58 protein-coding genes, 2 tRNA genes and 1 pseudogene (1 of these 61 cut by a window edge) are annotated in these 54,607 nt (G+C 62.3%); 29 read left to right on the top strand and 32 right to left on the bottom strand.

The genetic code is table 11. The annotated features are described in order from the left end of the window. Positions 1-129: the 5' end (the start) of a PAS domain-containing protein gene (locus tag AC0L2O_RS22970; protein WP_473371297.1), read on the bottom strand. 3,243 nt of this gene lie to the left of the window's left edge; the window shows 129 of its 3,372 coding nt (coding positions 1-129); it begins with the start codon at positions 127-129; its stop codon lies beyond the left edge, outside the window. Between the two features lie 672 nt (positions 130-801). Here AC0L2O_RS22970 and AC0L2O_RS22965 point away from each other — a divergent pair. The 5 genes from AC0L2O_RS22965 to AC0L2O_RS22945 all read left to right on the top strand — a co-directional run bounded on the left by AC0L2O_RS22965 (position 802) and on the right by AC0L2O_RS22945 (position 4,297). Then, a complete protein-coding gene (locus tag AC0L2O_RS22965; RefSeq protein ID WP_409191914.1) occupies positions 802-1,236 on the top strand; it encodes a phasin in 435 nt (144 codons plus the stop codon). Positions 1,237-1,549: 313 nt separating this feature from the next. Next, positions 1,550-1,626 (top strand) — tRNA-His (locus AC0L2O_RS22960). A gap of 173 nt (positions 1,627-1,799) precedes the next feature. Next, positions 1,800-3,140 (top strand): GSU2403 family nucleotidyltransferase fold protein, encoded by a 1,341-nt coding sequence (locus AC0L2O_RS22955; RefSeq protein WP_473371296.1) that lies wholly within the window; start codon positions 1,800-1,802, stop codon positions 3,138-3,140. A 96-nt stretch (positions 3,141-3,236) separates the two neighbouring features. Beyond that, entirely contained in the window at positions 3,237-3,452 is a 216-nt protein-coding gene (locus AC0L2O_RS22950; protein WP_369721084.1) for an antitoxin Xre/MbcA/ParS toxin-binding domain-containing protein, read from the top strand. Positions 3,453-3,508: 56 nt separating this feature from the next. After that, positions 3,509-4,297 carry a GNAT family N-acetyltransferase gene (locus AC0L2O_RS22945; RefSeq protein ID WP_473371295.1) on the top strand — a complete coding sequence of 263 codons (789 nt, stop codon included), beginning with the start codon at positions 3,509-3,511 and terminating at the stop codon, positions 4,295-4,297. 110 nt (positions 4,298-4,407) lie between these two features. Here AC0L2O_RS22945 and AC0L2O_RS22940 read toward each other — a convergent pair whose 3' ends face one another. Next, a complete protein-coding gene (locus tag AC0L2O_RS22940; RefSeq protein ID WP_409191949.1) occupies positions 4,408-5,346 on the bottom strand; it encodes an AEC family transporter in 939 nt (312 codons plus the stop codon). Positions 5,347-5,833: 487 nt separating this feature from the next. Here AC0L2O_RS22940 and AC0L2O_RS22935 point away from each other — a divergent pair, with 487 nt between their 5' ends. Next, positions 5,834-6,187, top strand: coding sequence for a hypothetical protein (locus AC0L2O_RS22935; RefSeq protein ID WP_473371294.1), 354 nt, complete (start codon positions 5,834-5,836; stop codon positions 6,185-6,187). Between the two features lie 367 nt (positions 6,188-6,554). Next, the gene (locus AC0L2O_RS22930) at positions 6,555-7,232 is read left to right on the top strand and encodes a ParA family protein (RefSeq protein ID WP_211381568.1); all 678 of its coding nucleotides are present in this window, start codon (positions 6,555-6,557) and stop codon (positions 7,230-7,232) included. Positions 7,233-7,309: 77 nt separating this feature from the next. Here the strand turns inward: AC0L2O_RS22930 and AC0L2O_RS22925 are convergent, their stop codons facing one another. The 5 genes from AC0L2O_RS22925 to trxB all read right to left on the bottom strand — a co-directional run bounded on the left by AC0L2O_RS22925 (position 7,310) and on the right by trxB (position 11,291). Next, the gene (locus AC0L2O_RS22925) at positions 7,310-7,456 is read right to left on the bottom strand and encodes a hypothetical protein (protein WP_369721089.1); all 147 of its coding nucleotides are present in this window, start codon (positions 7,454-7,456) and stop codon (positions 7,310-7,312) included. Between the two features lie 129 nt (positions 7,457-7,585). Beyond that, positions 7,586-7,735 (bottom strand): hypothetical protein, encoded by a 150-nt coding sequence (locus tag AC0L2O_RS22920; protein WP_369721090.1) that lies wholly within the window; start codon positions 7,733-7,735, stop codon positions 7,586-7,588. A gap of 303 nt (positions 7,736-8,038) precedes the next feature. Further along, positions 8,039-8,947, bottom strand: coding sequence for a 4-hydroxy-tetrahydrodipicolinate synthase family protein (locus AC0L2O_RS22915; protein ID WP_473371293.1), 909 nt, complete (start codon positions 8,945-8,947; stop codon positions 8,039-8,041). A 449-nt stretch (positions 8,948-9,396) separates the two neighbouring features. After that, positions 9,397-10,320, bottom strand: a complete 924-nt coding sequence (locus AC0L2O_RS22910; protein WP_369721092.1) for a LysR family transcriptional regulator — start codon at positions 10,318-10,320, stop codon at positions 9,397-9,399. Between the two features lie 5 nt (positions 10,321-10,325). After that, positions 10,326-11,291: a thioredoxin-disulfide reductase gene (gene trxB / locus AC0L2O_RS22905; protein WP_473371292.1), complete on the bottom strand. Its 966-nt coding sequence runs from the start codon at positions 11,289-11,291 to the stop codon at positions 10,326-10,328. A gap of 267 nt (positions 11,292-11,558) precedes the next feature. Here trxB and AC0L2O_RS22900 point away from each other — a divergent pair, with 267 nt between their 5' ends. Then, positions 11,559-12,038, top strand: coding sequence for an Lrp/AsnC family transcriptional regulator (locus tag AC0L2O_RS22900; protein ID WP_369721093.1), 480 nt, complete (start codon positions 11,559-11,561; stop codon positions 12,036-12,038). A gap of 122 nt (positions 12,039-12,160) precedes the next feature. Here AC0L2O_RS22900 and greA read toward each other — a convergent pair whose 3' ends face one another. The 3 genes from greA to AC0L2O_RS22885 all read right to left on the bottom strand — a co-directional run bounded on the left by greA (position 12,161) and on the right by AC0L2O_RS22885 (position 17,621). Continuing rightward, positions 12,161-12,634 (bottom strand): transcription elongation factor GreA, encoded by a 474-nt coding sequence (gene greA, locus AC0L2O_RS22895; protein WP_027534300.1) that lies wholly within the window; start codon positions 12,632-12,634, stop codon positions 12,161-12,163. A 209-nt stretch (positions 12,635-12,843) separates the two neighbouring features. After that, positions 12,844-16,308 (bottom strand): carbamoyl-phosphate synthase large subunit, encoded by a 3,465-nt coding sequence (carB, locus tag AC0L2O_RS22890; protein WP_473371291.1) that lies wholly within the window; start codon positions 16,306-16,308, stop codon positions 12,844-12,846. A gap of 143 nt (positions 16,309-16,451) precedes the next feature. Then, positions 16,452-17,621: an MFS transporter gene (locus AC0L2O_RS22885; protein WP_473371290.1), complete on the bottom strand. Its 1,170-nt coding sequence runs from the start codon at positions 17,619-17,621 to the stop codon at positions 16,452-16,454. A 110-nt stretch (positions 17,622-17,731) separates the two neighbouring features. On the opposite strand from AC0L2O_RS22885, the gene AC0L2O_RS22880 reads away from it, so the two are divergent. Further along, positions 17,732-18,103 carry an ArsR/SmtB family transcription factor gene (locus AC0L2O_RS22880; protein WP_409191955.1) on the top strand — a complete coding sequence of 124 codons (372 nt, stop codon included), beginning with the start codon at positions 17,732-17,734 and terminating at the stop codon, positions 18,101-18,103. Positions 18,104-18,335: 232 nt separating this feature from the next. Here the strand turns inward: AC0L2O_RS22880 and AC0L2O_RS22875 are convergent, their stop codons facing one another. Beyond that, positions 18,336-19,037 (bottom strand): class I SAM-dependent methyltransferase, encoded by a 702-nt coding sequence (locus AC0L2O_RS22875; protein ID WP_409191956.1) that lies wholly within the window; start codon positions 19,035-19,037, stop codon positions 18,336-18,338. 113 nt (positions 19,038-19,150) lie between these two features. Here AC0L2O_RS22875 and AC0L2O_RS22870 point away from each other — a divergent pair, with 113 nt between their 5' ends. Beyond that, a complete protein-coding gene (locus AC0L2O_RS22870; RefSeq protein WP_409191957.1) occupies positions 19,151-19,675 on the top strand; it encodes a Dps family protein in 525 nt (174 codons plus the stop codon). A gap of 113 nt (positions 19,676-19,788) precedes the next feature. Here AC0L2O_RS22870 and AC0L2O_RS22865 read toward each other — a convergent pair whose 3' ends face one another. Beyond that, positions 19,789-20,316 (bottom strand): hypothetical protein, encoded by a 528-nt coding sequence (locus AC0L2O_RS22865; protein WP_473371351.1) that lies wholly within the window; start codon positions 20,314-20,316, stop codon positions 19,789-19,791. 152 nt (positions 20,317-20,468) lie between these two features. After that, positions 20,469-21,659, bottom strand: a complete 1,191-nt coding sequence (gene carA, locus AC0L2O_RS22860; protein ID WP_473371289.1) for a glutamine-hydrolyzing carbamoyl-phosphate synthase small subunit — start codon at positions 21,657-21,659, stop codon at positions 20,469-20,471. A 232-nt stretch (positions 21,660-21,891) separates the two neighbouring features. Between carA and AC0L2O_RS22855 the strand changes: the two genes are divergently transcribed. Both AC0L2O_RS22855 and AC0L2O_RS22850 read left to right on the top strand, forming a co-directional pair. After that, on the top strand, positions 21,892-22,347 hold the full coding sequence (locus AC0L2O_RS22855) for a GatB/YqeY domain-containing protein (RefSeq protein WP_473371288.1): 456 nt from the start codon (positions 21,892-21,894) through the stop codon (positions 22,345-22,347). 92 nt (positions 22,348-22,439) lie between these two features. Further along, positions 22,440-23,582, top strand: coding sequence for an epoxide hydrolase family protein (locus AC0L2O_RS22850; protein ID WP_473371287.1), 1,143 nt, complete (start codon positions 22,440-22,442; stop codon positions 23,580-23,582). A 162-nt stretch (positions 23,583-23,744) separates the two neighbouring features. Here AC0L2O_RS22850 and AC0L2O_RS22845 read toward each other — a convergent pair whose 3' ends face one another. The 3 genes from AC0L2O_RS22845 to AC0L2O_RS22835 are packed head-to-tail and all read right to left on the bottom strand — an operon-like array spanning position 23,745 to position 25,031. After that, positions 23,745-24,257: an SRPBCC family protein gene (locus AC0L2O_RS22845; protein ID WP_473371286.1), complete on the bottom strand. Its 513-nt coding sequence runs from the start codon at positions 24,255-24,257 to the stop codon at positions 23,745-23,747. Next, positions 24,254-24,724, bottom strand: a complete 471-nt coding sequence (locus AC0L2O_RS22840; RefSeq protein ID WP_473371285.1) for an SRPBCC family protein — start codon at positions 24,722-24,724, stop codon at positions 24,254-24,256. The genes AC0L2O_RS22845 and AC0L2O_RS22840 overlap by 4 nt, the downstream gene beginning before the upstream one ends. Next, entirely contained in the window at positions 24,717-25,031 is a 315-nt protein-coding gene (locus AC0L2O_RS22835) for an ArsR/SmtB family transcription factor (protein WP_473371350.1), read from the bottom strand. The genes AC0L2O_RS22840 and AC0L2O_RS22835 overlap by 8 nt, the downstream gene beginning before the upstream one ends. A 134-nt stretch (positions 25,032-25,165) precedes the next feature. Here AC0L2O_RS22835 and AC0L2O_RS22830 point away from each other — a divergent pair, with 134 nt between their 5' ends. The 3 genes from AC0L2O_RS22830 to AC0L2O_RS22820 all read left to right on the top strand — a co-directional run bounded on the left by AC0L2O_RS22830 (position 25,166) and on the right by AC0L2O_RS22820 (position 27,845). Then, complete coding sequence (locus AC0L2O_RS22830) at positions 25,166-26,611, top strand: LVIVD repeat-containing protein (RefSeq protein WP_473371284.1); 1,446 nt, start codon at positions 25,166-25,168, stop codon at positions 26,609-26,611. Between the two features lie 5 nt (positions 26,612-26,616). Continuing rightward, positions 26,617-27,159, top strand: coding sequence for a hypothetical protein (locus AC0L2O_RS22825; RefSeq protein WP_473371283.1), 543 nt, complete (start codon positions 26,617-26,619; stop codon positions 27,157-27,159). A 65-nt stretch (positions 27,160-27,224) separates the two neighbouring features. Further along, on the top strand, positions 27,225-27,845 hold the full coding sequence (locus AC0L2O_RS22820) for a LysE family translocator (RefSeq protein ID WP_369721105.1): 621 nt from the start codon (positions 27,225-27,227) through the stop codon (positions 27,843-27,845). Between the two features lie 49 nt (positions 27,846-27,894). On the opposite strand, the gene AC0L2O_RS22815 is transcribed toward AC0L2O_RS22820, so the two are convergent. Continuing rightward, positions 27,895-28,698: an N-formylglutamate amidohydrolase gene (locus tag AC0L2O_RS22815; protein ID WP_473371282.1), complete on the bottom strand. Its 804-nt coding sequence runs from the start codon at positions 28,696-28,698 to the stop codon at positions 27,895-27,897. Between the two features lie 90 nt (positions 28,699-28,788). Between AC0L2O_RS22815 and AC0L2O_RS22810 the strand changes: the two genes are divergently transcribed. From AC0L2O_RS22810 to AC0L2O_RS22800, 3 genes are all read left to right on the top strand, one after another. Then, positions 28,789-29,700, top strand: a complete 912-nt coding sequence (locus AC0L2O_RS22810; RefSeq protein ID WP_473371281.1) for a transglutaminase family protein — start codon at positions 28,789-28,791, stop codon at positions 29,698-29,700. Next, the gene (locus AC0L2O_RS22805) at positions 29,701-30,516 is read left to right on the top strand and encodes a transglutaminase-like domain-containing protein (protein ID WP_473371280.1); all 816 of its coding nucleotides are present in this window, start codon (positions 29,701-29,703) and stop codon (positions 30,514-30,516) included. A 120-nt stretch (positions 30,517-30,636) separates the two neighbouring features. Next, positions 30,637-31,035 (top strand): gamma-glutamylcyclotransferase family protein, encoded by a 399-nt coding sequence (locus AC0L2O_RS22800; RefSeq protein ID WP_473371279.1) that lies wholly within the window; start codon positions 30,637-30,639, stop codon positions 31,033-31,035. Here AC0L2O_RS22800 and AC0L2O_RS22795 read toward each other — a convergent pair. The 3 genes from AC0L2O_RS22795 to AC0L2O_RS22785 all read right to left on the bottom strand — a co-directional run bounded on the left by AC0L2O_RS22795 (position 31,032) and on the right by AC0L2O_RS22785 (position 32,387). Further along, positions 31,032-31,595, bottom strand: coding sequence for a chlorite dismutase family protein (locus AC0L2O_RS22795; RefSeq protein ID WP_409191969.1), 564 nt, complete (start codon positions 31,593-31,595; stop codon positions 31,032-31,034). The two genes, AC0L2O_RS22800 and AC0L2O_RS22795, sit on opposite strands and share 4 nt — an antisense overlap. 209 nt (positions 31,596-31,804) lie before the next feature. Then, a complete protein-coding gene (locus AC0L2O_RS22790) occupies positions 31,805-32,041 on the bottom strand; it encodes a BrnA antitoxin family protein (protein WP_409191970.1) in 237 nt (78 codons plus the stop codon). 19 nt (positions 32,042-32,060) lie between these two features. Further along, positions 32,061-32,387, bottom strand: coding sequence for a BrnT family toxin (locus tag AC0L2O_RS22785; RefSeq protein ID WP_473371278.1), 327 nt, complete (start codon positions 32,385-32,387; stop codon positions 32,061-32,063). A 332-nt stretch (positions 32,388-32,719) separates the two neighbouring features. On the opposite strand from AC0L2O_RS22785, the gene dnaG reads away from it, so the two are divergent. Together dnaG and rpoD are read left to right on the top strand one after the other, a co-directional pair. Continuing rightward, entirely contained in the window at positions 32,720-34,720 is a 2,001-nt protein-coding gene (dnaG, locus tag AC0L2O_RS22780; RefSeq protein ID WP_473371277.1) for a DNA primase, read from the top strand. A 378-nt stretch (positions 34,721-35,098) separates the two neighbouring features. Then, positions 35,099-37,255 (top strand): RNA polymerase sigma factor RpoD, encoded by a 2,157-nt coding sequence (rpoD, locus tag AC0L2O_RS22775; RefSeq protein ID WP_369721112.1) that lies wholly within the window; start codon positions 35,099-35,101, stop codon positions 37,253-37,255. A 116-nt stretch (positions 37,256-37,371) separates the two neighbouring features. On the opposite strand, the gene AC0L2O_RS22770 is transcribed toward rpoD, so the two are convergent. Beyond that, positions 37,372-37,608: a hypothetical protein gene (locus tag AC0L2O_RS22770; RefSeq protein WP_369721113.1), complete on the bottom strand. Its 237-nt coding sequence runs from the start codon at positions 37,606-37,608 to the stop codon at positions 37,372-37,374. Positions 37,609-38,125: 517 nt separating this feature from the next. Here AC0L2O_RS22770 and AC0L2O_RS22765 point away from each other — a divergent pair. From AC0L2O_RS22765 to AC0L2O_RS22745, 5 genes are all read left to right on the top strand, one after another. Continuing rightward, a complete protein-coding gene (locus AC0L2O_RS22765; RefSeq protein ID WP_473371276.1) occupies positions 38,126-38,950 on the top strand; it encodes a lytic murein transglycosylase in 825 nt (274 codons plus the stop codon). 162 nt (positions 38,951-39,112) lie between these two features. Then, the gene (locus tag AC0L2O_RS22760) at positions 39,113-39,514 is read left to right on the top strand and encodes a response regulator (protein WP_409192787.1); all 402 of its coding nucleotides are present in this window, start codon (positions 39,113-39,115) and stop codon (positions 39,512-39,514) included. A gap of 47 nt (positions 39,515-39,561) precedes the next feature. Continuing rightward, entirely contained in the window at positions 39,562-40,173 is a 612-nt protein-coding gene (locus tag AC0L2O_RS22755; protein WP_473371275.1) for a LysE family translocator, read from the top strand. Positions 40,174-40,763: 590 nt separating this feature from the next. Continuing rightward, entirely contained in the window at positions 40,764-41,975 is a 1,212-nt protein-coding gene (locus AC0L2O_RS22750; RefSeq protein ID WP_473371349.1) for a GGDEF domain-containing protein, read from the top strand. A gap of 33 nt (positions 41,976-42,008) precedes the next feature. Beyond that, positions 42,009-42,632, top strand: a complete 624-nt coding sequence (locus AC0L2O_RS22745) for a peptidoglycan recognition protein family protein (protein WP_473371274.1) — start codon at positions 42,009-42,011, stop codon at positions 42,630-42,632. A 58-nt stretch (positions 42,633-42,690) separates the two neighbouring features. Here AC0L2O_RS22745 and AC0L2O_RS22740 read toward each other — a convergent pair whose 3' ends face one another. The 3 genes from AC0L2O_RS22740 to AC0L2O_RS22730 form a co-directional block, all read right to left on the bottom strand. After that, positions 42,691-43,032 (bottom strand): hypothetical protein, encoded by a 342-nt coding sequence (locus tag AC0L2O_RS22740; RefSeq protein WP_369721116.1) that lies wholly within the window; start codon positions 43,030-43,032, stop codon positions 42,691-42,693. Positions 43,033-43,327: 295 nt separating this feature from the next. After that, the gene (gene rpoH / locus AC0L2O_RS22735) at positions 43,328-44,227 is read right to left on the bottom strand and encodes an RNA polymerase sigma factor RpoH (protein WP_369721117.1); all 900 of its coding nucleotides are present in this window, start codon (positions 44,225-44,227) and stop codon (positions 43,328-43,330) included. Positions 44,228-44,446: 219 nt separating this feature from the next. Continuing rightward, on the bottom strand, positions 44,447-45,454 hold the full coding sequence (locus AC0L2O_RS22730) for an RluA family pseudouridine synthase (protein WP_473371273.1): 1,008 nt from the start codon (positions 45,452-45,454) through the stop codon (positions 44,447-44,449). Between AC0L2O_RS22730 and AC0L2O_RS22725 the strand changes: the two genes are divergently transcribed. From AC0L2O_RS22725 to AC0L2O_RS22715, 3 genes are all read left to right on the top strand, one after another. Then, positions 45,453-45,797: a hypothetical protein gene (locus tag AC0L2O_RS22725; protein WP_473371272.1), complete on the top strand. Its 345-nt coding sequence runs from the start codon at positions 45,453-45,455 to the stop codon at positions 45,795-45,797. The genes AC0L2O_RS22730 and AC0L2O_RS22725 overlap by 2 nt on opposite strands. 226 nt (positions 45,798-46,023) lie before the next feature. Further along, positions 46,024-46,098: transfer RNA gene (locus AC0L2O_RS22720), tRNA-Glu, on the top strand. 391 nt (positions 46,099-46,489) lie between these two features. Next, positions 46,490-46,672 (top strand): helix-turn-helix domain-containing protein, encoded by a 183-nt coding sequence (locus AC0L2O_RS22715; protein WP_473371348.1) that lies wholly within the window; start codon positions 46,490-46,492, stop codon positions 46,670-46,672. 536 nt (positions 46,673-47,208) lie between these two features. Here the strand turns inward: AC0L2O_RS22715 and AC0L2O_RS22710 are convergent. The 5 genes from AC0L2O_RS22710 to AC0L2O_RS22690 are packed head-to-tail and all read right to left on the bottom strand — an operon-like array spanning position 47,209 to position 50,673. After that, positions 47,209-47,811 carry a patatin-like phospholipase family protein gene (locus tag AC0L2O_RS22710; protein WP_473371271.1) on the bottom strand — a complete coding sequence of 201 codons (603 nt, stop codon included), beginning with the start codon at positions 47,809-47,811 and terminating at the stop codon, positions 47,209-47,211. 10 nt (positions 47,812-47,821) lie between these two features. Continuing rightward, the gene (locus AC0L2O_RS22705; protein WP_473371270.1) at positions 47,822-48,682 is read right to left on the bottom strand and encodes a ComEC/Rec2 family competence protein; all 861 of its coding nucleotides are present in this window, start codon (positions 48,680-48,682) and stop codon (positions 47,822-47,824) included. Further along, the gene (locus AC0L2O_RS22700) at positions 48,679-49,587 is read right to left on the bottom strand and encodes a hypothetical protein (RefSeq protein WP_473371269.1); all 909 of its coding nucleotides are present in this window, start codon (positions 49,585-49,587) and stop codon (positions 48,679-48,681) included. The genes AC0L2O_RS22705 and AC0L2O_RS22700 overlap by 4 nt, the downstream gene beginning before the upstream one ends. Continuing rightward, complete coding sequence (locus AC0L2O_RS22695; protein WP_473371268.1) at positions 49,577-50,419, bottom strand: HesA/MoeB/ThiF family protein; 843 nt, start codon at positions 50,417-50,419, stop codon at positions 49,577-49,579. Before AC0L2O_RS22695 ends, AC0L2O_RS22700 begins: the two co-directional genes overlap by 11 nt. Positions 50,420-50,463: 44 nt before the next feature. Further along, entirely contained in the window at positions 50,464-50,673 is a 210-nt protein-coding gene (locus AC0L2O_RS22690; protein ID WP_473371267.1) for a type II CBASS E2 protein, read from the bottom strand. On the opposite strand from AC0L2O_RS22690, the gene AC0L2O_RS22685 reads away from it, so the two are divergent. Beyond that, positions 50,667-51,497, top strand: a complete 831-nt coding sequence (locus AC0L2O_RS22685) for a hypothetical protein (protein ID WP_473371266.1) — start codon at positions 50,667-50,669, stop codon at positions 51,495-51,497. The genes AC0L2O_RS22690 and AC0L2O_RS22685 overlap by 7 nt on opposite strands. Before the next feature lie 221 nt (positions 51,498-51,718). Here AC0L2O_RS22685 and AC0L2O_RS22680 read toward each other — a convergent pair whose 3' ends face one another. From AC0L2O_RS22680 to AC0L2O_RS22670, 3 genes and pseudogenes are all read right to left on the bottom strand, one after another. Continuing rightward, a complete protein-coding gene (locus AC0L2O_RS22680) occupies positions 51,719-53,308 on the bottom strand; it encodes a hypothetical protein (RefSeq protein WP_473371265.1) in 1,590 nt (529 codons plus the stop codon). A 501-nt stretch (positions 53,309-53,809) separates the two neighbouring features. Continuing rightward, positions 53,810-54,460: a plasmid pRiA4b ORF-3 family protein gene (locus AC0L2O_RS22675; protein ID WP_473371264.1), complete on the bottom strand. Its 651-nt coding sequence runs from the start codon at positions 54,458-54,460 to the stop codon at positions 53,810-53,812. Further along, positions 54,409-54,561, bottom strand: a pseudogene (locus AC0L2O_RS22670) (transposase domain-containing protein); the annotation flags it as partial. The gene AC0L2O_RS22675 and the pseudogene AC0L2O_RS22670, both read right to left, overlap by 52 nt. Positions 54,562-54,607 lie beyond the last annotated feature (46 nt).

Below are 54,607 nucleotides of genomic sequence, written 5' to 3'. Positions count from 1 at the left end.
GCCGACCGGATTGGCCCAGAGCACGCGCGTGCCGTCGATCGACCAGAGCCAGGCGGGCAGCGGGGAGGTCGCGTGCACGGCCAGCCGGGAATCGCCGACGCCTCGCAACTGGAAATCCGAACTACTCATCCAACCGGCTTCAGGTCTCGCTGTCAGGCATCACGGGCAGGCATCACTGGCAGGGCTGCCGGGAATGACAGCCTTAAGAAAGGGTTAGTATCGCGCGCGGGCGCCGGCAGGTCCACGGCGGAAGCCTACGGAGAGAAGCCTAAAGCCGCGATAACCTTAATGCCGCCGCCCCCGCAAGCGGGAGCGAGCTTGCATCCGCAGGATTCGCGCAATGGTCCTGCTGACGCGGCATCACAGGTGCCCATCCTCCCCTGGAGGGGGAGGATCGGTTCGCGCGGAGCGAAGCGACGTGCGAACCGAGGTGGGGTGACAGTCTTTCCCCCGAAGCGGTGCCCGAGTGGAGAGATCACCCCACCCCGCTCGCGCTTCGCGCGATCGACCCTCCCCCTCGAGGGGAGGGTAAGAGCAACGCCCGCACCCAATTCTCTCAACCACCGGTTCCCCACCCGGGGAACCTCACCCTAACCTAGATTAAATTATCGCAACGCGGCCATAATCGCGCTGCGTTGCACAATGTTGACATATTAGGCAGAGATGGTGGCGAGCACTGGGCGAGCCATCTCATTTTGTTGCGTTTCCAGTCTTTGCACCTGCTGAATTGAGGGCCCATGATCGGGGCCGGCGGGCGCGCCAGAGGGCTCACTCTCGTTTTCCAAATCGTGAGGGACAATCATGACAGGTGCGACTGATCCATTCTCTGCCTCCGTCATTCCGTTCGAGGTTCCGGAGCAGGTGCGTGCGTTCGCCGAAAAGGGCGTTTCGCAGGCGCGCGAAAGCTATGCCAAGTTCAAGGACGCCGCCGAAACCCACAACGGCGCCGTCGAGGCCGTGTTCACCAACGCCAGCAAGGGCGCGAGCGAATACACCGCCAAGCTGATGGAGTTCATGAAGGCCAACACCACGGCCCATCTCGACTTCACCCAGGAGCTGTTCAGCGTGAAATCGCCGTCGGATGCGTTCGCGCTCTGGACCGGCCATTCCAAGAAGCAGCTCGAGACCTTCCAGGCCCAGGCCAAGGAGCTCGCCGAGATCGCCCAGCGCGCCGCCACCGCCGCCGCCGAGCCGATCAAGGCCTCCGCCGCCAAGTTCTACCCGCCCGCCGCCTGAGCGGATCGGGCCTGAATTGACCAAGAAACCCGGGCCCAGCGCCCGGGTTTTTTCTTCACCTCTCCCGCCTGCGGGAGAGGCCGGGAGAGGGCTCTTTCCTCAACGGGAGTATCGCCGCCAAGCGGGCGAGGGGAGCGCAACACCAGCATGGTCACCATCAAGCCCGATTTCATCGCGCTGAGGGTGATTTACCCCGGGTTTTCGTCCGTTTGCGGCCTTGCCAAAAACACCCGTTGCACCTAGTTTCCGCCCCGTCCAGCCCCCCTCGGCATCGGCCCTCTTAAGGGCGCCCAGAGGTGCGGCTCGCAAGGATGCAGTTGTAGCTCAGTTGGTTAGAGCGCCTGTCTGTGGAACAGGAGGTCGGTGGTTCGAGCCCACCCAACTGTACCAGCGCCGGCAATTATTCAGCGCCACATTCCCACCTTTCAAGGTACGGACTAGTGACCCGCCGGCCCGCGGCGGCCGCGTTATCATCGTTTCGCGGACTGCGTATAGCCACTTGAGAGCGACGGGAAACTAGTTATACTCAACTTGCAAAATGAGTATAACATCGGTTGGAAGCCATGGCGCCGCCGAAGCTGGTCCTGCAAACCACCTACGCCGAACTGTTGGAGCGCTGCACCAATGCAGCGTTTGACGATGCGTTTGCGGAAGATGGTGCGTTCATAGCCAAGACGGTGAAGGCGCGAAAGTACTGGTACTTTCAAACGGGCGCGGGTGAAGATCGGAGCCAGAGATATGTCGGCCCGCAAACCCCCGAATTGCTGGACCGAATATCCCGTCACAAGCAGCATCGTGACGACATCAAGGAAAGGCGTGCGCTCGTATCGACGCTCGTGCGATCGTTCGGTTTACCGCGACCCATTCCGGACATCGGCGACGTTCTCGCTGCCTTGGCTAACGCGGGGGTCTTTCGACTCCGCGGCGTGCTGGTCGGCACCATTGCATTTCAGGCTTACCCCGCGATGCTCGGCGTGCGGCTTCCCGGTGCTCTGCTACAAACGGGCGACATTGACATTGCTCAATTCAGGAATGCCTCCGTCGCGCTTGGAGACAGCACGCCTCCGGTTCTCGAGGTCTTGAAGGGCGTCGACACGACGTTCCGAGCGGTGCCGCACGTCGTGGATGGAAGGCGTGTGACGAGCTACGCGGCAAAGGGCGGAGTGCGAGTCGATTTCCTCACCCCCAACACCGGTCCGGAGACAGGCGAGCCTCAGGCTCTGCCCGCGTTGCAAACTGATGCGCAGCCACTTCGCTTCCTGGATTATCTGATCCACGATCTGGAGCCGGCCGTGATACTGCACGGCGCCGGCATCGCCGTTTACGTTCCCGCGCCGGCACGCTTTGCGATCCATAAGCTCATCCTTTCACGGCGCCGAAGAGAGGGGGCGGCCAAGCGCGACAAGGACATCCAGCAGGCCGAGGCTTTATTGCGGGCACTCTCCGAGCTGAGACCGCACGATTTGAAGGAAGCCTGGGACGACGCACGCGAGCGTGGCCCAACATGGCGCCAGCTCCTTGAAGAAGGACTGAAAGAGGTCGAGAGCGTCACCCGTGACCTGACGCTGAAGACGGTTGGTGCCGTGCGATCTCTAATTCCGAGAATAGATCTTGAATTTGACAGCGCCCCTCCACGTTACGACTTGAGCCGGGACGTCATTGCATTCGCAGCGCAAGCACTTGGTCGGCAGGTCGCCTGCGCGATTAGTCGGGAGGCGCTCGACGACCATTTTGGGACCGACGGGCTCGACAAGGAGGGCAGGGTACAGGCTTTCCTCAGAAACCGGTCGAAGATCGAGCAGATGGCGCGGGCGAAATATCTGAATGGCCCGATCGAGGAGCCCGACGCCGTGCTGGTCAAGACGTCAGACGTGCGGGGCTCGGCAGGGCCGTCTCGCCACTAAATTTGGTTTCCGAATCAGCATTCGCCTTTACGCGTGGCTCGGAATTATGGTGACAGTGCATGAAACTTCACTTGGCTAGTTGTCGGAGGCGAGCCGTTGTCTCTTGAAGACCCCGATAAAGCCGTGCGGCTGGCGCGGGTCAGCCGTCTCGCCGCAAACGTGTTCGGAGACACGGAGAAAGCGCGCCGTTGGCTGCACAAGCCCAAGAGGGCGCTGGGCGGTGAAACGCCACTGGCTTATCTCGCGACGGAAGCGGGCGCGCGGGTCGTCGAGGAGATGTTGCACCGGATCGATCACGGCATCTTTGCGTGAAGGTCTGGCCATTTCCGATAGTGTCTTTCCATAGCGATGGCCCCTGGTAGCATGACATGACCGAAGCCGTTATTCGATCTGCGGGAGAGCACGACCTGTCGGAGGTGTTGAACCTTTACCGGCACCTTCATCCGCACGACCTTCAACTCGAGGCGGCCACCGCTGAACGGGTCCGGTCGACGTTGCTTTCATCCAGTTTCATGACCGTGATCGTGGCACAAGCGGAGGAACTGATTGTATCTTCGTGCACGCTCGCGATCGTGCCTAACCTGCCGCGAGGCTGGAGATCATATGGGGCGATTGAGAATGTCGTCACCCACGCCGACTATCGTCGGCTAGGCCTCGGTCGACGGGTTCTTGCTCGTGCGCTCGATGTTGCTTGGCAGGCGGACTGCTACAAAGTCCTGTTGGTGACGGGTTCGAAGCAAGAGACTACCCTGCGGCAAACCGAGCAGATTCGCCAGCACGAACGCTGCCGCTGGCATTGCCAGCAATTTGAGCGCGCTCATCACCACGAGACTCACCAACCGTACTCATGTTTGCACAGGGTGATCTACGTCACTGAGGCAATGAACGCTCTGAGATTAACTCCCGACTATCAGATGCCAGTCCGCAACCGCATCCAGACGGAGAGTGACATGATCTATCTTGCGAGCGAAGCCCTCACCTTAGACGACCTGGAAGCCGTGTCAGGTGGCCACATGAGTGCCGACGGAAAAACCTTCAGCGTCATACTTTGGAAGACCGCTGACACGAAGTACGGCATCAGCGTGGGCAGTGACGGGACGACATGCACGACGGTCAGCGGTCCCAACGGTCATGGCGGTTCCTGCACGCCGGCTTAGACGGGAAGCTGCTCACGCTGTCCCATGTTAGCCTCCCTGCAGTGGGCATCAGAGCAGACGAATGACCTTTGCGTGCAAACGCAAAATCCACCGGAACGATGGTGGAGCGCTCAACGCGCCACCACCATCACCACCACCGGCAACGTCACCGCCGCCAGCAGCGTGCCCAGCGCCACCGCGCCCGACACCGGGTTCACCAGCCGCTGGTACTGAACCGCAAAGATATACGCGTTGGCGCCGGTCGGCATCGCCGCGAACAGCACGATGACGCCGGCTGCGACTGGAGGCAAACCGAGCAGCTTGGCCAGCACGAACGCGGCCGCCGGCATCGCCAGCAGTTTCAGCGCGCTCATCATGACGACGCTCACCATCTCGCCCTTGACCTCGAACCGGAACAGATTGATGCCGAGCGCGATCAGCGCGGCCGGCGATCCCGCTTGCGCCAGCAGCTCGACGGTCCTGTCGACGACGGGGTTGAGACCCAGTCCGGTGAAGCGCCAGACCACGCCGAAGCCGATTCCCAGCATCAGCGGATTGCGCGCGAGGTCGGCGAGCACGGGCCGGATCACCGACAGCGCCGAGCCGCTCTGCTTGCGGCTGACCAGCTCCATTTGCAGGATGCCGCAGAGCCACAGCAGCGGCGTGTTCACCGACAGGATCAGCGCCATCGGCCCCGCCGCCTCGTTGCCCAGCGCCGAGAGCGTCAGGGGAATGCCGAGCATCACGATGTTGCCGTAGACCGAGCCGATCGCGAACACGACGCCGTCCTCGCGGTCCTCGCGCCGCTCGCGCAGCAGCGCCGAGATCGCCAGCGCCGCGATCCAGATGATCGCGAGCGCGCCGTAATAGGCGCCCCACATCCTGTAGGGGCTGACATCGGGGAATTCCGACACCACGATGGTGCGGAACAGCAACGCGGGGATCGCGATGCTGAAGGCGAATTCGGAGATGCCCTTGTGCGCGGTCTCCGAGACGAAGCGAAACAGCACCGCCGCATAGCCGGCCGCGATCAGGGCAAACACCGGCGCGACGATCAACACGGTGGCCATGCAGCCCTCTCCTGGAAGGGGATATGGACTGACCACCCCACGCACTTTCTATGCTGGCATCATGCCCCTGTTTTGCCCGACGTGTCAAAGCGAATTCGTATAATCCGTAAAACTTGTAGGATCCCCATGGACTTGGCTACTGTGCATGGGGTTGTTTTCGCGGTTTTTGCTGGACGGCCCTCGAAACCTCGGGGCTGCTCCGATCGCACCAGGTCCGGCCAAGGGGGGTAGTGGTGGACCGCGACGCATCCCACACACACAGCTGTCATCCTCCGCGAAAGCGGGGGATCCAGTACGCCGCGGCTTCTCGAGGGACGTTTGGCGTCTCTGGAATACTGGGTCGCCCGGTCAAGCCGGGCGATGACAGCGGAGAAGACCGCCGCTGTTGCCGAGACCGCACAGCTCCCGGTTTTCGCATCGCGCCGCCGTTGCCAACGCAGGGCCGTTCACCCACACTCCACCCCCTGTTCGAGCTTTGGGGGGACCGATGCCGGCGTTTCGCTTTGGGAAGTCCATTCTTGCGGCCGTGTCGGGGGTTGCCCTGGCCACGCTGATCGCGCCGGGCGCCGGCTTTGCCTACACGCCGGAGCAGCAGCAGGCCTGCACGCCGGATGCGATGCGGCTGTGCGGCGAGTTCGTTCCGAACGTGGATGCCATCACCGCCTGCATGATCCAGAAGAAGGCGCAGCTCTCGCCGCAGTGCCGGCCCTTCTTCCGGCAGGGGCCGGAGCCAAGCGAGGCGGCCGCGGTCCGGGTCCGCAAGCCGACCAGCATCGCACCCAAAACCGCGAGGAAGAACACCAAGCCCAAGGCGAAGAAGAAAAAGGTCGAAGACAGCTGAGCGCCGCCGTCGCGTTCGCGCGAAGCATCAGCCCCGCGACAGCCAACGGACTCCTTTTGTTCGCCTGCTGGCGTAACTCTCTCGCGACAACGTCGAATGCTTGCGATGGAAAAGAGTCGCGCAAAGCTTTTGCCCGGCACGGTTGTGTTCCACAGTTTCCCTGCATCGCTGCTCAAAAAACGCACGATTGCCCGCGCGAAGCGCGCTTCGTGACGGTTTGTGTCTGGCGTCGCGCGAAGCAGTGTGACTCAAAAGCCAACGCGGCCTGTTATTTTATGGCTGTGATGTAACTTATGATAAATTTTTCTTTCCCGAATCACCGCGGTGATTCATTTTCGCTGCCTGGGGTCAATCTGGAGGCAGAGGTATGAACGTTATTGTTTTTGCATCGCGTAAAGGTGGCTCAGGCAAAAGTACGCTAGCCGCGCATCTCGCCGCGCAGATCAAGGCGACCAAGCCTATTCTGCTCGTCGATGCGGATCCGCAGGGCTCGCTCACGCTGTGGCACAAGCTGCGTGGCACCAACGAGCCGCCGATCAAGGCGGCGGTGAACTCCGTCAGCGGCATCGTCTCCGCTGCCAAGCGCGACGGATACGAATGGGTGTTGATCGACACGCCGCCGAATCTCTCGGCCGTCGTGGACGACGCGATCAGGAACGCCACCATGGTGGTGATCCCGGCGCGGCCCGGCGTGTTCGACGTCAACGCCGTGCAGGAAACCATCCAGATGTGCCGTGCGGCGCGCAAGCCCTACGCGGTCGTTCTCAACGGTGCGCCGGCGCGTCGCGACGAATCCGAAAGCCCGATCGTCACCATCGCTCGCGAGGCACTCGCGAAGTTCCGGGCTCCGGTGTGGGGCGGCCAGATTACCAATCGTTCCGATTTGTTGATGGCACTTAGCCACGGCGAAGGCGCGCGTGAGTATCAGGCCGAGAGCCGGGCTGCTCAGGAAATTGCAAGGCTGTGGGCGGCGATCGAGCGTTCAGTCAAGGCCATTCGCGGCACGGCGTCGGCATCCGGCGCAATGCACAAGCAGGCGGCATAATTTTCATCAATCATTTCCCCGGACGAAAAACGCGCGGATGTCCGCGCGTTTTGCGTTTCTGGTCCGGTGGAGATGAGCTAGGCCACCATCAGCATGTAGAACACGATGACCGGCGACAGCGTCAGGATCACCGACCAGATGCCGACGGCCCAGAGAATGTCCGCGGTGCTGAAGCCCTGCTGTCCGGCGTCGAAATGCGACGCCACATCATTCTGATTATTCACGATCGCCCCCGCGATTTCTTTCGCTTATGGGCCAAGTGATACGCGAGATGTTTTAAATTCCGGATCGCAACTCCGCTCGCATTTGAAAACAGCTGTCACCCGCGGATTAACTATCCTCGCGGGCTTGCGTCAGCCTGCGAGCCAGACGCGAAACAGCAGCACCGGCATCAGGCCGAGCATCACTGCCCAGAAGCCGAACGACGACACCACCAGAATTCCCCTTAAAAGATCGGCAGGCGCGAACATGTCTGCCGCCGTCGGACGGATGCGTTGCCCCATGGTCATTCCCCCTGTGTGAAGACTTTGCAGGGCAACGATAGGCGCGATTGCGTAAACGAGACGTGGACAGTCCATGCCGCGGCCGCGAACGCCGTTCGCGCGCGGTTAACCATGGCATGTCTTCTTCCCCTCGCCCCTTGTGGGAGAGGGTGGATCGCCGCGTAAGCGGCGAGACGGGTGAGGGGTTGTCTCCGCGAATTCATCTGCTGCAAGTGAGCACGCTGATAGAGATCCCTCATCCGGCGCTTCGCGCCACCTTCTCCCACAAGGGGAGAAGGGGCAGCAGCGTTGCGCGGGGATTGTCTAAGCCGCCACCTGCATCCGCCGTTCGATCTCGCGGTCGAGTTGGGCGGCGAGCTCGCTCGACACTTCCACCATCGGCAGGCGCACCTCGGGGCTGTCGATCAGGCCGGTTCGCCACAGCCAGTACTTCGCCGGCGCCGGGCTCGGCTCGGCAAACAGCAGGCGCGTGAGCTCGGCGACCTCCTGCCAGCGTGCCCGCGCCGCGTCGTGATTGCCGCGCTTGATCTCGGCATAGACCGCCGCGAAAGTCGCGGTCTCGATGTGGGCCGAGAGCAGGATGCCGCCGTCGGCGCCGTCCGAGAGCGCCTCGAGGTATTTGGCGTCCTCGCCGGTGAGCACGCGAAAGCCCTTGGGCCGATCACGCAGCAATGCGATCGACTGCTCGCGGCTCGCGCCGCAATCCTTCAGGCCCATGATGTTCGGATGCTCGAGCAGCCGCAGCATGGTCTGGTTGGTGATGTTGACCGCGCAGCGATAGGGAATGTTGTAGAGCGCCAGCGGCCAGGCGGCGTGATCGGCGAGCGCTTCGAAATGCGCCAGCAGCCCGCGCTGAGACGGCCGTACATAATAAGGACTCGCGATCAGATAGCCGTCGATCGGCCAGTCCGCGGTCTCGTCGAGCCGGTCCTTCAGCCGCGAGGTATCGGCGCCGGAGAGGCCGAGGCAGATCGGAAGGTTGCGGCGGCCGGCCGCCATTTCGTCGCGCACGATGGCGACGAGGCGTTCGAGCTCGGCATCGCGTAGCGTCATGCCTTCGCCTGAGGTTGCCCCCAGGATGAAGCCGTCGACGGCCTCTCCGGCGTAGTGCCGCGTCAGCCGCCGCAGCGACGTCTCGTCAAGACGATTGTTCCGAAACGGCGTCACCAGCGGCAGCCACAGCCCGTGCAAATGCGTTGGCAGGTCGGTCATGTTCCTTCTCCTTCTCAAAGAGAGACCTGAGACGGAGGGCACATGAAAAAACCCCGTCCAGGCGGCGGGGTTTTCGGGTTTGGCTCGCGATGACGAAGTCGAGTTAGCGCGCGCAAAAATCCGAGGTCCCCGGGTGGGGGCCTTTTTTGGAAACGATTGCGCACGACTTCGTGATCATTGGCAAATGATGCGGGGTGTACGTGGAACTGTCAATACACGCGGAAGGCGAATGGCGAATTTGACAGAAAAAAAGCCGGGCTCAAGAGAGCCCGGCTTAAGGTATTGGCCACGTGAGGCCGACACAATCACCTTCCAAGAGGGATTACTGAACTCCCGCGCCACTGGAGGAGGGGGACAAATGCGCAACGCGAAGGCTCAGCGTGCAAACAGTATGAGCTTGCGAAGCGTCATGCAGCAACCGTCCAGCTCGCATGTCAGACATGCGGAAATCAGGACGGCCAGCGCTGCGCCTTGCTCACCACGAAGTCACGGAACACCTGCACGCGCGCGACCGTTTTCAATTCTTCCGGATAGACAAAATAGGTGTCGAGCTGGATCGAATCCGATTCGCCGAACAGTTGCACGAGGCGGCTCTGTTCTTCGATCAGATAATCCGGCAGCGCGGCGATGCCGAGGCCCTGCTGACAGGCGCGCACCAGGCCGAGGATGTTGTTCACCCTGAAATAGGCCTCGCGCGGACCCGAGCCGTTGCGGCCGGCTTCGACCAGCCAGTTGCGGTTCTGAAGATGCGGCGCGAAGTTGCCGTCGGAGAGCGTGATGATGCGGTGGGCGTCGAGCTCTTCCAGAGTTCGCGGCGTGCCGAAGCGCTTGATGTAGTCCGGCGAGCAATAGGCGTGGAAGCCCATCGCGAAAAGCTTGCGCTGAATGAGATCCGGCTGCGTCGGTTTACGGGTGCGGATCGCGACGTCGGCCTCGCGCATCGAGAGGTCGAGTTCCTCGTCCGTGACGATCAGCGAGATCCGGATCTCCGGATACAGCGCGGTGAACTCGCCGAGGCGCGGGATCAGCCAATTGATGCCGACGCCCGGCGTGGTGGTGATCTTGAGATCGCCGCTCGGCCGCTCGCGGCTGTCGGTCAGTTTGGCGCGCGCCGCCTGCAGCTGCATGAACACGTCATGCGCGGTGCGGAACAACAGGTCGCCCTGCTCGGTGAGGATCAGGCCGCGGGCATGGCGATGGAACAGCGAGACCGAGAGCTCCTGCTCCAGCGCCGAGACCTGGCGAGAGACTGCCGATTGCGACAGGCCGAGTTGCTCGCCGGCATGCGTGAAGCTGCCCGCTTCCGCCGCCGCGTGAAACACCTTCAGCTTGTCCCAATCCATATCCGTAAATCCGTCGCGTGTTCGGGGCATGATCTTTATTCCGCTGCCGCGCGCTCGCTGGCGCGCAGGGCCAAGAAACGTTCGGCTTCGAGGGCTGCCATGCAGCCGAGGCCGGCGGCCGTTACGGCCTGGCGGTAGGTCTCGTCGGCGACATCGCCGGCGGCGAACAGGCCGGGCACCGAGGTCGCGGTCGAGTTCGGGGCGACCTCGACATAGCCCGACGGTTTGAGCTTGACTTGGTCCTTCACCAACTCGGTCGCGGGCGCGTGCCCGATGGCGATGAAGACGCCGTCAGTCTTCAGCTCGGTGAGCGAGCCGGTCTTGACGTTCTTCAGGCGGACATGGGTGACCTTGTTTGGGTTCTCGGTGCCGCAGATCTCGTCGATAGCTGACTCCCAGACCACCTTGATCTTCGGGTGCTTGAACAGACGCTCCTGCAGGATGCGCTCGGCGCGGAAGTGATCGCGACGATGCACGATGGTGACCTGCGAGGCATGGTTGGTCAGGAACAGGGCTTCCTCGACCGCGGTATTGCCGCCGCCGACCACGATCACTTCCTTGCCGCGATAGAAGAAGCCGTCGCAGGTGGCGCAGGCCGACACGCCGCCGCCCTGGAATTTCGCTTCAGACGGCAGCCCGAGCCAGCGCGCCTGAGCGCCGGTGGCAAGGATCACGGTTTCGGCGAGATAGACGTCGCCGCTATCGCAAGTGAGGCGGAACGGCCGCTGCGAGGTGTCGAGCTTGATCACCAGATCGGTCTTGATCTGGGTGCCGACGTGCAGCGCCTGCTTCTCCATCTGTTCCATCAGCCAGGGGCCCTGGATCACGTCGGCGAAGCCCGGATAGTTCTCGACGTCGGTTGTGATGGTGAGCTGGCCGCCCGGCTGGATGCCCTGGATCAGGATCGGCTCGAGCATCGCCCGCGCAGCGTAGATCGCCGCCGTGTAGCCGGCGGGGCCGGAGCCAATGATGACGACCTTTGCATGGACAGGGGCGGACATTTTAGCGGACGCCTTTCACGGGGGATTTGCAGCGCGGGCGCGGAAGGTGCCGGGAGGCCTCGCGGAGGCGCTGAAATATCACTGAGCTAATCTAAGCCTTCTGGTGAGCCATGCAAGAATTGCATTCCCATTCGGCGGATTTTTCCAACAAGGAACAAAAGTCGATTGCGCTGCACGCGCAATAAAATTGCTCATCCGGCGCAGACTGGGTATGAGGATTGCGACAAACCCACCCGATACCGCCGGAAGGCCAGGAGTTCCAATCACGTGTCGCGGAACCTAGACGAGATCGACTTCAAAATTCTCGCCGAGATCCAGGCCGACGGCCGAATCACCAATGTCGAGCTGGCCAAGCGCGTCGGGATTTCGCCCCCGCCATGCCTGCGCCGCGTCCGGGCGCTGGAGGAGGAGGGCTACATTAACGGCTATCGCGGTCTCCTGGACGCGCGGAAGCTCGGTTTCGACGTCACGGTGTTCGCCGCCGTGCATCTCTCCAGCCAGGCCGAAGCTGACTTGCGCGCTTTCGAGGAGTTCGTTCGCGCCGAGCCGCTGGTGCGGGAATGCTGGATGTTGTCGGGCGAGGTCGATTTCATCCTGAAATGCGTCGCGCCCGACATGGCGACCTTCCAGGATTTTGTCACGCACCTGACCGCAGCGCCGCATGTACGCAACGTGCGGACGTCGCTCGTGCTGCATAACTCGAAGTATGAAGCGGCCGTGCCGCTCGATGTGAAGGGGCGAAGATAGCTCGCTGTGTTCTCCCTCTCTCCCCGCTGTCATGGGACGAGGTGAAGGCAGCAACGCGCAGCAACAAAAAGGCCGCGCCAAGCGCGGCCTTTTTTCATGTCGGCACGTACGGCGGCAAGTCCTTACCGCCACTCCACCTTGGTGATCTCGTAGGCCTTGGCCCCGCCGGGTGCGTTGACCTCGACGGTTGAACCTTTCTTCTTGCCGATCAGCGCGCGCGCGAGCGGGGAGGTGATGGAGATGCGGCCCTTCTTGGCGTCGGCCTCGACCTCGCCAACGATCTGCCACACGGCCTTCTTTTCGGTGTCCTCGTCGACCAGCGTCACGGTGGCGCCGAACTTGATAGTGTCGCCGGAGAGCTTCGAAATGTCGATGATGTCGGCGCGCGCGAGCTTGTCCTCGAGCTCGGCGATGCGGCCCTCATTGTGCGACTGTTCTTCCTTGGCGGCGTGATATTCCGCGTTCTCCGACAGGTCGCCGTGCGAGCGCGCCTCGGCGATATGCTCGATGATGCGCGGACGGTCCTCCGACTGGCGCTTCTTCAATTCTTCCCCGAGCGCGGCAAAGCCGCCCGCAGTCATCGGAACCTTTTCCATCTTCTCTCTCGTCCTTCGATCGTGCGCCCCAATTGGAGAGGCGCCCGCAACCTTGATTCGTCGGCCTTCCAGAGCCCAGACAGGGGCCGCCGGAGATTGACAGATAGGGGCTTGGCAACGGAACAGAACCGCCACACGACCGGTCAGTTCCTCCGGCCATTATGGCTTCATCGCCAATCGTTTAGCGGAGGCTATGCCGCCGCTAATGATCAGGTGTCCGAAAAATAGCTCTGCAGGGTACGAACCTCAAGGTCCCCGCCCAGATAGGCCCGGATGCCCTGCGCGGCCGCTACGGCCCCGGAAAGAGTGGTGTAATACGGCACTTTATGCAAGAGGGCCGCGCGCCGCAGCGAGCGGCTGTCGGCGAGCGCCTGCGGGCCCTCGGTGGTGTTGAAGACGAGCTGGACGTCGCCGTTGGTAATAGCATCGACGATATGCGGCCGCCCCTCCAGCACCTTGTTCACCTTCTCGGTCGGGATCCCCTGGTCAGTCAGGTAGCGCGCCGTTCCCGATGTCGCCAGCACCTTGAAGCCGAGCGAGTGCAACTCGCGAACGGCGTCGGCGATACGGGTTTTGTCGCTCTCGCGCACAGAGACGAACACGGTGCCCTTGCGTGGCACACGGGTGCCGCCGCCGAGCTGGCTCTTGGCGAACGCCACCGCGAAGGAGCGGTCGATGCCCATGACCTCGCCGGTCGAGCGCATCTCGGGCCCGAGCACGGTGTCGACACCGGGGAAGCGGGCGAACGGAAAAACCGATTCCTTGACCCCGACATGCTTGAAGTCGGCCTTCTTCAGCTTGAAGTCGGCAAGCTTCTCCCCCGCCATGATGCGGGCGGCAATCTTTGCGACCGGCGTGCCGACAACCTTGGCGACGAACGGCACCGTGCGCGAGGCGCGCGGATTGACTTCCAGCACGTAGATGTCGCCGTCCTTGATCGCGTATTGCACGTTCATCAAGCCGACGACGTCGAGGCCGAGCGCCAGCTCGCGCGTCTGCCGCTCCAGCTCCTCGATCATCTTGGCATCGAGGGAATGCGGCGGCAGCGAGCAGGCGGAGTCACCGGAATGAATGCCGGCTTCCTCGATGTGCTCCATGATCCCGACGATGAAGGTGTCCTTGCCGTCGCAGAGGCAGTCGACGTCGATTTCGGTCGCGTCGGACAGGTAGCGGTCGAACAGCAGCGGGTTCTTGCCGAGCACGGTGTTGATCTGCCCGGTCTTGTCGTTCGGGTAGCGCGCCTTGACGTCGGCGGGCACCAGTTCCGGCAGCGTGCCGAGCAGATAGTCGCTGAGCTGGTTGTCCTCGCGGATGATCTGCATGGCGCGGCCGCCGAGCACATAGGACGGGCGCACCACCAGGGGCAGGCCGAGATCGGTCGCCACCAGGCGGGCCTGCTCGACGGAATAGGCAATGCCGTTCTTCGGCTGCTTCAGGCGGAGCTTGTCGAGCACGCGCTTGAAGCGGTCGCGGTCCTCGGCGAGATCAATCGCGTCGGGCGAGGTGCCGAGGATTGGCACTTCGGCGGCTTCCAGCGCCCGCGCCAGCTTCAGCGGGGTCTGGCCGCCGAACTGCACGATCACGCCGTGCAGCGTGCCGTTGGTGCGCTCCTTCGCGATGATCTCGAGCACGTCCTCGGCGGTGAGCGGCTCGAAATAGAGCCGGTCGGCGGTGTCGTAGTCGGTCGACACCGTTTCGGGGTTGCAGTTGACCATGATGGATTCATAGCCGGCGTCATGCAGCGCGAAGCAGGCGTGACAGCAGCAATAGTCGAACTCGATGCCCTGGCCGATGCGGTTCGGCCCGCCGCCGAGGATGATGACCTTCTTCTTGTCCGACGGCGTGCTCTCGTCCGCCGGCACGCCCGCGAACGGCGCCTCGTAGGTCGAATACATGTAGGCGGTCGGCGAGGCGAATTCGGCCGCGCAGGTGTCGATGCGCTTGTAGACGGGTCGGACGCCAAGCGCGTGGCGCTTCGCCGTTACCTCGGCTTCCGTCGTCGCCACGAGCACGGCCAGCCGCGCGTCCGAGAAACCCATGGCCTTGAGCGTGCGCATGCCGAAGGCGTTGCCGGGCAGGCCGTTCTTGCGGACCTTGTCTTCCAGGTCGACGATGCCACGCATCTCACTGAGGAACCACGGATCGATCTTGCAGGAATTGAAGATCTCTTCGTTCGACCAGCCGAGCCGCATCGCCTGGGCGACCTGCAGGATGCGGTTCGGGGTCGGCGTGCCGAGCGCGGCGCGGATCGCGTTCTTGTCGTCGTCGCGGCCGAGGCCTTCGATCTCGATTTCGTCGAGACCGGTGAGGCCGGTCTCGAGCCCGCGCAACGCCTTCTGAAGACTTTCCTGGAACGTACGGCCGATCGCCATCACTTCACCGACCGACTTCATCGATGTCGTCAGCGTGGTGGAAGCGCCGGGGAATTTCTCGAACGCGAAGCGCGGCACCTTGGTGACGACGTAGTCGATGGTCGGCTCGAATGAGGCCGGCGTCGCGCCGCCGGTGATGTCGTTGGCGATTTCGTCGAGCGTGTAGCCGACCGCGAGCTTGGCCGCGACTTTGGCGATCGGGAAGCCGGTGGCCTTGGAGGCCAGCGCGGACGAGCGCGACACCCGCGGGTTCATCTCGATGACGACCATGCGGCCGTCGTCGGGATTGACGCCGAACTGCACGTTGGAGCCGCCGGTCTCCACGCCGATCTCGCGCAGCACCGCCAACGAGGCGTCGCGCATGATCTGGTATTCCTTGTCGGTCAAGGTCAGTGCCGGCGCCACCGTGATGGAATCGCCGGTGTGCACGCCCATCGGATCGAGGTTTTCGATCGAGCAGACGATGATGCAATTGTCCTTCTTGTCGCGCACCACCTCCATCTCGAACTCTTTCCAGCCGAGCACGGATTCTTCGATCAGCACTTCGTTGGTCGGAGACGCGTCGAGGCCGCGCTCGATGATGTCAAGGAATTCTTCCTTGTTGTACGCAATGCCGCCGCCGGTGCCGCCCATCGTGAAGGAGGGGCGGATGATCGCGGGCAGGCCGATCTCGGAGAGCGCCATCAGCGCCTGACCGAGCGCATATTCCTGGTAGCGCTTGCGGCGGTCGCCTTCACCGAGCGTCCATTGCCGCTCGAGCTCTTCGAGTGCCGCACCAGAGGCCTTCGCGCGTTCGGCCTGGTACTTGTCGCGGAAGGATTTCTTCAGCTCGGAGGCGTTGGCGAGCCGCGACTTCGGCGTCTCGAGCCCGATCTTGGTCATGGCCTCGCGGAACAGCTGGCGGTCCTCGGCCTTGTCGATGGCGTCGGCGGTGGCGCCGATCATCTCGACATCGAACTTCTCCAGCGTGCCTTGCCGGCGCAGCGACAGCGCGCAGTTCAGCGCGGTCTGTCCACCCATGGTCGGCAGCAGCGCGAAGCCGCCGGGAATGACGTGGCGTTCCTTCTCGATGATCTTGGCGACGATTTCCGGCGTGATCGGCTCGATATAGGTCGCATCGGCCAATTCCGGGTCGGTCATGATGGTGGCCGGATTGGAGTTGACGAGGACGATGCGGTAGCCCTCTTCCTTCAGCGTCTTCACCGCTTGCGTGCCCGAATAGTCGAACTCGCAAGCCTGGCCGATCACGATGGGACCGGCGCCGATGATCAGAATGGTGGTGATGTCTGTACGTTTGGGCATCAACTCTCGCCGAAGTGGAATTTGGGCACAAAAAAAGGGCGCGCTACCGCGCGTCCCCTGTGGTCGAGAGCGCGGTGGTCTCCCTCGCGCGCGGGTGGGTCTTAGACCAGTTTCCGGGGCGGCGAAACCCCGAAAAATGCCCATCAACCGGCAATTTTGATCGCTTTCGGCCGCGCCTGCCAGCCACGGGCGAGGTGCACCAGAAGCGAGGCCGTCACGCTCAGTCCGCCGACCCAGCCGAGATCGGCTGGGCTCCAGCCCGCAAGCACGGCGCCGCCCAAGGCTCCTCCGATCGCAAAGCCGAGATACATGGCGGAGGCGTTGAGAGAGAGCGCGATCATCGAGGCCTGCGGGTCGATCCGGATGATGCTGGCGACCTGAGCCGGATAGAACGCCCAGCCCGAGAGGCCCTGGAGGAAGATCGGGCCGAGGATCGCATAATGCGCCTGGCCCGGCAGGAATTTCAGCACCAGCGAATGCAGGAAGAGCGCGCTGGCCATGCCGGTCAGGCCGAGCGCCGCGGTGATGATCGCGCCGAGCCGGTCGGCCAACACGCCGCCGAGCATGTTTCCGATCGCGGCGGCCGCACCGAAAACCAGGAGCGCCAAGCTGATCTGCGCGGCGTCGAAACCCAACGCGTGCAGCGGGACGGCGAAATAGGTGAATATGGTGAAACCGCCGAGTGCCCATAGAATCGTGATGAGGAGCGCGATCAGGACGTTGCCGTGACGCGCCACGGCGAGCCGTTCGGCGAGCGAGGCTGTGCTTTTGGGCAGGCCTCGGGGCAGCCCAAACAGCAGGCCCGCAAGCGCGATTGCGCCGAGCAGTGCGACCATGGCGAAGGTCGCGCGCCAGCCGAAGAGGCTGCCGATCCAATTGCCGAGGGGAACACCGACCACTGTCGCGACTGTGAGGCCGGACGTGACCAGCGCCACGGCGCGGCCCCGGCGTTCAGGGGCGGTGACGGCCACGGAGACGCCAAGCGCCGTCGGCATGCACAGGCCAGCGCCGAGTGCCATCAACATCCGCGACGCCAGCAGCTGTGCAAATCCGTACGCCATGACCGCCAGCAGATTGCCGGCGATGAAGGTCGAGAGAGCGAGCGTCAGCACGGTGCGGCGGTCGATGTTGTTGAGGGTCACCGCGAGGACCGGCGAGCCCACGGCATAGGTGAGCGCGTAGACGCTGACCAGCTGCCCGGCGGCCGGCACCGATATCTGCAGGTCCGCCGCGATAGTCGGCAACATGCCGGCGATGACAAAGGCTTCCGTCCCGATCGCAAATGCGGCCACCGCCAGCCAGAACACGCTCATGATCCGCCATTCCTATGTTCAATGATTATTGAACTATTGGGTGGCAAGCTTCCGGAGTCAACTGGTTCAAGAACTATTGAACATGCGGGGCGGGTTATTATAATTGCGGTATGAGCCGAACGCCTCCCCACCCCACCCGTGAGCAGATCGAACTGCCGATGGTTCTGGATTGCCTGAGCGATCCGATCCGCCTGGCGATCGTGTACCGGCTCGCCCAGCAGGAACGTGTCAGCATCGAATTGCGCTGCGGCGACTTCAACGCGCTCAGCGGCAAGTCCAACCTCGCCTACCACTTCGCCAAGCTGCGCGAATGCGGGCTGATGCAGACCCGCGTCGTCGGCACCAGCCGCCTGATGCGGCTCCGCCGCGAGGATCTGGACGCGCGCTTTCCTGGTCTGCTCGATGCCGTCATCAACTCAGCGAACAGGGATGCCGACCGGCTTCAGCTTCTATCCGAGTGCGATGTGGTTGAGGCAGAGTAGGGCTCGCCGAGTCGCGCCCGACTGCACCCTTCGGGCTTCGTCGAGGCAGCCTTCGCTACGATACGGCTCGCCCAGCCGAAGCTCGCGGAGCCAGCGAAGGCTGGAGACCCGGCCTGGACTTGAACCAGGATAAAGAGCGATGCACTGCTCTCGCGTGGACACTTCCGCCACCGGGCCGCGGAGAGCATTACCGATTGGGGGTGCGACAAGCCACCTCAGCCAGTCGTTAAGCTTAACGGACCAGCGGCGGCCTCGCGATGAAGGTCATGCGCCAGGGGTTGTGGCCGATATTGGTGTTGGCGCGTTGCGCCGCGAAGCCCGCCGCCTTCAGCTTGGCGGTGATTTCATCCTCGCTGTAGCGTTGAAGCCCGATGCGCGAGCGCAAATGGCGGTAGTCCGACAGCGCGGTGCTGATCAGCCCGACCAAGGCATCCTTCAAGAAGCCGTGACGCAGGCCGAAGCTGAGCAGCGCCGCCACGTCGCGGCCCATGCCGACGCTGGGCTGGAGGATGTCGCCGAGCACCAACTTGCCGGACGGCGTCAACAAGCGCCGGATGTTCCGGAGCGCGGCATCGAGTTCGTCCGCCGTCATGTATTGCGCGACCGAGTTCATGATGACGAGGTCGATGGACTGGTCCTGCATCGTGCGAACGTCATCGAGCGAGCGGACGCGGATGTTTGTATTGGGGGCAAATCGCGCGATCAGCCGGCCGCGCACGCCGGGCGCGGGCTCGGCCAGGATCAGCTTGCCGCAGGCCGCTGCCACCTGGCCAGCCGACAGCGCCTCGCCGCAGGCATAGTCCAGCACGGTCGCCTCGGGCGAGGTGATGTAGCCGATGATGTCCCGCGCGATGATCTGGAAGTGCAAATCGCGATGCAGCTTGCTCACATAGATCGTATGCGTCGAGTCGTAGTAATCGATCCAATCGTCCATGATGTCCGAGGGCCCCGGCCTAGCGGTTCCGGCGAAGGAACCGGCGCCGCCCGCTTGCGTTAGGGCTGCGACGGCGCGCCGTCAATGTCCGCGTCCTAACAGGAAGGTCCCCCGTGAGCAAAGCCCCCAATAAGGTCTCCTCCGATCTCGATACTCCCACCGATCTGCCGCCCCAGGCGGTCAAAAAGGTTTCCGAGGCGCTTAACGTGCTTCTGGCCGACGCGTTCGCGCTGTACCTGAAGACCAAGAACTTCCACTGGCACATCAGCGGTCGGCATTTCCGCGATTATCATCTGCTGCTCGATCAGCAATCGGATCAGATTTTTGCCACCACCGATCAGCTCGCCGAGCGCGTCCGCAAGATCGGCGGCACCACGCTGAGGTCGATCGGCCAGGTCGCCAAGCTCCAGACCATCAAGGACAACAACGAGGACTACGTCCCGCCGCGCGAGATGCTGCGCGAGCTGATGCAGGACAACAAGCATGTCGCCGCGGCGATGCGCAAAGCGCACGAGGTCTGCGACGATGCCGACGACGTCGCCAGCGCCAGCATTCTTGAAACCTTCATCGACGAGACCGAGCGCCGCACCTGGTTCCTGTTCGAAGCCACCCGCCAGGAAGGCGCCAACGAGGCGTAAGGCACGCTGCATAGGGTGAGCAAAGGCGCGCTCTTCGCGCGCCGTGCCCACCATCTATCCGCACAGGTCGATTGGTGGGCACGCTCGGCTTTGCCCATCCTACGGCACCGCCCTTATGGTTGGCGCCACAACCGCATCATCGGCCCATCCTTGCCCGTCACCGGATCGGCCGGCGGCAGCGTGACCTTGGGAATCGTCTTCAGCGCCTTGGGATGGTTCTCCGGCGTCGGCCGCGTGACCTCCATCTTCGCGCCCGGCGGATAGGCGCCGATCACGCAAAAATCCTCGCTCGCCTTGATGCATTGATGTCCGGTGCCGGCGGGAAGGATGGCGACGTCGCCGGCCTTGATCTCCAGCTCCTGGCCGTTGTCGCCGCCGAAGCGCACGCGGGCGCTGCCACGCGCGACGCCGAGAACTTCGTGCACCGTCGCGTGATAGTGCAGATAATCGAAAATGCCGTTGCGCCACGTGCCGCCCCAGCCATTGGCGCTGAACAGGCTTTCGATGGTCTCTTCCGGATGCTTGGCGTCGAGCTTCACTGCGCCCTGATAAACGAGGAAGGGGAGCATGTTGTTCGGCACGAGCCCGTCATCCTCGAACACGATGGCGAGCGGCTCGGCATTGTCGCGGACGATGGATATGATGGGCTCCTGCGGCAGAGTGGCGGGAATCAACGAGCGTCGTGAGACGACGTTCCCTCATCAGTCCGAGGCGACGCGCAGCGCAGAAGACAAAAAAGCCCGGGACCAGGCCCGGGCTTGATATCATGAAGGCGGTTCAGAAAGAGAGCCGCTCACGCGCTCTTCTTCTGCCGCATCAAATCCGCAAATCGCTGGAAGAGATAATGGGAGTCGCGCGGGCCGGGCGAGGCCTCAGGATGATACTGCACCGAGAACACCGGCCTGCCGTCGAGCTGGATGCCGCAATTGGAGCCGTCGAACAGCGAGATGTGGGTCTGCGTTGCGCCCTTCGGCAGCGTCTTCTCGTCCACGGCAAAGCCGTGGTTCATCGAGGTGATCTCGACCTTGCCGGTTGTCTCATCCTTCACGGGATGGTTGGCGCCGTGATGGCCCTGATGCATCTTCATGGTCTTGGCGCCGACGGCGAGGCCGAGCATCTGGTGACCGAGGCAAATGCCGAACATCGGCGTGCCCGACTTGATCACGTTCTGGATCACCGGCACCGCATACTTGCCGGTCGCGGCCGGATCGCCCGGACCGTTCGACAGGAACACACCGTCCGGCTTCATCGCCAGAATGTCCTCGGCCGAGGTCGTTGCCGGCACCACTGTCACCCGGCAGCCGACGCCGGCCAGCAGGCGCAGGATGTTGCGCTTGATGCCGTAGTCGATCGCGACCACGTTGAACTCTGGCTTGTCTTGCCGGCTAAAACCCTTGTCCCACAGCCAGGGAGTCTCGTCCCAGGTGAAGCGCTGGCCGGAGGTGACCATCGGCACCAGGTCCATGCCCTCGAGGCCCGGCCACTCGCGCGCTTCTTCCTTGAGGCCATGCAGGTCGAACTCGCCGTCTTTGGCGTGGGCGATCACGGCGTTGGGCATGCCCTTGGAGCGGATCAGCGCGGTCAGCGCACGGGTGTCGATGCCGGAGAGGCCGATGATGCCGCGCGCCTTGAGCCAGGCGTCGAGATGCTTGGTCGCGCGATAGTTCGAAGGATCGGTGATGGCGGTGCGCAGGATCACGCCGCGCGCGCCGGGCGTCGCGGCCATGTTCACCGTCTCGACGTCTTCCTCGTTGGTGCCGACATTGCCGATATGCGGGAAGGTGAAGGTGATCAGCTGCCCTGCATAGGAGGGATCGGTCAAAATCTCCTCGTAGCCGGTCATCGCGGTGTTGAAGCAGACTTCACCGACGGCATGGCCTTCGGCGCCGAGACCGAAGCCTTCGAGCACCGTGCCATCGGCGAGCACGAGGAGCGCGGTCGGTTTGTGGTCCGGCCAGGCGAGATCGTTGTCATGTTGTGTCATGAGCCCGGTTCATAGTCCCGGCGGGCGTCGCCGTCAAAGCGGAGACGGGCGGATTCACATGCGTTTTTGCATATTTGACGGCCTCCTCAGGCAGTTAAAGCTGGAATAGGTAATTTTCGCGCAGTTTCGGCGGCCGGATCGGAAACAATGAACCGCGGCCCGACAGGGCCGGTATGGCCTCTTTGCCGCAAACGGCTTAGATCAGGCGGAACGGATTGAGAGGATCACGGCCATGTTGCGCGACGACATCAACAATGCGGTTAAGAAGGCCATGAAGGCCAAGGAGGAGCGCAAGCTCTCCACGCTGCGCATGGTCAACTCGACCATCAAGAACGCCGACATCGAGGCGCGCGGGAACGGCAAGCCCCCGCTCAGCGATGCCGACCTGCTGGCCGTGCTCCAGAAGATGATCAAGCAGCGCCAGGAATCGGTCGAGCTCTACGACAAGGGCGGTCGCGCCGAGCTCGCCGCGCAGGAGCGCGAGGAGATCGCGGTGATCTCCGCGTATTTGCCGAAGCAGATGGCGGACGATGACGTGAAGAAGGCGATTTCCGAGATCATTGCCGAAACCGGCGCCGCCGGTATGAAGGACATGGGCAAGGTGATCGCGGCGTTGAAGGCGAAATACGCCGGGCAAATGGATTTTGGCAAAGCCAGTGGGTTGGTGAAGGCTGCGCTGACGGGTTAGCTCTTTTCTTCTCCCACAAGGGGAAAAGGCGCACCTTTGTTGCTGCTGCAATCCGGTCTAGTTTCTCCCGACAGAAAAATCGGGAGGCAATGATGACCGGCGCCATAAAACCGTTTCGCATCGCCGTCAGCGACGACGTCCTCATAGACCTCAAGTCGCGTCTCGCGCGTACGCGCTGGCCGGAGGCGGAGCTGGTCGACGACTGGAGCCAGGGCGCGCCGCTGAAGTGGATCCAGGAGATCTGCGGCTACTGGGCGAACGAGTACGATTGGCGGGCGCGTGAGGCCAAGCTCAACCGCTTTGAGCAGTTCACGACCGAGATCGACGGGCTCGACATCCACTTCCTGCACGTCCGGTCGAAAGAACCGTCCGCGCTGCCGCTCATCATCACCCATGGCTGGCCCGGCTCGATCGTCGAATTCCAGAAGGTGATCGCCCCGCTGGTCGATCCGGCCGCGCATGGCGGCGATCCCGCGGATGCCTTTCACGTCATCTGCCCCTCATTGCCGGGCTTCGGCTTCTCCTCCAAACCCGAGACCACCGGCTGGGGCGTCGATCGCATCGCCGCGGCCTGGGCGAGGCTGATGGATCGGCTGGGCTATGCGCGCTATGGCACGCAAGGCGGCGATTGGGGCTCGGCGGTGACGACCTCGCTTGGCATGCAGGACCGTGAGCATTGCGCCGGCATCCACATTACGCTCGCCTTCAATGCAGCGCCGAAGGTCGAGGGCGCGCCCACCGCGGAAGAGAAGCGTGCACTCGCCGGCCTCAAGCACTATGTCGATGTCGACTCCGGCTATTCCAAGCAGCAGTCGACGCGTCCGCAGACGCTCGGCTATGCACTGACGGACTCGCCGAGCGGACAGGCGGCCTGGATCCTGGAAAAGTTCTGGGCCTGGACCGATTGCGACGGCCATCCCGAGAACATCCTTGGCAAGGACGAACTGCTCGACAATGTCATGCTTTACTGGGTGACCGAGACGGCAACTTCGTCGGCGCGGCTCTATTGGGAGAGCTTTGGCAAGCGCCGCACGACCCCGGTGGTGAAGGTGCCGACCGGTGTCGCCGTGTTCCCCAAAGAGATCATCACGCCGGTACGCCGCTGGATGGAGCCGAACTTCCCCAACATCACGCATTGGAGCGAGATCGAAAAGGGCGGGCACTTCGCCGCATTCGAGCAGCCGGAATTGTTCGTGCGGGATGTGAGAAAGTTCTTCGCGACAGTGCGCCGTTAGGGACCAATTTGGTTGGGTGCGCGAGACCTTCGGGATCTCTCGCGAGAATTCGCGCCTCGCGGTATTGTTAGACCGCTCGCTCTGGTGCCGGCTTCGCTTCACGCGTGCAACCTCCCCACGCGCGCGCTAACATCATCGCTAAACTACCACCGCGGCCAAGAACTACGGCACCTTGACCCCCATCGCCTTCAACGCCGCGAGCATCTGCGCCGGCGGCGCCATCGTGATCTGCGGCGCCTTGCCGGTTTCCAGCAAACTCTTCAGCCCAGACAGGATCGCGGGCCAGCCGGTGCGGCCGCCGGAGAGGATGTCGTCGCTGAGCGGACGGTCGTGGCGTTCGCTTATGGTGAGGCGGACGGCCTCGCCCGCGGGGTCGATCTCATAGGTCACGAGCGTGGTCCCGAGCTTGGCGACGAGGTCGGGCCAGTCGACATTCCATGTCACGGTCAGTTTTTTCGGCGGGTCGTACTCCAACACTTCGCCGGAGATGTGCAACGCGCCGTCCGGCGCGCGCACGATGAACGTGCCGCCGAGCTTTGGCTGCATCTCCACCGCAAAGCCGGAAAAATATTTGCGGCTGAACTCGGCCGAGGTCAGCGCCTCCCACACCTTGTCCGGCGTGGAAGCGATGTAGATGGTGTAGACCGTCAGCGGCTTGAACTGATCGAGGTTCATCGCGCATCAAATCCCTTGTTGAGCGCTGCGCGCGGAATGGCGAGCGTTTGGCCTCTCTCCAGCAGGCTCTTCAATCCAGACAGGATCGCGGGCCAGCCATTGGAGACCGCACCGAGATATTTTCCGCCTTCGACGAAGCCGTCATGCAACACCGTCAGCCGCGTCAGCGAACCGAACGGTTCGAGCGTAAACTCGACGCGCGAGATCGGCTCACTGCGAAGCTCTTCAAATTTCTGGTGCTTGAAGCTGTAGGACAGCCGCCGTGGCGGATCGGCCTCCAGGATCTCGCCCGAATCGGTGGTTTCGCCATCCATCAGCAGCGCGAAGGGCGAACCGACCTTCCAGTCCGACCTGACCTCTGCGCCGAACCAGTATTGCCTGGTGAATTCGCTCGACGTCAGCGCCTCCCACAGCTTCTCCGGCGTGGTCTCGATGTAGCTCACATAAACGAATTGCGGTTTACTCATCGCGCTTCTCCAACTGACGTTTCAATTCGCTGAGCGCGGCGAGCTTGCCGCGCTCGAATTTCCTGATCCAGCGTTCGCCGATCTGATGGATCGGCACCGGGTTGAGGTAATGCAGCTTCTCGCGGCCATGCCTGAGGGTCGTGACCAGATTGGCCTCTTCGAGAATGACAAGGTGTTTTGTGACCGCCTGTCGCGTCATCTCCAGGCCCTCGCAGAGTTCGTTGAGCGTCTGGCCCTTCCTGGCGTGAAGCCTGTCCAGCAGCGACCGTCGTGATGCATCCGCGAGCGCCTTGAAGACCTCATCCATGCGGGCCATGATAAGCAACCAAATGGTTGCATGTCAAGCGTGTCATTCCTGGCAAGAGATCGTGTTTTTGGCGCACGCGAGCGGCTGTGCTAGCATTATGGTTCAGCCAACGCAGATTGGTTCCGGGAGGGTCGATGATCAGCCGTGTTCGACTTGCTGCTTGCCTTATCCTTTTCGCCAGCAGCGCCAACGTCCACGCCCAAAAGCAGATGGTCGGAGCGCCGCCTGAGGCTTCCAACATGAAGCTGGTCGGCGCCAACGACCTTCAGGCGCGCAGCGCCTATCAGCCGACCATCCATCATCAGGGCGATCGCTGGATCGCCTATATCGGCCATCACGGTGGCACCGAGGACGTGCCGGCGCCGGTCAATCCGATGACGGGGCAGGCCGAGCCGAACGGAACCTCGATCCTCGATGTCACCGACCCCGCACATCCGAAATATCTGCGGCACCTTCCTGGGCAGGAAGGCAAGTATGAATCGGGTGGCGCGCAGATGGTGCGGGTGTGCGACGGCAAGTCGTTGCCGAAGGGCGATCCCAATGCCGTCTACATGCTGCGCACCTTCGGCAGCGAGGCGCATGAGATCTGGAACGTCGCCGATCCCGCCAGCCCCGTGCTCATCACCCGCATCGGCGGCTTGAAGGACACGCACAAGAGTTGGTGGGAGTGCGACACCGGCATCGCCTATCTCGTTTCGGGCGCGCCGGACTGGCGCACGCGGCGGATGACGCAGGTCTATGATCTCAGCGACCCCGCACATCCGCAGAAGATCAGGGATTTCGGCTTGCCCGGTCAGGAGCCCGGTTCGACCGGCCCGGTGCCGACCGAGCTGCACGGGCCGATCTCGACCGGTCCCACCGGCAACCGCGTCTACTTCGGCTACGGCACCAACAAAGGCGGCATCCTGCAGATCGTCGATCGCGAGAAGCTCTTGAGCGGCGGCAAGGAACCGACGCCGGATAATTTGCGCTATCCCGAGATCTCGCGGCTGCCGATGTCCGCGTTCAACGGCGCCCATACCACGTTCCCGATGCTCGACATGCCCATCGCGGAATTCGCCGAGGACAAGGATGGCAAGACCCGCGACATCGTCATGATCGTGGATGAGGCGATTTTGAACGAATGCGGCGAGGCGCGGCAGATGGTGTGGTTCGCCGACGTCACCACCGAGGCGCGGCCGATGATGATCTCGAGCTACACCGTGCCGGAGGCGAGCGGCCAGTTCTGCCAGCGCGGCGGCCGCTTCGGCTCGCATTCGTCGAACGAAAGCATGGCGCCAGTCTACTACAAGAAGATGGCCTTCATCGCCTTCTTCAATGCCGGCGTGCGCGCGCTCGACATCCGCGATCCCTATCACCCCAAGGAAGTCGGCTATTTCATTCCCGCGATCACGAGCGCGACCGACAAGCGCTGCATTCCGATCGAAGGCGGCGAGCGCTGCAAGCTTGCGATCCAGACCAACAATGTCGAGACCGATGATCGCGGCTACATCTACATCGTCGATCGCGCCAACACGGGGCTGCACATCCTCGAACTCACCGGCGCGGCGCGGGCCGTTGCCGGCCTGCCGAGGAGCTGATCGTCATGCGGGGCGCGGCGGCAATAGCGGCAGGGCTCATCGCGCTCGGCGTGTCGGCCGTGTGGGCGTATCAACTCGCGCCGTCACCGGCGGAGAGAGCTGAGCATTGGCGCGAGATTGCCTGGGCCTTCCCGCGTGACGGCTGGCCCGCCGGCCGAGCGTTCCGCTGTGATGGCGCTTGCGAAGGTGCCGAACTCTACGTCCGCGCAAAGCTCGGGTTCTGCAATTGCGACCGCGGTGTCGCCGATGACGACGAGGTCGATCGCGTGACCGATCTCGATTTGATCAGCCCCCGCTTCGCAGCGATTGCGCCCGGCAAGGAAGTGGACATCGGAGATCTGCGCGGTCGTGCCAGGCGCTATGATCTCGACATGCCCGACGGCGCCCGCCACGCCGCCATCGGCATCGCCGTGTCCCGGCGATGCAATCTGCTGGTCGCGGTGACGCAAGGCAATGTGGAAGCAAACACCGTGCAGCGCGCGGCGCTCGTCTTTCTCGGAACCCAGGAGATGAAGACGTGGATCGGCGCTGCGCTCGACGGACGGTGATGGTGCTTCCGTTCCCGCCTGCGCCATGCATTAATGACCCGAACCGCCCCCAGCGAGTCTCCGCCATGATGTCCCTGCAAGCCTATCTCGCCTTTCTCGCCGCCTGCGTTGCACTTGCGCTGTTGCCCGGGCCGATCGTGACGCTCGTCATCGCCAATGGCCTGCGCCATGGCACGCGTGCCGCGCTGACCAACGTCGCCGGTGCGCAGGCGGGTCTCGCGATCGTGATCGGTGTCGTCGCGATCGGCCTGACATCGCTGATGGCGACCATGGGCTACTGGTTCGACTGGGTGCGGTTTGCCGGCGCAGCCTATTTGATCTGGCTCGGGATCAGGCTGATCTGGGCGCCGATCGAAGGCGTCAAGGTCGACGAGCCGCCGGTGCCGCCGCGCGGCGGCTTCTTCCTGCAAGGTTTTCTGGTGCTGCTGTCGAACCCGAAGGTGCTGGTGTTCTTCGGCGCCTTCATCCCGCAGTTCATGGACATGAACCGCGACCATTTCCCGCAGGTCGCACTGTTGGGTGCCACCTTCATGGTGACAGCCGCGATGACCGATGCGCTTTACGCCACAGCCGCCGGGCGCGCGCGAAAATTTTTCTCGGCTCGCCGTACACGGATGATGTCGCGCGTCTCTGGTGGCTTCATGATCGGCGGCGGCATCTGGCTGGCGCTGACCCGGGCGAAATAGCCCGGCTTTCGAAACCCCGTCTGCAGGCTATGTCGGTGGGAGCGGCTCGCTACACGAACCGCTCCGCCCGCAGCTCGACCTCAATCTTCGCGAAAATCCGCGCCAGCCGCTCCGCCCATTGCCGCTCGCCGGACTGGTCGGCGATCAAGTCCTGGCGGATTTCGATGCCGGTGTTGACGAGGCCGCGGGCCTCGGCATGCACGGGGATGGTATAGTCGGTGAGATCGCTCGCGCTATAGGGCTCGTTGTCACCGACCACGAGATCGCCCTCGCTGCGCAAGTGCTTCAGCAGCAGCTGCGGCAGCACCGTATCGCGGTTGTAGAGCGCGCCGATATGCCAGGGCCGCGCAACGCCGGCATAAACCGGCGTAAAGCTGTGCAGCGACACCAGCACCGTCGGCCGCTTGTCGTGCACGCGGCCATCGATCACCGCGTTGATGCGGTGATGGTACGGCTCGAAAATCTCCTGCCGCCGCGCCCGGCGCTCGTCCTCGGTGATTGCCTCATTGCCCGGGATTGCGGTTGCTTCGGACATCACGGGGATCGAGCTTGGCGCGCCGGGCGGCCGGTTGCAGTCGATCACGAGCCGCGAATAGCGCTGCGCGATCAGATGCGCATCGAGCATTTTGGCGAGCCGCTCGGCAACACCGGCAATGCCGATATCCCAGGCGATGTGCCGTGTCAGCTCGCTCTCGGCGACGCCGAGATCGCCGAGCGCATGCGGCAGCACTCGTCCATAGTGATCAGAGGTGAGCAGGAAAGGCGATGCTCCCCCTGCATTCACCTCATGCACTGGGGGAATGTCGCCCCTGCCAAGGAGTTGATCCATCGCGCCGGCTGTGTCTAAAGCCATCTTGATTGCCTATTGAAAAAGCAGTCGTCCCCCAAATTGGGCAGAATCGCTATAGATTGATCTGCCCAAAATCACCATGATTGACTGACGATGCCGCTACTGACGATTCATCACAAGACCGAATATCGCTACGACCGTCCCGTGGCGTTCGGCGAACACAGGATCATGCTCCGTCCGCGCGACGGGCACGATCTGCGCGTGCTCGACTCCCGGCTCGAGATCTCGCCGGTGCCGATGTCGCTGCACTGGATTCACGACGTGTTCGGTAACTCGGTCGCGATCGCCAATTTCGACGAACGCGCGGACACGTTGACATTCGATTGGCACGTCACCGTCGAGCACAATCCGGTCGAGGAGTTTGCGCTCACGCCGGATGATCCCGCCTATTTCTACCCGTTCGTCTACGACGACGAGGAATTTCCCGACCTGGTGCAATACACCACGCCGCAATATGCCGATGCCGAGGGCCATATCGGGGAATGGGCACGCGGCTTTCTCGACGAGGACGCGCCGACACCAACGTTCAAGATCCTGAGCGGCATGACGCATGGCATCCGCAAGCAGTTCAAATATCGCAAGCGTCATGAGCTCGGCACCCAGCACCCGCTCGACACATTGCAGTCGGGCACGGGAACTTGTCGGGACTATGCGCTGTTTATGATCGAGGCGTTGCGCCAACTCGGCATCGCCGCGCGATTTGTCTCCGGCTACATCTTCGTGCCCGAGGACGTCGAGGGACATCACGTCGGCGGCGGCTCGACCCACGCCTGGGTGCAGGTCTATTTGCCGAGCGCGGGCTGGATTGAGTTCGATCCGACCAACAGCATCATCGGCACACGCGACCTCATCCGTGTCGCGGTGGCGCGCGATCCGCGGCAGGCGATCCCGCTGCACGGCGTCTATATCGGGCCTGCGGGTGCCTTCGACGGGATGGAAGTGACCATCAGGGTGGTGTCGGACGATCAGGACAACGACCAGATGATGGAGGCAGAAGTTTTGTAGATGGAGATCAAGGTCGGCTTCGACATCACCTACGCGGCGGCGCAGCCGACGCCGATGGTGATCATGCTCAACATCCACCCCTCGCGGCAGGCCGACATCATCGGCGAGGAGACGGTGGTCGCGGAGCCCGACGTTCCCATCCGCTTCTATCAGGACGCCTTCGGCAACATCTGCGGCCGCCTCGTCGCGCCGGCCGGCGGCGTGACGTTGAAGGGCCGCGCGCTGGTGCGCGACACCGGCCTGCCCGACGAAGTGATGCCGGGCGCTCAGCAGATCCCGATTGAGCAACTGCCGAACGAGCTGATGCTCTATCTGATGCCGAGCCGCTATTGCGAGACCGACAAGCTCACCGACATCGCCTGGTCGCTGTTCGCCAAGACAGAACCGGGCTGGAAACGCGTCTGTGGGATCACCGAGTTCGTGCACAAGCACGTCACGTTCGGATACCAGCACGCCCATCACATGAAGTCGGCGCATGATGTCTACGAGCAGAAGACCGGTGTCTGCCGCGACTTCGCGCATTTGGCCGTCACCTTCTCCCGTTGCATGGGCATCCCCGCGCGCTATTGCACCGGCTATATGGGCGATATCGGCATTCCGCCGGATCCGTCTCCGATGGATTTTTCCGGATGGTTTCAGGTCTGGCTCTCAGGCAAATGGTTCACCTTCGACGCCCGCCACAACATTCCCCGCAAGGGCCGCATCCTGATGGCCACCGGCCGCGACGCCGCCGATGTCGCGCTGTCGACGAGCTTTGGCCGGATGGAGTTGAAGAAGTTCGAGGTGGTGAGTGAGGAGGTGCTGACGGCGGGGTGAGTGGCGTTCGTCATTGCAAGCGTAGCGAAGCAATCCAGACTCCCTTCGCGGCGACAGTCTGGATTGCTTTCGTCGCAAGAGCTCCTCGCAATGACGGCGTCGAGAGTTTATAGAGCGCGCATGACCTCCGATCGTCTCTTCGTCTACGGCACCCTGATGCGCGGCTTCGACCATCCGATGGCGCGGCTGCTTGCGGGCCATGCGGACTTCCTCGGAGACGCGACCTGCCGCGGCAGGCTGGTGCTCATCAAGCACTATCCGGGATTGCTGCTGTCGGACGCGCCGTCCGATCTCGTCCATGGCGAGCTGTTCCATCTGCGCGCGGGGGACGAACTGCTGCGCGAACTCGACATGTACGAGGCCTGCGGCGAAGGCTTTCCGGAGCCGACGGAATATCTGCGCAAGCTGGTCGACGTGACGCGCGCGGACGGCACGATCGAGAAGGCCTGGACCTATATCTACAACTGGCCGGTCACCGATCTGCCGCGCATCGCATCCGGCCGCTTTCTGCAGCACTAGGCGGACAGCACTTCCTTGACCACGCGCACATCGACCTCGCGCTCGACATAGGTCCACTCTTCGGTTTGCCGCAGCATCGCCACCAACTCCTCGAACAGCGAGCCATGCGCGGGGGCGAATTCGAACCAGGCGAGGAAATCGAAGGGCTCGCCGAGGTCGCGACAATGATAGAGCTGGCGCGCGATCGCGGGCAGGAAGCGCAAGCTGCTGGCGATGTGGTGCGATCTGTCTTCAAAGATCTTGCGCCGCTCCTCCTGCGTCAGCTCCCACCACGCCTGCGATTTGCGGATCGGGATCAGCGCCGCGCAAGTGGCCTCGATCCGGCCGAGCCCGGCCTGGACCGCGGTGAGCTGCTGCTTTTCGACGCGCTCGGTGTAGCGAAGCGCGCTGGGGACGCCGACCAGCCGCCACGCATTGCGCGAGGGCACCAGCGGCAACGAGACGGCATCGCCGTCGATCACCGAGAGCGCCGGCATGAAAGGCAGGGGCTCGCCCGTCACCGGCGAAACCGAGGTCACCCGCCAGCCCCCGCTCTGGCCGCCTCGAAACGTCCTGAACATGGCCCATGGAAGCGTGGAACCGGGCGCGGTTCAAGCTTTTCCCGTCATTCCGGGGCGTGCCTGTTGGCGCGCGCCCGGAATCCATCGCGCCGCCGGGATGCTGGGAGAAATGGATTCCGGGCTTGATGCTGCGGGCCGCTCTTCGCGCGGCCTGTCGCATCGCCTCGGAATGACGGAAAGAGGGCGAGATCAAACTAACGTCGAGCCGGTCAAGCCCGCTTCTTCGGCTTCGACTTCTGCTGCATGTAGGAGCGCAGCACCGCATTCATGCGCCGCTGATAGCCCTTGCCCTCGCGCTTGAAGAAATCGAGCACATCCTCGTCAAGCCGGATGGAGATGGCCTTCTTCTTGGGTGGCATCACGAGCACAGCGTCCGACCAGTCGATATCGATCGGCACCGCATCGGGATCGTTGGCGACAGCCTCGGCGATGTCTTCATCCGTCAACGCGTCGACGCGAGCCCAGTCAGTCTTCCCTTTCCTCGGGGAGTCCCTTGAAACGATTGTAGTATTTCTGCCGTTCGTCTTCTCGCGCACGCCGGACCGAGATGAGCCGGCAGACCGTCCCGCGGATCGCACAGGTGACCGCGACTTCCCGCCCGTCGATGTAACCGAAGATTTGGTACCTGACTTCGTCATTGCGATCCGATCGACGGATGAAGGTATAGCTTTCGAGAATTCCGCGCGCGTCCTCGAAGTCGATTCCGTGAGTTCGCAAGTTGGTCGCGCGCTTCTTCGGATCCCATCCGAAGTCGCGAACGCCCGCGAACAGCAACTGCAAATCTTCCGTCATGGCAAAGTATCCAAATGACACCGCATTTTGCCGCGCATGAGGTTTGCTATGACGTCTGAAGCCGTAGCCGCGACTTCATCGTATGCCTGTATATACAAACGTAATCGTTGTATGTCAACGATTCCGGTCCCGCTGGGAAAGCTCGACACTGATTGTTGCATGGGCGGGTAGTCTAGGAACTCCGGGTGGGGATTTCGTTTCGCGAGAAACTTTCCTCCCTGTGCATAGGTCGAATAACCCGCATAACCCAGACAAACCTAACTTTAGAACCGGCCGCACCTATATCCCTGATCCTTCGCCCGACTCACTCCGGTTCGCGCTACACACAGCCCATGCGCTTTACGCCCCAATTCCTCGACGAGCTGCGTGCCCGGCTTTCGGTCTCCGAAGTCGTGGGCAAGCGCGTCAAGTTGAAGAAGGCTGGGCGCGAGTGGAAGGGACTGTCGCCGTTCCAGCAGGAGAAGACGCCCTCCTTCTACGTCAACGACCAAAAGGGTTTTTACCACGACTTCTCCTCGGGCAAGCACGGCGACATCATCAGCTTCGTGATGGAGACCGACGGCCTGCCGTTCGCCGAAGCCGTTGAGCGGCTCGCCAACATGGCGGGCCTGCCGCTGCCGGCGGTGACGCCGGATGCGGCGCGGCACGAGCAACGGCGCAAGTCGCTGCATGATGTCATGGATCTTGCCGCCAAGTTTTTCGCGGAAACGTTGGCGTCGCGTGTGGGTGCGAAAGCGCGTGGCTATCTTGCCGACCGGGCGCTCTCGCCGGCAACGCAATTGCAGTTCCGTATCGGCTACGCGCCGCCCGATCGCTTTGCGCTGAAGGAGCATCTCGGCAAGCTCGGCGTCTCGGTCGATGACATGGTCGAGACCGGCCTGCTCGTTGCCGGTGACGGCATCCCCGTGCCCTATGACCGCTTTCGCGATCGCGTGATGTTTCCGATCACCGATTTGCGCGGCCGCGTCATCGCCTTCGGCGGGCGCGCGCTCGAAAAGGACGTTGCGGCAAAATACCTGAACTCGCCGGAGACGCCGCTCTTCCACAAGGGCGACAATCTCTACAACCACCAGACCGCGCGCAAAGCCACCCACGACGGCAGCGCGCTGATCGTGGTCGAAGGCTATGTCGACGTCATCGCCATGGTCACCGCGGGCTTTCCGGGCAGTGTCGCGCCGCTCGGGACTGCCCTGACCGAAAACCAGCTCGCGCTGCTCTGGAAGATGGCGGACGAGCCGATCCTCTGCTTCGACGGCGACAAGGCAGGTCAAAAAGCTGCTTATCGCGCCGCCGACCTGGCACTGCCGTTCCTCGCACCGGGAAAGAGCCTGCGCTTCGCATTGCTGCCGGAAGGACAGGACCCCGACGATCTCGTGCGCTCGGGCGGTCGTGGTGCGATCGAGGAAGTTATTGCAGCCGCGCGACCGCTCGCCGACATGATCTGGTCGCGCGAGCTCGAAGGCGGCAATTTCGCTACACCCGAACGCCGCGCCGCGCTGGAGGCGCGGATCAAGGAGCTGTCGAACGGCATCCGCGACGAGGTGGTCCGGCGCTATTATCGCCAGGATCTCGCCGAGCGACTCCAGCGCACCTTTGCGCCGGACGGCGGACGCGGCGGCTTTGCCGGCCGGGGCAATTTCCGCTCCGGCCCCGCCGGCCGCCAATTCCAGCCTCGCGGCGCCGGGCAGGCGAATCGATTCGGCGGCCAGGGACGCCGCGGCGCACCGGGCCCCACGCCGCTCCCCTCCGGCCCCTATCAGGCGGCGAGCGCCCAACTGGCGGCGAGCCCGATCATGCGGGGGCAGCGCAGTGCCATCTCCCGCCGGGAAGCCCTGATCCTGCAAATCCTGATCAACCATCCCTGGCTGCTGCATGAGCACCTCGAGGAGGTGGCCGCCCTGGAGCTGGCCCATCCCGAGGCCCACAAGCTGCGGGCCGGCATCATCGCGGCTTTCGCCAATGACCATCACCACAGCCCGGATCCCGGCGAGCAGGCTGAAAAGATGCGAAGCGACATCGAGAAGAGTGGATTTTCTCAGCTTCTTCAAAGAGTTGAGAATGGAATCACGACCCAGGCGGTGTGGGGGGCCAGGGAAGGCGCGGCCCGGGACGACGTTCTCTCCACTTGGCACCAGCTCGTCGCCTTGCATCGGCAGTGGCATTCACTACTTAGAGAGCTGAAAGACGCCGAGCTGGCCTTGGGGGAGGATTCCAGCGAGGCCAATTTGGCGTGGCTGCGTGATGTCAAGGCTCGGATAGGCGAAGTCGACGGCACCGAGGCCCTGATCGAGGGTTTTGGCGAGCTGTCGGGCCGGTTCCAGAAGAGCGTGTGATGAAAGAATCATGCGGACGGTCGGAGCCGGAACCGCTAAAAGACTCGCCAAATCCAAGGTTTGGCGGCAAAAACAGGGTTAATCGAGGCTTAACGCTCTTGTAGCACTTTGGCCCCCAGGCGGCCGCAGGCAGAACAGACGCGTCAGGAATGAATCCGCGCATAGCTGTTGGCACTTCACCTGCATCCGCTGCGACAAAGGTGCTCACGAAGCGTTAGGCAAATCCGGCGAGAGAAAGTTGGGGGTGGCGATCAGAGGTTCGCGCCGCCCTTTCCGTGTCGCGATCTGACGAAGCGAGAGCGTCGAGCAACAGGTTCAAGTGATTTCACGCGGGCAGGCCTTTGAGCCTTCTGCATGAAGCGCGTTTAGGAGCAATGGATGGCCACCAAGGCAAAGACGCTGCAGGCGAAAGACAAGGAAAAAGACGACAAGGCAGCGGACGCGCCGGAGAAGGACTCCCAGGACGCGCCGTCGCCGTTGCTCGATCTGTCCGACGCGGCAGTCAAGAAGATGATCAAGCAGGCCAAGAAGCGCGGCTTCGTGACCTTCGATCAGCTCAACGAAGTTTTGCCGTCCGACCAGACCTCGCCCGAGCAGATCGAGGACATCATGTCCATGCTCTCGGACATGGGCATCAACGTCACCGAAGCCGACGATAGCGAAGGCGAGGAGGACAAGGACGAGGGTGGCGAGGACGAGACCGACAACGAGCTCGTCGAGGTCACGCAGAAGGCCGTCACCGAAGTCAAGAAGAGCGAGCCGGGCGAGCGCACCGACGATCCCGTGCGCATGTATCTGCGTGAGATGGGCACGGTCGAGCTGTTGTCCCGCGAAGGCGAAATCGCCATCGCCAAGCGCATTGAGGCCGGCCGCGAGGCGATGATCGCGGGCCTCTGCGAAAGCCCGCTGACCTTCCAGGCCATCATCATCTGGCGTGACGAATTGAACGAAGGAAAGATCTTCCTTCGCGACATCATCGATCTCGAAGCGACCTATGCCGGCCCCGATGCCAAAGCCGGCATGAACACCGCGATGATCGGCGGTCCCGCCGGCGAGAACGGCGAAGCGCCGGCCGAAGGCGGCCAGGCTGCTGCGGTAGCGGGCGCACCTGCGCATGTGGCGCCTCCGGCCGCGCCGCCGGCCCCAACTCCGTTCCGTGCCGCGCCTGCCGGCGCAACGACCGGCGAAGCGCTGAAGGATCCTGCGGAATCCGCCGCCGAAGCCGACATGGACGAGGACGACGAGTTCGAGAACCAGATGTCGCTTGCGGCGATCGAGGCCGAGCTCAAGCCGAAGGTCGTCGAGATCTTCGACAAGATCGCCGACAGCTACAAGAAGCTGCGCAAGCTTCAGGAACAGGACATCCAGAACCAGCTCGAGAGCACCTCGCATGGGCCCTCGCTCTCGCCGCACCAGGAGCGCAAATATCGCAAGCTGAAGGACGAGATCATCGTCGAGGTGAAGTCGCTGCGCCTGAACCAGGCCCGCATCGATTCACTCGTCGAGCAGCTCTACGACATCAACAAGCGCCTCGTGTCGCATGAGGGCCGCCTGATGCGCCTTGCCGACAGCCACGGCGTCGCGCGCGAGGACTTCCTGCGCAACTACACCGGCTCGGAGCTCGATCCGCGCTGGCTCAACCGTGTCTCGAAGCTTTCGGCCAAGGGCTGGAAGAATTTCGTCCATCACGAGAAGGACCGCATCAAGGACCTCCGCCACGAGGTGCACCAGCTCGCAGCGCTCACGGGCTTGGAGATCATCGAGTTCCGCAAGATCGTGCACTCCGTGCAGAAGGGCGAGCGCGAAGCCCGCCAGGCCAAGAAGGAGATGGTGGAAGCCAACCTCCGTCTCGTGATCTCGATCGCCAAGAAATACACCAACCGCGGCCTGCAGTTCCTCGATCTGATCCAGGAAGGCAACATCGGCCTGATGAAGGCGGTCGACAAGTTCGAGTACCGCCGCGGCTACAAGTTCTCGACCTACGCCACATGGTGGATCCGGCAGGCGATCACCCGCTCGATCGCCGACCAGGCGCGCACCATCCGCATTCCCGTGCACATGATCGAAACGATCAACAAGATCGTGCGCACCTCGCGCCAGATGCTCAACGAGATCGGCCGCGAGCCGACCCCGGAAGAACTCGCCGAGAAGCTCGGCATGCCGCTGGAGAAGGTCCGCAAGGTCCTCAAGATCGCCAAGGAGCCGTTGTCGCTGGAGACGCCGGTCGGTGACGAAGAGGATTCGCACCTCGGCGATTTCATCGAGGACAAGAACGCGATCCTGCCGATCGACGCCGCGATCCAGTCGAACCTGCGCGAGACCACCACGCGCGTGCTCGCCTCGCTCACCCCACGCGAAGAGCGCGTGCTGCGCATGCGCTTCGGCATCGGCATGAACACCGACCACACGCTGGAAGAAGTCGGCCAGCAGTTCTCGGTCACCCGCGAGCGCATCCGCCAGATCGAAGCGAAAGCGCTGCGCAAGCTGAAGCATCCGTCAAGGAGCCGCAAGCTGCGGTCGTTCCTCGATAACTGATTCAGGTGTCATGCCCGGACGAGAGTCCGGGCATCACCAATCCAGACAAAAGCGGCGGGCCAGGGCCCGCCGTTCTTGTTTGTGCCAATGTTTCGCGTGTCTCGCGGGCGGAGCCGCTACTTCTTCTTCGCGCCGACCCGCTCGAGGGTTTTGATCTCCAGCGCGGGGCGGCCGGATTTTTCCGCGATCTCACGGTCCTGCTCCATGATGAAGGCACGGGCCGGCTCATCGCCATCAAGGCCTCCGAGCAGCTCCGAAGGCACCCGCCGGTTGGAGCGCTGTGAGCCGTCTTCATAGAAGACGTTGAAAAAGGCGAATTCGCCCTTGGGATTGGTTCCAGGTTTTTTGGCCATGGGGGCTTGTCGTCGATCAGGACGCCATAGTCAAACGACTTTGGCGGCTGCGAGGGTCGGCCGGAGGGCTTTCTGCGCGACGTAATCCGTTCGCCCGATCGCAGTGCCAGGCGCCTCGTGTCGTCGATGCGACCCTGACCTCAATAAACGGCGGGCCGAAAAGCCCGCCGTTTATTTTTGGTCTTCAGTGCCGCCCGGGGCTGGCGGGGCGACAACCTAGAATAGAACGCTATAACTTGCGCCATGAGGTGGCAAGTTAAATCGTGCCGGCGTTGCCGTCGCAGCGAACGCGTCGGAGCTGAGCCGATCGTCATCGCGGGTTGCAGCGTGCTCTCGAAGCGCTGGGTCAGTTTCCCTGTCGTTCAGGTTTGGCGCTTTGTACGACGCGATCCTCGAGCCGCCGCGCATCGATGGCTGGTCGTCGTTGAAGGCTAAGGCTCGCGGCTTTGACCGTTCCGCTGTTCCCGGGCATGATCGCAGCGCTGCTTCGCGCACATTTTCCAGAGGATTTTCCCGCATGTTGAGATACGCCGTGATGCTCGGACGAGGCTTGGTCGCTGCCTTCATCCTCTCTCTGGCTGGCAGCCAAGCGGAGGCTGCGCGCTGCGGTGGGGACTTCAACAGCTTTGTCGCTGGCATGACCTCGGAAGCGCAGGCAGCCGGCGTCTCCGCGAGCGTGACGAGCGCCGCGTTCAGCGGAATCACCGAGGATGGCGCCGTGCTCGCGTTCGACCGGCGCCAGCGCTACACCTTCAACAAGAGCTTTGAGCAGTATGTCTCCACCCGCGTCGGCCCCGGCCGCATCAATGGCGGGCGTGCGCTGTTGCAGCGTCACGCTGCGCTGCTGTCGCGCATCGAGCAGCAGTTCGGCGTGCCGCGGCAGATCCTGGTCGCGATCTGGGGCCTGGAAAGCGATTTCGGCAAGGGCGACATGGGCAAGCTGCCGGTGATCCGCACGCTCACCACGCTGGCGCATGACTGCCGCCGCACCGAGCTGTTCCAGGGCGAGTTGCTCGCTGCGCTCAAGATCGTGCAGCGCGGCGACCTGCCGCTGCGCGACCTCATCGGCGCCTATGCCGGCGAGATCGGCCAGACCCAGTTCCTGCCGTCGTCCTACATCAAATACGGCGTCGATTTCGACGGCGATGGCCGCGTCGACCTGCGCCACAGCGTCCCCGACGTGCTCGCCTCGACCGCGAACCTGCTCCACACCAGCGGCTTCAAGATGGGCCAACCCTATGGCGAAGGCACCGCGAATTTCGAGGCGATGCGCGAGTGGAACAGGGCGCTGATCTACCGCAAGACGATCGGATATTTTGCGGATCGGTTGATGGGGCAGTGACGGCAGGTTGGTGAGACTGCGGACTTGCGCCACTCGCGCGCGTCATCACCGGCGAACGCGTGGAACCTCTATGTACACTTTTTCAGTTTGGAACCGAACCATCTGCAGCTCGCGCCCTTAACATACGTTACTGGGGCCAAGAGCGCATTTTGGGAGCGGCCAATGGGACAAGCACAGCCATATCAGGCGACCGCGTTGATTGTTGAAGACGATGTCATGCAGCGCGAGATGCTTTGCCTCCTTCTGGAGGAAAGTGGATTCGAGGTCATCCAATGCGAAAGCGCCGAGGCAGCCGAACTTGTCCTGGACAAAAACGCCGGCGCGCTCTGCCTGATGCTGACCGACGTGCAGCTCGCTGGCCGCATGAACGGCGTCGAGCTGGCGCACGTCGCCAAGGACCGCAATCCGAAGCTCGACGTCGTCGTCACCTCCGGCCGGCCGTTGATGCAGGCCTTGCCTGACGGCGCGAAATTCTGGGCCAAGCCATGGGCGCCGCTCGACGTGCTGCGCGAGGCCGAGATCGCGCAATTGTCCGAGCGCAGCGCCTCGCCGTGGACGCACTGACCGTCTCGTGACTTCTCCGGGCCGGGCAGGGGTGGTAGGGACATGACATGTCCTGGTCGTTCCTGCTGACCTCGCTGATCGTCGTGGCTTCTCCGGGGACGGGTGTGCTCTACACGCTCGCCGCGGCCCTGACGCGCGGCTCGCGGGCCAGCATAGCTGCCGCCTTCGGCTGCACGCTCGGGATCGTGCCGCACATGACCGCGGCGATGCTCGGATTGGCCGCCGTGCTCCACACCAGCGCTCTCGCCTTTGCCGCGCTGAAATGGTGCGGCGTCGCCTATCTGCTCTACATGTCCTGGCAGGCGCTGCGCGAGCGAGGTGCGCTTGCGGTCGAGGCCGAGATCAAGGAGCGGCCGAGCGGCCGCGTCATCGTCACCGGCTTCCTGATCAATATCCTCAATCCAAAGCTCTCGATCTTCTTTCTCGCCTTTCTGCCGCAGTTCATTGCGGCGGAGGAGTCCCATGTGCTGGCGCGGATGCTGGAATTGAGCGGCGCCTTCATGGCGATGACGTTTGCGGTGTTCGTGGTCTACGGCCTCTGCGCCGCCGCGGTGCGCGAGCGCGTGATTTCGCAGCCGGGTGTGATGGCCTGGCTGCGCCGCAGTTTCGCGGCAGGCTTTGCGCTGCTGGGCGCCAAGCTCGCGTTTGCCGAGCGATAGCCAATAAAAAAGCGGGCTTTGCGCCCGCCACCTGCAATCTCTCAAGCCTTGCCCGAAGCCCGGGCGGAGCGAGGCTCCACCCGGGCAAAGAAAAAGAAGCCTCGTTACTTCTTCTTCGCCTTCTTGGCCTTCTTCGCCTTCTTCTTCGCCGCCTTCTTCGCTTTCTTAGCCATAGGATCCTCTTGAGGGTTAATGGTGAAACGCGACACGAGGGATGCTCGGCGGAGGGCCAGCCTCGCAACATCCTCGACGACAAGCTCAGCAGATTCGCGCGCTCCTGCCCCGCGCCGTCACATCTGTGTCATCGCGTTATCCACAGCTCAGATGCATTTTCGGTCGTTTTTGTCCGCGAAGGCGCATCGCAGCACGCGCGGCAGCCACCACACATGGACGTCGGCGACATGCCTAACGATCCGACAATCGCCGCGCGCCGTTCACGAATCCAAAACCAAAGGCGGGCTTTCGAAGTTCGCAGTGAGACTCCGTTAAGCGCAAGGCGGGCATTGTCCTCCGCAAGAACACGGGGACGGGGTCATGGACGAACGGCTGTCAAAGACAGGGGGCGGGATGCTGCGCGCATGGCGGGCGCCATGCTGAACGTGCCGACGCTTTGGACGGTTTTCGTCTTCAACTTCCTTGCGCTGGGCCTGATCTGGGCCTACGTGATGCGCTCCTATCCGAAATTCGAGGCTGCGCGGTTCTGGATGGCGTCGGCCTTTGTCGGCGCGTCGGGGGCGTTGACGGGCCTGATCCGCCTGTTCGTCACGTCGCCTCTGCCACTCCTGATCGCCGGCGCCGGCGTCATCGCAGCGACCTCTCTCGCTGCGATCGGCATCCATCGATTCTACGATCGGCCGGTGTCCTGGCGCCTCATGCTCGCATCGGCGGCCTTGAGCATCGGCGGCATCATGTTCTTCAAATTCGTCTTCGACCACATGCCGCTGCGCATGCTTTGCTACACCATTGGTCAGGCCCTGCCGCTGCTGTTGTCGTTGCCGCTGTTGCTGTCGCCGCCGGAAGGCCGTGTCAGCCCGGGCGCGCGGCTGTCGGGCGTCGTGATCATCACCGTGATCGCGATCTTCGTGGCGCGTACGTTGGGCAATCTGCTCGGCGGCGACTTCTCGTCGCTGGCCGGCAGCCAGTCTCATGCCGTGATGGTGTTGGCGCTCCTGTTCCTGTCGATGACGCTCAATTTCGGCTTCCTGCTGATGGCGATGGACCGGTTGCGCAATGAGGTCGCCGACCTCGCGCTGCTCGACGATCTCACCGGCGTCGCCAATCGCCGCCATCTGCTCCAGCGCCTGGCCGAGGAATGCGCCCGCTCGGAGCGCAGCGGCGAGCCGTTCTCGCTGTTGGTGATCGATATCGACGGCTTCAAGACCATCAACGACACCCATGGACACGCTGCGGGCGACGCCTGCCTGCAGCACTTCACCCTGATGGCCCAGACGCGGCTGCGGCCGGGCGACATGCTCGCCCGCACCGGCGGTGACGAGTTCTGCGTCGTGCTGCCGTCGTCCTCCTTGCGCGAAGGTGCGATGATCGCCCACCGCGTGCTGGAGGTCTGTCGCAAGGATGCCGCCGGCTGCGCCGGCACCGACATCCCGATCGCGATCTCGATCGGTGTGGCGGAATGGGACCGCGGCATCGGCCAATTTGCGGATCGCCTGATCGCGCACGCCGATCACGCGCTCTACGCCGCCAAGAAGAACGGCAAGAACGATCTTGCCGTCTATGATCCGGCCCCGCCGCTCTCGCCGGAGCCGGCCGGACCGGTCGAGGCCACGCGCAAATTCGCCTGAGGCCGTGCTAGGCTTGGGTCGCATGGGACCCGGATGATGATGTCTCGCCTGTTTGCGGCCATTCTGGCCGCGCTGCTGATCGCTCCCGCTGCCGCAACGGATGCCGAGCTCGCCAAAGTCGCGCGCAGCTCGGGCACGCCCGACATTCCCGGCCTGAAGATCGTCTGGCTCGCGCCCTGGGGCGATGTCGGCAACGCCCATTCCTGGGGCAACATCATCGTGCACCAGACCGAGGGGCCAACGGGCTCCGCGCGCGGTGGCGCGCTGGAGCAGTTTAAGAATCCGACCCGGCGCGGCGTCACGGTGTGGGTCGAGACCGACGGCACGGTCTATTGGGCGGTCGCGGAGAATCTGGTGCCGACCCATGGCGACGGCGCCAACCGCAACGACAACAAGTACATCGATAACAGGCCGACCTATCGTCAGGTCGTGCGCGACAATTCGATCGGTGTCGAGTTCGCCGGCAACTATCCCGATGTCACGACCGGCCCGACCCCGGCGCAGGTCGGGGCATGGAAGATCCTGGTCCAGCTGCTGCGCGCGCGCTACGGCATCCCGCTCGACCACGTCTATGCGCACAACTGGATCGACTACAAGGACGCCCGCTATTGCGAAGGCTGCTGGCTCGCGACGCTGGCAAGGATTTGGGGGGAGTGAGCGCTCTCACTCGTCATTCCGGGTTCGCGCTACGCGCGCTCCGGAATGACGAAGGGGGTCACACCGTCTGCGCCATCCAGCCGAACAGGCGCCGGATCAATCCCGGCCGCTCCGGCAGCTCCGGCGGGCCGTCGGCAGCCAGCACGCGTTTGAAGAAGAACTCCAGAAACACCATGTCGTTCGGCTCGGTGACGGTGAACTGGTCGTCGCCGAAGAACACGCTGTAATCGTAGAAGAACGGTCCGACGAACGGCACCGTCGCGGTCGAGGCGTTGTCCTTGGAGATCACGAATTCCGATGGCTCGAGCCCGTGGTCGCGCATCGCCTGCTCGACCAGCGGCAGCTTGCGCATGAACTGGGCGGAGAAGCCGCCGACGGTGGATTGCAGAATGATCGCCACGGCGCCCCGTCCGTTCTCTTGGGGCTATCGGCCCAATCCCTTTGGTCGGTTGACCGGCAGCACGGGTTCAAGGCAGAGCCACAACCCGGCTGTCATCGCCCGGTTTAGCCGGGCGATCCAGTATTCCAGAGAAGAGCTTTGGCATACTCGCTCTTGCAACAAGCGCTGCGGCGTACTGGATGCCCCGCTTTCGCGTGGCATGACGGGGAGGTTGCACCCCAACAAAAAAAAGCCGGCGTTGCCGCCGGCTTCTTGTCTCTTCGATCCGCCAGTCTCTGGCGCCGGATCCTCGCGCTTAGTGCGCGGCTTCCAGCGCGGCTTGTTCGGCCCTTGCGATCGTGCCCTTGACCGCGGACTGCACCTTCTCGAAGGCGCGGACCTCGATCTGGCGGACGCGCTCGCGCGACACGCCGAACTCGGCGGCAAGGTCTTCCAGGGTCATCGGCTCATCGGCGAGGCGACGGGCCTCGAAGATGCGGCGTTCGCGCGGGTTGAGCACGCCCATGGCGCCATTGAGCGCGTCCCGGCGGTGATCATATTCCTCGTGCTCGGCCAGCATGGCTTCCTGGTTGGGCGAATTGTCGACCAGCCAGTCCTGCCATTCGCCGGCTTCACCGTCGTCGCGGATCGGTGCGTTGAGCGACGCGTCGCCACCGAGGCGGCGGTTCATGTCGATCACGTCCTGCGCCGTGACGCCGAGACGCTTGGCGATGATGGCCACCTGGTCGGGACGGAGATCGCCTTCGTCCAGCGCGGAGATCTTGCTCTTCGCCTTGCGCAGGTTGAAGAACAGCTTCTTCTGGTTCGCGGTGGTGCCCATCTTCACGAGCGACCACGAACGCAGGATGTACTCTTGAATCGACGCCTTGATCCACCACATGGCGTATGTAGCGAGACGGAAACCCTTCTCGGGTTCGAAACGCTTCACCGCCTGCATCAGGCCGACATTGCCTTCCGAGACGACCTCGGAGATCGGCAGGCCGTAGCCGCGATAGCCCATGGCGATCTTGGCCACGAGCCGGAGATGGCTGGTGACGAGCTGGTGCGCGGCGTCGCGATCATCGTGTTCGCGCCAACGCTTGGCGAGCATGTATTCCTGCTGGGGTTCCAGCATCGGAAACTTGCGGATTTCGCCGAGGTAACGGGAAAGGCCGGATTCTCCATTGAGGACCGGCAGGGTAGCGGTACGGGCCATAGTGCGCCCTCCAAACAGGTTCAGGCCCCCGATAGCGGCGGGCCAGGCAGACGACCGCTTGGTTAAAGCCGATCGGTGCTGCGATGTTCCGCGTTGGTCATTTCAACGCAGGCGCAATATACCCCATGGGGGGTCATTTAGGGAAGGATTACTGACGTCACGTCCCCGTGTGGCTGCCATAACTTTTTGTAATGTAAAGCTTTTCTGAATCGGCCAGCGTCATAGCGCCGCTTTCAGAGTGCCCTGGAGGAGAAGCAAATCCTCCGGCAAGGGCGCCTCCCAGTGCAGAAGTTCTCCGCTTCTCGGGTGCTCCAATACCAGCAGATAGGCGTGCAGCGCCTGGCGCCCAAGAGCGGTCAGGGCCGCCTGCGCCGCAGGCGCGAGCTGGTTCGCCTTGGTCTTGAAATGCGGGCCGTAGACGGCATCGCCCATCAGCGGGTGCCCGATATGGGCGAGGTGGACGCGGATCTGGTGGGTGCGGCCGGTCTCGAGCTCGCAGGCGAGCAGCGCCGCGATCGGCTTGCCGTCGCGGCCCGTGAAGCTCTCCAGGATTTCCCAGTGCGTGACGGCCTCGCGGCCACCCTGCCGCACCGCCATTTTGTCCCGCGCATACGGATGCCGGTCGATCGGTGCATCCACCGTACCGCGATGGCGGCCAAGGGTGCCCCAGGCGAAAGCCATGTAGCCGCGCCGCATCGGTCCGGTGCGGCCGTGGTCGGCGAATTGCGCTGATAGCGATTGATGGGCGAGGTCGTTCTTGGCGACCACCATCAGCCCGGTGGTGTCCTTGTCGAGTCGGTGCACGATGCCGGGCCGGCGCACCCCGCCGATGCCGGACAGCGAGGCGCCGCAATGGGCAATCAGCGCGTTGACCAGCGTGCCGGTCTCGTGCCCGGCCGCGGGGTGCACCACCAGCCCCTTCGGCTTGTTGAGGACGATGATGTCGTCGTCCTCGAACACGATGTCGAGCGCGATGTCCTCGCCCTTGGGCTCCGGCGGGGCCGCCTCCGGCACGTCGATTGTGATCGTATCGCCGGATGTGACGTGATAAGCGGGGTCGCGGACTGCGGTGTCTCTGAGGTTCACCGCGCCCGCCAGAATCAGGGCTTTCAGCCTTGATCGCGACAGATCTGCGAGGTGCGCCGCCAGCACGAGGTCGAGCCGGGCCGAGCCCTCGTCGCCGCCGACCACGACCTCCAACCGTTGCGCTGAACCCGAGCTTTCCATGACGACGTCTGATACCGCTGTTCCCGAACCGAGCCCCGAGCAGGCCGCGCTGTTTGCGCGGGTGCGGCGGATGATGCTGATCGCGGGGTTGACCACGGCGCTGGCAATCTGCGCCGTGCTGATCGGGGTGGGCTACCGCCTTTTCAAGTCGGAGGGAAGGGCGGCCGAGGCGCCCAGCGACGTCACCGCCACCCTGCCGAAGGGCGCCAAAATCGTGGCGACCGGCGTCGCCGGCGACCGGCTGGTGGTGACGCTCGATGTCGGCGGAGTCACCGAAATCCGCACCTTCGACGTCCACACCTTGCGGCCCGCCGGAAAGCTGAAATTTGTCAATGAGCCGTAGGGCTGGCCCCGGAAACTGGCAGCAGCCGTCGTCCTGGCGAAAGCCAGGACCCATAGCCACCGAATCCGGTTTCCACGAACGAGATCGTCACTCCGATCGGGCTTAACCATCCGCGTATGGGGTAATGGGTCCTGACTTTCGCCAGGACGACGGCGGAGAGCGCTTCTGAAACCCCTCGATCCCCGCTTGCCGCCGGCAAAATTCGAGGCTATGTCCTCTCCCTCACGCTCCCTTCGTCTAGCGGTTAGGACGCGGCCCTCTCAAGGCTGAAACAGGGGTTCGATTCCCCTAGGGAGCGCCAGCAAACTCAGGCACTTAGGTCGCCATCAGCCACGTTCGTTGAATAATGGTTGAATAAGACGCTGGTGAACAGCGGCGAACGCTTAGGGAATTTACTGCCTACATTTAGCAGACTGGCCTCGGCGCAATGCGTCGCTGTGGCTGGCGCATTCGCGAAAAATTTCCTCGTCGCCCTTGATATCCGGAAATATTCAAACCCCCGCTGACGTGCGCTGTCGTACGCGAGCGCTCTCGGGTGTTCGCATTGACGTTGCTCGTCGCACAATCAACTCTTGTCCTGTCGAGTTTTGTGCGAATAGGAGGGCCACGTGAGACACAATCGACGAGAGAAAACTGGCGGACAACAGTCACAAGTTAATCTATCCGCTCCGAATGCCGCAGAACCGAGTACGATGCCATTCGCCCAGCGGCTCAGCTGCACGATTGACGATGCATGCGTAGTGACCGGCTTGGGACGCACGAAGCTTTACGAGTTGATAGGAACTGGGCGTATCATCACGACAATGATCGGACGTCGGCGACTAGTAGTGGTGCGCTCACTTTTGGCGCTCCTTGACACCAATATGTCGAACTAGTGGACGCGCGATTTAAGGGGGCAACACCACTTTGAACGCGCATTTCCTCAGGCACTCATTTTGATGACACGACCGTGCTCCCACTACCGCATCAACAGCACGGCGCTCTTGCCTGAATTCGGCGGCATGGGTGTAGGCGCCACGGATTCCATTCGTCTCCTGATGCGGAAGTTGACGTTAGCTCGCATCCGCTTGTCACTTGCTGCTTTCGTTCGGGAGCGTTGGCGTGGGTCGCAGGCCACGCTCCAGCCGGCTGAATTCCGTGGACCTAACATTTCAAGTCAAGAATCTAGCGCGGGCGAATTTCCGATAAGTGCTCGCAGGACTCGAACCAGCAACCAGGCCGTTATGGGCGGCAGCCTATCGACCAGCTTTGTTGATTTTGCTGCAGTTTCGCTCGAGTTCCATCGCGTTTGCGGCGTTTCGTTCGCGTTATTCTAGTGCGAGACTGGTGCGGTTGAGGCGCGACGTTTGGACTCACAACTTTGACAGGACTCCCAAACCCTGTCGGCGGCTCCGCGCAGCATGGCACGCTCCTAGGCAGTTTGAGCGCGGTTCAATTTTGACGGATCATTGAGGAGATGCGGCAAGTACGCGCGCGCCAGACAGATTGTGAGCTGCTCGCCCCGCCGGCTTAGTCGATCTATCCAGTCGACCGGCATTGCGTTGAAGTTCGTAGGATACGAATGAGTTTCCTCCCGGCGAACCAAATCCGGAGGAGGGTTGGGCAATTGGCGATCGAGTTGCCCGAGATATGGAAAGATGAAATTTTTGATCAGTCCGAAACGCTGCGCGTCGTGAATACGGACGAGCAAAGTGCCAAGTGCCACGGCACCGATTAGCAGCGACGCCGCCATAAGTTTGAACCCAAGCGGGCTCAACAGCTTGCGGCACATGCGCTTTACGAGACCTTCCGCCAGAAGGTCTCGGATTTTCATCTCAAAGGAAGGGAAATCGCCGCCGTGCGCATGAAAATAAGCACCAATAACGCTGCCACCCGACACCGTCGACACGATGGCAATCTGGTCCAGTAGCCCTAAATTATCGAGCGCGCGCAGGCATCCAAGGTGGAATGCTATCGCGCGCGAGCCGCCGCCCGAGAGAGCTAGCCCGATCTTTGCTTTCGTCGGGTCTTCCATACCCACCTGGTCAGGCAACGTCGGCTTGAGCGCCCATGGGCCGGATCAGCGTCGTCGTGATCTCCGTTTGGCCGGGCTGTGTGAGCAGCGAGACCCCACCTTCCATGTGGGTTGAAAAGACGTGCTTGGCCACTCGCGCGTACACCTGCAATGCTTGAGAGTGCGGATGTCCATACTGGCTCTCCACGCCCGCGCTGATCAGAATAGTATGGGGGGCGATGTCGAGCAGCGACTTAGGATGGGTTGCGTTCCTCGATCCATGGTGAGGCGCCGCAAGAACGTGAGATTTCAGGGCGCTGCCAAAAAGCCTGCTGATAGTGTCCCATCGCGGGTTCTCGGTATCGCCCGTAATCAGGTAGGAAAATCCACCCGATCCTCTGCCAGTCAACTTGAGCACGATGCTGCAGTTGTTGGACGAATCCATGTCCTCGGTGTGCGGCGAGAACAGCTCGAAATCAAATTTGTCCGAGAGACCGGTAAGAGTGCGGCTCGCAAGCCGATCAAGCCGAACCCCGATGCGGGTGAGGGGATTGTTCGTATCCTGCCGGGCCTTCACCTCACTCGCGATGAGGGCAAACACCCGTTTGGCCTCGGCCGTATCCTTGTAATAACTGGGGTACATAATCCAGTCAGGTCGATACTTGCGCAGCACGATCGACGCGCCGACAATCTCGCTGTGGTCGCTGTCAAATCCCGTCAGGATCAAACCTCTGACACGATTATTTTTGAGCGCCAGAGCCATCATTTGCTTGACGGAGGCCACGGTGTCATCCCCCGATGCCGGGACCTGGCAATCAACAATGATGGCCTCCCCTTGATGGCGCACAATTACAAGGGCGCCTTGGCCAACATTCACCGCAACGATGTTCATCCCTTGCCCCCGCGGCCCTGATAAAGTCCCTGATTTAGGTCACGCTCCAAATTAATGACGGCGTGTCGTGCGGACGGAAATTTGCGAGCCCGATATTTCGCCAGCGTCTCTGCCAACATCGGATTCTTACAGGAGCTGACGATGGAATAGGATCTCGTCGCATCTTCGGGATCTTCGACGGCCACGATATCGGCCCGCGAGCCATCCACCAGCGGCAACGAGCCTTTCCAATAGGGTGCGTTCATCTCCTTGGCGAGAAGTACCTTCATCCCCGGGTAGAAGTCTGAAAAGAAATCCTGGTCTTTGACCCGTTCAGGGTTGGCCGCTGTCTGTGGTGCGTTCGATCGCTCCCTCACGGGTGCGGCGTGGTTGGCGGGCCGCAACAGCGGCACGTCGACGAGCTGAACCTCGCTATGGGGCACTTCATAGAAATTGTCGGCGCCGCGACGGAAGATGAAGTGCTTCACTGTGTAGCGGGGATGGCTGCGGTTCTTTTTGACGACCAGCAGCGCATAGAAGAAGTCGGTATTGTGCTTGTCATGATTGACGACCCGATTGTAGGTCGCCTTGTCGCCGCCGCTCAATGTTTGCAAGCCGTTGACGTGATGCGTGTGCCAATTGCCAAGATGCTCGACATCGGGGTGCGCGGCCTCGATCTCCCGGAACAACTTTTCCTGATAGTCGCCGTCCTGCATGAAAAACGTTGGCGTACGTTGTGCGTTCGGACCTGGCTCCAGGACTCCCGTGACCTCAATATCAAGATGGTTCTTGTTTTGACGGTAGGTACCGAGCAGACGACCGCCGGTTTCGTCAGCATCGTACCGATCGCATTCGTCAAAACCCGAGTCCAGGACGCCGCGCGCGATAGAGATCGCAATCGTTGACTTCTTCGACTTAAACAGCATGGGCGACACTCCCTGAAGCACAGACCGCGCACTGCTCCTGCTGGCTCAGCGAGATACGCTGCAGTTGAAAGTGCTTGTTGAATGGATGAACAGGTCGATTGCCCCAGATGAGATAATTCTCATCGATGGGGTCGAGAAATTTCGGACGTTCAGGAACACGCCGAGCCAGCGCGTAGCGCGTATGAAATGCAGTGATGAAGGTGATATCGACCGTCAGTCCAGGCGAGTCTTTGATTTCGGCGATTTCCATCCCGTAGACTTTTTCGCGCTCTTCTTCACTGACGAGCTCGATTTCTTTGATCCCCTTTCGGAAAGGTGTGCGCTGCAGGGCCGCTTCAAGACATGCGAGGCAAGGACCACCCGGACGATAAGCGAAGACTTCACCTCCGATGCCGCGCGTGAACACCTTGCCGACCACGAACGGGACCCGGCCTTGAACGCACATCTCGTTGATAGTGTAGCGCGATGGCTCATTGTCCGTCGCAAGTACCACGACGTCCGAACTCGCAATCGCGTCGCCCAAGCCGGCGTACGTCATGATGTCGGCGTCGACCTTGGTGATTGCTGCCTTGGGGTTGCGATCGAGGAGGACGTCGGCAACGGCATCAACCTTCTTTTGCCCGATATAGCGGCGACCGCAGACATGCCGAATGATGTTCTCGGGCCCGACGATATCAGTGTCGATCAGGGTAAAGTTTCGGACGCCTGACATGACAAGCTGCAGAGCAACATTGGCGCCTCCCGAACCGCAGCCGGCAACCAACACTTTGACGTCCGCGAAACTCGCGATGTCGAAAAGCGCTTCAATCCTCTCGAAAGTGCGATCAGTCATAACGCTTCGTTCCTTCCAGGTCGCTTACTCGTCGTTGCTGTCCTCTAGTGCTGCAATTCGGCGCCAGGCCAGACGCCTCCGTTGTTGAGCCACACTTCGTATTTGTTCAGCCATTTCGCCGCTCGGCCGATGACAAAGGTCAGATGGTGCGCGCCGGGATTCCGCATTGCATGGTGCATGTAGCAAATGTTTCCATCCGTATAGCGATGGGGCGCGTAGCTAATGACCGGCGCGTCGATGTAGACGCGTGGCATTGCATTCGGATAGCTATCGGGAAATCGGATCGACGATACGTATTGCTTTTTATTGGTCGTCTGACCACCTGCTCTTTGTAGAAATTATCGGCGATGCGGCGCGTGCACGTTTGAGTAAGACGGATGAACAGCTTGCCTCGTTGAGAGGGAAGCACAGTACCGTGTGGTTCTCCGAGCGTTTTGCTCAGGCCTTTCCAGGTGTTCGCGGAGTGCAGTGGTTCGACGATCCTGAACAGGTCAAAACACGCCTTCTCAAGCTGCTGGAGGCACCGTTAGAGTACGCGGACGCTGAGCCGGTTTGGTGGTTTCGAGGATCGAGCAATCTGCGGATTCTCGCGTTCGAGCAAGTTCGCGACCGGCTCTATCTGATGGATGAGAATGAGCTTTTGATCCGACGGATCGCCGCCGTGAAGCCGGGCCCCTATTATTGCGACTTTGTGTATGTCGAGCTCGACCCGATGGAGCCGATCGGCATATATTCCAAGACGGCCGAGCGTATCGCTGAGGAAACGAGTGGCGAGGGCGACTTCGGATACTATTGGGAAGAATATGGCTTGGTCGATGGCAAGCACGTCATCACCCGATCCCAATATGATGATGGTGCAGCAGAGATTGAGGGGAGGCTTGAAGACGTGCGCGGCCGAACGCAACTTCGCGCGCGGTATGTGACGCCCTACAATTTCATCATCGCGGCCAGCCAGTCGTCAATCAACAATGGTGATTTTGACGAGTTCCTCGAAGACACGATGAGCGGCATGTTGCACGGCGAAGATCTCTTGCAGGAGCTTGGTAAGGCTGTCTTGAAGTTGCCAAAGCGCCATTAGCGACTGACATCCTTCTGAGTGTAGTCGAGCCGATGTTCGCCGCTGCTCTTGGGCGAGGCGGCCTGTCGAACGGTCATTGCGGATCATTCCAAACCATTCCGCTACGATTCCAGATCCTTCCGGTCCTAATGCGGGCGTGGCCTCGCTTGCCTTCATGGTCCAGTGCACAAAGGCCGCGTCCCGACGGGGGCGCGGTGTTTTGTTGATCGTTGTCGATCCTGTCAGCGATCTGGATGCGGCGCCATTATGCCGTACCAGTCGGCGCTCCAATCTCCGACCTTGATGGGAAGTGAAACGACATTGAAGTCCCTGCCGGGCTTAGGCAAATACTCGCGCTTTCGCAGCCAGCTCATGATGGCGGGCAGGCCCTTCTCCTTCAGTTCACCCATCAGATGCCAGACCTTCACGATTGGGATGGACGGGTCCTGGACATCCGCCATGCCGATCCAGTTCACCGACCCGATAGCGCTGAGGAAGTCGTAGTCAGAATTGACGCCTAGGAGCTGTTCTAGTCGCTCGTCGTTCGTTCGGAAAAGTGCATTGAGATGCCTTGCCTGGGTTACGCCCTTCTTGAGGTCTTTCGTACGATCGCCAATCTCCCGAATTTCGGCTGGCTCAATGAACCATTTGAGCTCAAGGCAAAGACAGCGCCTGGTTTTTCGATCGATGATCGCGCAGTCAACGTCTGTGCTTTGAAGCTTTCCGGTGATGACTTCAAGCTCCGTGTCGGCGAGAAACTGTCGAATCTCGCCGATCAATGCATCCTCCTTCATATCGACAAGGCGCGAGTAGTGGGCGCGCTCTTCCTTTATCTGATTTAGGAGCGTGCAAAGGTTGCGCTCGACGTTTAGGTTGAGAAAGATGAATGGCGCCAGCGCAACCTGGCCGTTAGCGAGGTCGATAAGCGGCTGCGTCGCGACATCGGGATTGAGTATGCCGTTCGACCCGAAGGTAACAAGATCGAGAATGGCATCGAGTGGTCGGCGAGGAACATTGGCGTATTCGGCGAGCTGGTTAGCTAGGTCGTCCTTGTCTAAAAGCCAGACCGACGATGGATAGCCCATGCCCTTCATGCCGCCGTTTGCGGCCATGGTTCGAACCAGGTACCAACCGTGCATCATGGACTGCATCGTCACCATGACAGTCCGGTACTCCTTGAGAGAGAAGTTCAAAAAGCGCCAATGGTCGGGGAGGGTGAAACGCCGCGATGTCGGCTCGCGGTGAAAATCGACCAAACGCGCGACGACTTCCCGATCAAACTTGAGCCGAAACCAAGTTTCCCGCAGCTTTGCCCGACCCCGCAAAAGGCGCAGCAGCTCTGCCGGTGGTTGTTCGAGAACAGGATCTTCCCGTCCCTCCTTACGGATCAGTCGATTATATGCTTCGTAAGTCTTGTCGTCCTTATGCACGGGCTCGATCAAAAGGCGCTTGCCCTCGACCGATAGCTTCAACCTCTTTCGGTACCAGAGAGGAAAGACGGTACAGAATTGGTCGTATTGTTGGGCCCGTTTCAGCCACTGCCATGCATGGCCGTAATCCTCGGCCACGTACGTGCGACGAACCGAGATGCTGCTGTCGGTCCGCCTTCGCATGCAGGCGCGCAGAGGATGAGTCAAAGAATTGAGCAGCCCATCGGCGACCATGTGCATCTCCTCATGCGGTCGCTCGGTATGCATTCTGAGGAAGATGTCCTCGTTAACGGCAAGAACAGTCCACATGGCCTGATTGGATGGCAGTGATAGCAGAGGCGAAGATTCGAAAGCTTGGTCAATCGCCCTTTCGGCCTCGATGATCGCCTCGTTAACCGCCATGCATGCTAACCTGTGTGTTCCCCGAGGGGCGCCGCTAAGCGGTTCTGGAAAGCCCACCGTCATGATAATCCTGGTCTAGCATATCGGCCTATGCAAATTCCTAAGCGGCGCCTAGCTTGGGCCCAACGCGAAACGAGTCCTGGGGCAGCCGGTCATGAATATGCTGAGCAATTTGCTGGCTTCGGCGACGGCGGAGATGGGCCATGAGTATCTCCGATTGCCGATCCAGGGTGGCGGCCCTGTCTATCGCGAGCGTGTCTACTGTTGCGAGCTTTACCACCAGAGGCGGCGGCGATGGCCCGATGATGGCCCGACGATGGGCCGTTCCGATTGAACGGTGAGGTGGACAAGGCCGCACATCCCGCCCTGTCCCGACTGGACGCAAGCTATGCCAAGCCGGACCTGCTGGTTCATTGTCCAGGCGACATGGGACGCAACCATGCGATCATTGAAATCAAGTGTAAGCGTAGCTCTGCGGCCCTTTTGAATCGCGCTTGACGTCTATTTTGTTCGCGTGGCGCGTCGCCGCGGTTTCCATGTGTCGGACAACGCGTTGACGGCGACCTCGAGGGCCTTACGGTCGATCACGTTGGGATCGAACCGCTCCGGGCCGCAGCGGCGCATATGTTCGTGCTCCGGATGAGCAGGGTCGCTGATGGCGTCGAGGTATTCGGCATAGCCTGGCGCACCACCGACGTCTTCCTGAGGACAACGACCGGCGGCCTCGAGCACGAAGGGCATGCCCTCCGTCGTGGTGTTGTCGAACCACTTTTCGAGCTTGATCACGTGATCCCAGCTGTCGCCGAAGTCGTAGAGATAATGGATCGTCTTCGCGCCGGTCTCTTGAACGATATTGGAGAGCCGCGTCTTGCGAGCATCGATGGGTTGAGGGCCAAAATCTCCATCGGGATCAGGGATACCCCAACGTCCGTCGCCAGCCAAAAACTCGAAGAGATGGCTATTCGCCCAGCCAAACGCCGTCTGAAGCGTCAGATGCAGCCGATCAAGGCGCAGCGTGAGCGGCACGACAAGGCATCGCATCACCTCCGGTTTCACGTCCTTGAGGGTCACCTTGATCCGGACCGCGGTCGTGTTCAGGCTCATGCCGCCAGCCTCGGGTCGTGTGCATGCATCGTGTAGATCGACGCCCAAGGGAGCAGTTCGTCCAGTCGCGCCGCAGGCCAACCATTGACGAGCTTCGCGAGAACATCAGCGAGCCAGTGCTCGGCACTGACGCCATTGAGCTTACAGGTTTATGCCGCCCGCCGAACTATGCCGAGTCGGATCGTTTTCCCCAGA

The sequence above is a fragment of the Bradyrhizobium sp. Kon10 genome (assembly GCF_055807395.1).
The sequence above is the reverse complement of the archived record's forward strand: the minus strand, read 5'-3'. Positions and strand labels throughout refer to the sequence as shown.

Excerpts from the sequence above, each read along its gene's own strand:
- AC0L2O_RS22965 (WP_409191914.1), top strand. The coding sequence starts at position 802 with ATGACAGGTGCGACTGATCCATTCTCTGCCTCCGTCATTCCGTTCGAG.
- AC0L2O_RS22955 (WP_473371296.1), top strand. The coding sequence starts at position 1,800 with ATGGCGCCGCCGAAGCTGGTCCTGCAAACCACCTACGCCGAACTGTTG.
- AC0L2O_RS22945 (WP_473371295.1), top strand. The coding sequence starts at position 3,509 with ATGACCGAAGCCGTTATTCGATCTGCGGGAGAGCACGACCTGTCGGAG.
- AC0L2O_RS22940 (WP_409191949.1), bottom strand. The coding sequence starts at position 5,346 with ATGGCCACCGTGTTGATCGTCGCGCCGGTGTTTGCCCTGATCGCGGCC.
- AC0L2O_RS22935 (WP_473371294.1), top strand. The coding sequence starts at position 5,834 with ATGCCGGCGTTTCGCTTTGGGAAGTCCATTCTTGCGGCCGTGTCGGGG.
- AC0L2O_RS22930 (WP_211381568.1), top strand. The coding sequence starts at position 6,555 with ATGAACGTTATTGTTTTTGCATCGCGTAAAGGTGGCTCAGGCAAAAGT.
- AC0L2O_RS22920 (WP_369721090.1), bottom strand. The coding sequence starts at position 7,735 with ATGGGGCAACGCATCCGTCCGACGGCGGCAGACATGTTCGCGCCTGCC.
- AC0L2O_RS22915 (WP_473371293.1), bottom strand. The coding sequence starts at position 8,947 with ATGACCGACCTGCCAACGCATTTGCACGGGCTGTGGCTGCCGCTGGTG.
- AC0L2O_RS22910 (WP_369721092.1), bottom strand. The coding sequence starts at position 10,320 with ATGCCCCGAACACGCGACGGATTTACGGATATGGATTGGGACAAGCTG.
- trxB (WP_473371292.1), bottom strand. The coding sequence starts at position 11,291 with ATGTCCGCCCCTGTCCATGCAAAGGTCGTCATCATTGGCTCCGGCCCC.
- greA (WP_027534300.1), bottom strand. The coding sequence starts at position 12,634 with ATGGAAAAGGTTCCGATGACTGCGGGCGGCTTTGCCGCGCTCGGGGAA.
- carB (WP_473371291.1), bottom strand. The coding sequence starts at position 16,308 with ATGCCCAAACGTACAGACATCACCACCATTCTGATCATCGGCGCCGGT.
- AC0L2O_RS22885 (WP_473371290.1), bottom strand. The coding sequence starts at position 17,621 with ATGAGCGTGTTCTGGCTGGCGGTGGCCGCATTTGCGATCGGGACGGAA.
- AC0L2O_RS22880 (WP_409191955.1), top strand. The coding sequence starts at position 17,732 with ATGAGCCGAACGCCTCCCCACCCCACCCGTGAGCAGATCGAACTGCCG.
- AC0L2O_RS22875 (WP_409191956.1), bottom strand. The coding sequence starts at position 19,037 with ATGGACGATTGGATCGATTACTACGACTCGACGCATACGATCTATGTG.
- carA (WP_473371289.1), bottom strand. The coding sequence starts at position 21,659 with ATGACACAACATGACAACGATCTCGCCTGGCCGGACCACAAACCGACC.
- AC0L2O_RS22855 (WP_473371288.1), top strand. The coding sequence starts at position 21,892 with ATGTTGCGCGACGACATCAACAATGCGGTTAAGAAGGCCATGAAGGCC.
- AC0L2O_RS22850 (WP_473371287.1), top strand. The coding sequence starts at position 22,440 with ATGACCGGCGCCATAAAACCGTTTCGCATCGCCGTCAGCGACGACGTC.
- AC0L2O_RS22845 (WP_473371286.1), bottom strand. The coding sequence starts at position 24,257 with ATGAACCTCGATCAGTTCAAGCCGCTGACGGTCTACACCATCTACATC.
- AC0L2O_RS22840 (WP_473371285.1), bottom strand. The coding sequence starts at position 24,724 with ATGAGTAAACCGCAATTCGTTTATGTGAGCTACATCGAGACCACGCCG.
- AC0L2O_RS22835 (WP_473371350.1), bottom strand. The coding sequence starts at position 25,031 with ATGGATGAGGTCTTCAAGGCGCTCGCGGATGCATCACGACGGTCGCTG.
- AC0L2O_RS22830 (WP_473371284.1), top strand. The coding sequence starts at position 25,166 with ATGATCAGCCGTGTTCGACTTGCTGCTTGCCTTATCCTTTTCGCCAGC.
- AC0L2O_RS22825 (WP_473371283.1), top strand. The coding sequence starts at position 26,617 with ATGCGGGGCGCGGCGGCAATAGCGGCAGGGCTCATCGCGCTCGGCGTG.
- AC0L2O_RS22820 (WP_369721105.1), top strand. The coding sequence starts at position 27,225 with ATGATGTCCCTGCAAGCCTATCTCGCCTTTCTCGCCGCCTGCGTTGCA.
- AC0L2O_RS22815 (WP_473371282.1), bottom strand. The coding sequence starts at position 28,698 with ATGGCTTTAGACACAGCCGGCGCGATGGATCAACTCCTTGGCAGGGGC.
- AC0L2O_RS22810 (WP_473371281.1), top strand. The coding sequence starts at position 28,789 with ATGCCGCTACTGACGATTCATCACAAGACCGAATATCGCTACGACCGT.
- AC0L2O_RS22805 (WP_473371280.1), top strand. The coding sequence starts at position 29,701 with ATGGAGATCAAGGTCGGCTTCGACATCACCTACGCGGCGGCGCAGCCG.
- AC0L2O_RS22800 (WP_473371279.1), top strand. The coding sequence starts at position 30,637 with ATGACCTCCGATCGTCTCTTCGTCTACGGCACCCTGATGCGCGGCTTC.
- AC0L2O_RS22795 (WP_409191969.1), bottom strand. The coding sequence starts at position 31,595 with ATGTTCAGGACGTTTCGAGGCGGCCAGAGCGGGGGCTGGCGGGTGACC.
- AC0L2O_RS22785 (WP_473371278.1), bottom strand. The coding sequence starts at position 32,387 with ATGACGGAAGATTTGCAGTTGCTGTTCGCGGGCGTTCGCGACTTCGGA.
- dnaG (WP_473371277.1), top strand. The coding sequence starts at position 32,720 with ATGCGCTTTACGCCCCAATTCCTCGACGAGCTGCGTGCCCGGCTTTCG.
- rpoD (WP_369721112.1), top strand. The coding sequence starts at position 35,099 with ATGGCCACCAAGGCAAAGACGCTGCAGGCGAAAGACAAGGAAAAAGAC.
- AC0L2O_RS22770 (WP_369721113.1), bottom strand. The coding sequence starts at position 37,608 with ATGGCCAAAAAACCTGGAACCAATCCCAAGGGCGAATTCGCCTTTTTC.
- AC0L2O_RS22765 (WP_473371276.1), top strand. The coding sequence starts at position 38,126 with ATGTTGAGATACGCCGTGATGCTCGGACGAGGCTTGGTCGCTGCCTTC.
- AC0L2O_RS22760 (WP_409192787.1), top strand. The coding sequence starts at position 39,113 with ATGGGACAAGCACAGCCATATCAGGCGACCGCGTTGATTGTTGAAGAC.
- AC0L2O_RS22755 (WP_473371275.1), top strand. The coding sequence starts at position 39,562 with ATGTCCTGGTCGTTCCTGCTGACCTCGCTGATCGTCGTGGCTTCTCCG.
- AC0L2O_RS22750 (WP_473371349.1), top strand. The coding sequence starts at position 40,764 with ATGCTGAACGTGCCGACGCTTTGGACGGTTTTCGTCTTCAACTTCCTT.
- AC0L2O_RS22745 (WP_473371274.1), top strand. The coding sequence starts at position 42,009 with ATGATGATGTCTCGCCTGTTTGCGGCCATTCTGGCCGCGCTGCTGATC.
- rpoH (WP_369721117.1), bottom strand. The coding sequence starts at position 44,227 with ATGGCCCGTACCGCTACCCTGCCGGTCCTCAATGGAGAATCCGGCCTT.
- AC0L2O_RS22725 (WP_473371272.1), top strand. The coding sequence starts at position 45,453 with ATGACGACGTCTGATACCGCTGTTCCCGAACCGAGCCCCGAGCAGGCC.
- AC0L2O_RS22730 (WP_473371273.1), bottom strand. The coding sequence starts at position 45,454 with ATGGAAAGCTCGGGTTCAGCGCAACGGTTGGAGGTCGTGGTCGGCGGC.
- AC0L2O_RS22715 (WP_473371348.1), top strand. The coding sequence starts at position 46,490 with ATGCCATTCGCCCAGCGGCTCAGCTGCACGATTGACGATGCATGCGTA.
- AC0L2O_RS22710 (WP_473371271.1), bottom strand. The coding sequence starts at position 47,811 with ATGGAAGACCCGACGAAAGCAAAGATCGGGCTAGCTCTCTCGGGCGGC.
- AC0L2O_RS22705 (WP_473371270.1), bottom strand. The coding sequence starts at position 48,682 with ATGAACATCGTTGCGGTGAATGTTGGCCAAGGCGCCCTTGTAATTGTG.
- AC0L2O_RS22700 (WP_473371269.1), bottom strand. The coding sequence starts at position 49,587 with ATGCTGTTTAAGTCGAAGAAGTCAACGATTGCGATCTCTATCGCGCGC.
- AC0L2O_RS22695 (WP_473371268.1), bottom strand. The coding sequence starts at position 50,419 with ATGACTGATCGCACTTTCGAGAGGATTGAAGCGCTTTTCGACATCGCG.
- AC0L2O_RS22690 (WP_473371267.1), bottom strand. The coding sequence starts at position 50,673 with ATGCCACGCGTCTACATCGACGCGCCGGTCATTAGCTACGCGCCCCAT.
- AC0L2O_RS22680 (WP_473371265.1), bottom strand. The coding sequence starts at position 53,308 with ATGGCGGTTAACGAGGCGATCATCGAGGCCGAAAGGGCGATTGACCAA.